This is a genomic window from Streptomyces sp. NBC_00385, assembly GCF_035917155.1.
Taxonomy (GTDB): Bacteria; Actinomycetota; Actinomycetes; order Streptomycetales; family Streptomycetaceae; genus Streptomyces; species Streptomyces poriferorum.
This window is the reverse complement of the sequence record NZ_CP107951.1, coordinates 2,036,474-2,093,787: the sequence shown is the minus strand read 5'-3', so window position 1 is coordinate 2,093,787 and position 57,314 is coordinate 2,036,474. Positions and strand designations below refer to the sequence as shown.

49 protein-coding genes (3 of these 49 only partly in view) are annotated in these 57,314 nt (G+C 71.1%); 32 read left to right on the top strand and 17 right to left on the bottom strand.

Annotated features, from left to right (window positions below):
• The 5 genes from OG959_RS09085 to OG959_RS09065 form a co-directional block, all read left to right on the top strand.
• Positions 1-1,154, top strand: partial view of a GH1 family beta-glucosidase gene (locus OG959_RS09085; protein WP_326657694.1) — the 3' portion only. Its footprint begins 265 nt before the window's first position; 1,154 of the gene's 1,419 nt are visible here — the last part of the coding sequence; the start codon falls outside the window, past its left edge; the stop codon is at positions 1,152-1,154.
• Positions 1,155-1,263: 109 nt separating this feature from the next.
• On the top strand, positions 1,264-3,138 hold the full coding sequence (locus tag OG959_RS09080; protein ID WP_326657693.1) for a discoidin domain-containing protein: 1,875 nt from the start codon (positions 1,264-1,266) through the stop codon (positions 3,136-3,138).
• 127 nt (positions 3,139-3,265) lie between these two features.
• Positions 3,266-6,346: a glycoside hydrolase family 3 protein gene (locus OG959_RS09075; RefSeq protein WP_326657692.1), complete on the top strand. Its 3,081-nt coding sequence runs from the start codon at positions 3,266-3,268 to the stop codon at positions 6,344-6,346.
• Positions 6,347-6,415: 69 nt separating this feature from the next.
• A complete protein-coding gene (locus OG959_RS09070; protein WP_326657691.1) occupies positions 6,416-7,816 on the top strand; it encodes a hypothetical protein in 1,401 nt (466 codons plus the stop codon).
• Positions 7,817-7,904: 88 nt separating this feature from the next.
• On the top strand, positions 7,905-8,501 hold the full coding sequence (locus OG959_RS09065; RefSeq protein WP_326657690.1) for a dihydrofolate reductase family protein: 597 nt from the start codon (positions 7,905-7,907) through the stop codon (positions 8,499-8,501).
• Between the two features lie 51 nt (positions 8,502-8,552).
• Here the strand turns inward: OG959_RS09065 and OG959_RS09060 are convergent, their stop codons facing one another.
• Positions 8,553-10,169 carry an adenosine deaminase family protein gene (locus OG959_RS09060; RefSeq protein WP_326657689.1) on the bottom strand — a complete coding sequence of 539 codons (1,617 nt, stop codon included), beginning with the start codon at positions 10,167-10,169 and terminating at the stop codon, positions 8,553-8,555.
• Positions 10,170-10,343: 174 nt separating this feature from the next.
• Here OG959_RS09060 and OG959_RS09055 point away from each other — a divergent pair, with 174 nt between their 5' ends.
• The 7 genes from OG959_RS09055 (at position 10,344) to OG959_RS09025 (ending at position 17,308) form a co-directional block, all read left to right on the top strand.
• The gene (locus OG959_RS09055) at positions 10,344-10,733 is read left to right on the top strand and encodes a GntR family transcriptional regulator (RefSeq protein ID WP_326657688.1); all 390 of its coding nucleotides are present in this window, start codon (positions 10,344-10,346) and stop codon (positions 10,731-10,733) included.
• A complete protein-coding gene (locus tag OG959_RS09050; RefSeq protein ID WP_326657687.1) occupies positions 10,730-11,620 on the top strand; it encodes an ABC transporter ATP-binding protein in 891 nt (296 codons plus the stop codon). The genes OG959_RS09055 and OG959_RS09050 overlap by 4 nt, the downstream gene beginning before the upstream one ends.
• A complete protein-coding gene (locus OG959_RS09045) occupies positions 11,617-12,642 on the top strand; it encodes an ABC transporter permease subunit (RefSeq protein WP_326657686.1) in 1,026 nt (341 codons plus the stop codon). The genes OG959_RS09050 and OG959_RS09045 overlap by 4 nt, the downstream gene beginning before the upstream one ends.
• A gap of 277 nt (positions 12,643-12,919) precedes the next feature.
• Complete coding sequence (locus tag OG959_RS09040) at positions 12,920-13,798, top strand: GH25 family lysozyme (RefSeq protein WP_326657685.1); 879 nt, start codon at positions 12,920-12,922, stop codon at positions 13,796-13,798.
• A gap of 149 nt (positions 13,799-13,947) precedes the next feature.
• Complete coding sequence (locus tag OG959_RS09035) at positions 13,948-15,084, top strand: glycoside hydrolase family 3 N-terminal domain-containing protein (protein ID WP_326657684.1); 1,137 nt, start codon at positions 13,948-13,950, stop codon at positions 15,082-15,084.
• A 221-nt stretch (positions 15,085-15,305) separates the two neighbouring features.
• On the top strand, positions 15,306-16,604 hold the full coding sequence (locus OG959_RS09030; RefSeq protein ID WP_326657683.1) for an RICIN domain-containing protein: 1,299 nt from the start codon (positions 15,306-15,308) through the stop codon (positions 16,602-16,604).
• 35 nt (positions 16,605-16,639) lie between these two features.
• Entirely contained in the window at positions 16,640-17,308 is a 669-nt protein-coding gene (locus OG959_RS09025; RefSeq protein ID WP_326657682.1) for a class I SAM-dependent methyltransferase, read from the top strand.
• Positions 17,309-17,328: 20 nt separating this feature from the next.
• On the opposite strand, the gene OG959_RS09020 is transcribed toward OG959_RS09025, so the two are convergent.
• Positions 17,329-17,793, bottom strand: a complete 465-nt coding sequence (locus OG959_RS09020; RefSeq protein WP_326657681.1) for a hypothetical protein — start codon at positions 17,791-17,793, stop codon at positions 17,329-17,331.
• A gap of 9 nt (positions 17,794-17,802) precedes the next feature.
• Here OG959_RS09020 and OG959_RS09015 point away from each other — a divergent pair, with 9 nt between their 5' ends.
• On the top strand, positions 17,803-17,949 hold the full coding sequence (locus OG959_RS09015; RefSeq protein WP_306083276.1) for a hypothetical protein: 147 nt from the start codon (positions 17,803-17,805) through the stop codon (positions 17,947-17,949).
• Between the two features lie 31 nt (positions 17,950-17,980).
• Here the strand turns inward: OG959_RS09015 and OG959_RS09010 are convergent, their stop codons facing one another.
• Both OG959_RS09010 and OG959_RS09005 read right to left on the bottom strand, forming a co-directional pair.
• Positions 17,981-18,472: a GNAT family N-acetyltransferase gene (locus OG959_RS09010; protein WP_326657680.1), complete on the bottom strand. Its 492-nt coding sequence runs from the start codon at positions 18,470-18,472 to the stop codon at positions 17,981-17,983.
• 80 nt (positions 18,473-18,552) lie between these two features.
• A complete protein-coding gene (locus OG959_RS09005) occupies positions 18,553-18,891 on the bottom strand; it encodes a winged helix-turn-helix transcriptional regulator (protein WP_326657679.1) in 339 nt (112 codons plus the stop codon).
• Positions 18,892-18,987: 96 nt separating this feature from the next.
• Between OG959_RS09005 and OG959_RS09000 the strand changes: the two genes are divergently transcribed.
• Positions 18,988-19,869, top strand: a complete 882-nt coding sequence (locus OG959_RS09000; RefSeq protein ID WP_326657678.1) for an NAD(P)-dependent oxidoreductase — start codon at positions 18,988-18,990, stop codon at positions 19,867-19,869.
• A 64-nt stretch (positions 19,870-19,933) separates the two neighbouring features.
• Here the strand turns inward: OG959_RS09000 and OG959_RS08995 are convergent, their stop codons facing one another.
• The gene (locus OG959_RS08995) at positions 19,934-20,170 is read right to left on the bottom strand and encodes a DUF397 domain-containing protein (protein ID WP_326657677.1); all 237 of its coding nucleotides are present in this window, start codon (positions 20,168-20,170) and stop codon (positions 19,934-19,936) included.
• Positions 20,171-20,194: 24 nt separating this feature from the next.
• Between OG959_RS08995 and OG959_RS08990 the strand changes: the two genes are divergently transcribed.
• On the top strand, positions 20,195-21,238 hold the full coding sequence (locus OG959_RS08990) for an NAD(P)/FAD-dependent oxidoreductase (RefSeq protein WP_326657676.1): 1,044 nt from the start codon (positions 20,195-20,197) through the stop codon (positions 21,236-21,238).
• Entirely contained in the window at positions 21,235-21,873 is a 639-nt protein-coding gene (locus tag OG959_RS08985; protein WP_326657675.1) for an SAM-dependent methyltransferase, read from the top strand. Before OG959_RS08990 ends, OG959_RS08985 begins: the two co-directional genes overlap by 4 nt.
• A 50-nt stretch (positions 21,874-21,923) precedes the next feature.
• Here the strand turns inward: OG959_RS08985 and OG959_RS08980 are convergent, their stop codons facing one another.
• The gene (locus tag OG959_RS08980) at positions 21,924-22,256 is read right to left on the bottom strand and encodes a winged helix-turn-helix transcriptional regulator (RefSeq protein WP_326657674.1); all 333 of its coding nucleotides are present in this window, start codon (positions 22,254-22,256) and stop codon (positions 21,924-21,926) included.
• An 84-nt stretch (positions 22,257-22,340) separates the two neighbouring features.
• On the opposite strand from OG959_RS08980, the gene OG959_RS08975 reads away from it, so the two are divergent.
• A complete protein-coding gene (locus OG959_RS08975; protein ID WP_326657673.1) occupies positions 22,341-22,949 on the top strand; it encodes an NAD(P)-dependent oxidoreductase in 609 nt (202 codons plus the stop codon).
• A 188-nt stretch (positions 22,950-23,137) separates the two neighbouring features.
• Positions 23,138-23,695, top strand: a complete 558-nt coding sequence (locus tag OG959_RS08970) for a DinB family protein (RefSeq protein WP_326657672.1) — start codon at positions 23,138-23,140, stop codon at positions 23,693-23,695.
• Positions 23,696-24,118: 423 nt separating this feature from the next.
• Here OG959_RS08970 and OG959_RS08960 read toward each other — a convergent pair whose 3' ends face one another.
• On the bottom strand, positions 24,119-24,733 hold the full coding sequence (locus tag OG959_RS08960) for a YceI family protein (RefSeq protein WP_326657671.1): 615 nt from the start codon (positions 24,731-24,733) through the stop codon (positions 24,119-24,121).
• 248 nt (positions 24,734-24,981) lie between these two features.
• Between OG959_RS08960 and OG959_RS08955 the strand changes: the two genes are divergently transcribed.
• Positions 24,982-25,503 (top strand): hypothetical protein, encoded by a 522-nt coding sequence (locus OG959_RS08955; protein WP_326657670.1) that lies wholly within the window; start codon positions 24,982-24,984, stop codon positions 25,501-25,503.
• 116 nt (positions 25,504-25,619) lie between these two features.
• Here OG959_RS08955 and OG959_RS08950 read toward each other — a convergent pair whose 3' ends face one another.
• Complete coding sequence (locus OG959_RS08950) at positions 25,620-26,225, bottom strand: helix-turn-helix domain-containing protein (RefSeq protein ID WP_326657669.1); 606 nt, start codon at positions 26,223-26,225, stop codon at positions 25,620-25,622.
• A 146-nt stretch (positions 26,226-26,371) separates the two neighbouring features.
• On the opposite strand from OG959_RS08950, the gene OG959_RS08945 reads away from it, so the two are divergent.
• Positions 26,372-27,355 carry an alpha/beta hydrolase gene (locus tag OG959_RS08945; protein ID WP_326657668.1) on the top strand — a complete coding sequence of 328 codons (984 nt, stop codon included), beginning with the start codon at positions 26,372-26,374 and terminating at the stop codon, positions 27,353-27,355.
• Positions 27,356-27,451: 96 nt separating this feature from the next.
• Here the strand turns inward: OG959_RS08945 and OG959_RS08940 are convergent, their stop codons facing one another.
• A complete protein-coding gene (locus tag OG959_RS08940; protein ID WP_326657667.1) occupies positions 27,452-28,681 on the bottom strand; it encodes a glycoside hydrolase family 64 protein in 1,230 nt (409 codons plus the stop codon).
• 347 nt (positions 28,682-29,028) lie between these two features.
• Here OG959_RS08940 and OG959_RS08935 point away from each other — a divergent pair, with 347 nt between their 5' ends.
• From OG959_RS08935 to OG959_RS08895, 9 genes are all read left to right on the top strand, one after another.
• The gene (locus OG959_RS08935) at positions 29,029-32,901 is read left to right on the top strand and encodes an endo-alpha-N-acetylgalactosaminidase family protein (protein ID WP_326657666.1); all 3,873 of its coding nucleotides are present in this window, start codon (positions 29,029-29,031) and stop codon (positions 32,899-32,901) included.
• A gap of 198 nt (positions 32,902-33,099) precedes the next feature.
• Positions 33,100-35,424: a polysaccharide lyase 8 family protein gene (locus tag OG959_RS08930; RefSeq protein ID WP_442805732.1), complete on the top strand. Its 2,325-nt coding sequence runs from the start codon at positions 33,100-33,102 to the stop codon at positions 35,422-35,424.
• Positions 35,425-35,489: 65 nt separating this feature from the next.
• The gene (locus OG959_RS08925) at positions 35,490-36,899 is read left to right on the top strand and encodes a serine protease (RefSeq protein ID WP_326657665.1); all 1,410 of its coding nucleotides are present in this window, start codon (positions 35,490-35,492) and stop codon (positions 36,897-36,899) included.
• Positions 36,896-39,193, top strand: a complete 2,298-nt coding sequence (locus OG959_RS08920; protein ID WP_326657664.1) for a serine/threonine protein kinase — start codon at positions 36,896-36,898, stop codon at positions 39,191-39,193. Before OG959_RS08925 ends, OG959_RS08920 begins: the two co-directional genes overlap by 4 nt.
• 70 nt (positions 39,194-39,263) lie before the next feature.
• Complete coding sequence (locus OG959_RS08915) at positions 39,264-40,688, top strand: zinc ribbon domain-containing protein (RefSeq protein WP_326657663.1); 1,425 nt, start codon at positions 39,264-39,266, stop codon at positions 40,686-40,688.
• The gene (locus tag OG959_RS08910; RefSeq protein WP_326657662.1) at positions 40,688-41,707 is read left to right on the top strand and encodes a hypothetical protein; all 1,020 of its coding nucleotides are present in this window, start codon (positions 40,688-40,690) and stop codon (positions 41,705-41,707) included. The genes OG959_RS08915 and OG959_RS08910 overlap by 1 nt, the downstream gene beginning before the upstream one ends.
• Positions 41,704-42,942: an ABC transporter substrate-binding protein gene (locus OG959_RS08905; RefSeq protein WP_326657661.1), complete on the top strand. Its 1,239-nt coding sequence runs from the start codon at positions 41,704-41,706 to the stop codon at positions 42,940-42,942. The genes OG959_RS08910 and OG959_RS08905 overlap by 4 nt, the downstream gene beginning before the upstream one ends.
• 153 nt (positions 42,943-43,095) lie before the next feature.
• Positions 43,096-44,679, top strand: coding sequence for an acyl-CoA carboxylase subunit beta (locus tag OG959_RS08900; protein ID WP_326657660.1), 1,584 nt, complete (start codon positions 43,096-43,098; stop codon positions 44,677-44,679).
• Between the two features lie 66 nt (positions 44,680-44,745).
• A complete protein-coding gene (locus tag OG959_RS08895) occupies positions 44,746-44,949 on the top strand; it encodes an acyl-CoA carboxylase subunit epsilon (RefSeq protein ID WP_326657659.1) in 204 nt (67 codons plus the stop codon).
• A gap of 230 nt (positions 44,950-45,179) precedes the next feature.
• Here the strand turns inward: OG959_RS08895 and OG959_RS08890 are convergent, their stop codons facing one another.
• From OG959_RS08890 to OG959_RS08855, 8 genes are all read right to left on the bottom strand, one after another.
• On the bottom strand, positions 45,180-45,761 hold the full coding sequence (locus OG959_RS08890) for a GTP-binding protein (RefSeq protein ID WP_014048542.1): 582 nt from the start codon (positions 45,759-45,761) through the stop codon (positions 45,180-45,182).
• Positions 45,742-46,374 carry a DUF742 domain-containing protein gene (locus OG959_RS08885; protein WP_326657658.1) on the bottom strand — a complete coding sequence of 211 codons (633 nt, stop codon included), beginning with the start codon at positions 46,372-46,374 and terminating at the stop codon, positions 45,742-45,744. Before OG959_RS08885 ends, OG959_RS08890 begins: the two co-directional genes overlap by 20 nt.
• Positions 46,375-46,463: 89 nt before the next feature.
• On the bottom strand, positions 46,464-46,877 hold the full coding sequence (locus OG959_RS08880) for a roadblock/LC7 domain-containing protein (RefSeq protein WP_018551717.1): 414 nt from the start codon (positions 46,875-46,877) through the stop codon (positions 46,464-46,466).
• Positions 46,878-46,887: 10 nt separating this feature from the next.
• Complete coding sequence (locus OG959_RS08875; RefSeq protein ID WP_326657657.1) at positions 46,888-50,115, bottom strand: nitrate- and nitrite sensing domain-containing protein; 3,228 nt, start codon at positions 50,113-50,115, stop codon at positions 46,888-46,890.
• 347 nt (positions 50,116-50,462) lie between these two features.
• A complete protein-coding gene (locus OG959_RS08870) occupies positions 50,463-51,044 on the bottom strand; it encodes a GTP-binding protein (RefSeq protein ID WP_073738725.1) in 582 nt (193 codons plus the stop codon).
• A complete protein-coding gene (locus OG959_RS08865; RefSeq protein ID WP_148021032.1) occupies positions 51,025-51,432 on the bottom strand; it encodes a DUF742 domain-containing protein in 408 nt (135 codons plus the stop codon). The genes OG959_RS08870 and OG959_RS08865 overlap by 20 nt, the downstream gene beginning before the upstream one ends.
• 134 nt (positions 51,433-51,566) lie before the next feature.
• Positions 51,567-51,980: a roadblock/LC7 domain-containing protein gene (locus OG959_RS08860; protein ID WP_006127850.1), complete on the bottom strand. Its 414-nt coding sequence runs from the start codon at positions 51,978-51,980 to the stop codon at positions 51,567-51,569.
• Between the two features lie 9 nt (positions 51,981-51,989).
• Positions 51,990-55,685 (bottom strand): nitrate- and nitrite sensing domain-containing protein, encoded by a 3,696-nt coding sequence (locus OG959_RS08855; protein WP_326657656.1) that lies wholly within the window; start codon positions 55,683-55,685, stop codon positions 51,990-51,992.
• A gap of 578 nt (positions 55,686-56,263) precedes the next feature.
• Between OG959_RS08855 and OG959_RS08850 the strand changes: the two genes are divergently transcribed.
• Entirely contained in the window at positions 56,264-56,455 is a 192-nt protein-coding gene (locus OG959_RS08850; protein ID WP_219571314.1) for a hypothetical protein, read from the top strand.
• 83 nt (positions 56,456-56,538) lie between these two features.
• A protein-coding gene (locus OG959_RS08845; protein WP_326657655.1) for a fumarylacetoacetate hydrolase family protein crosses the window boundary here: on the top strand, positions 56,539-57,314 show its 5' portion. It continues 1 nt past the right edge of the window; the window shows 776 of its 777 coding nt (coding positions 1-776); the start codon lies at positions 56,539-56,541; only part of the stop codon is in view: it crosses the right edge, with 2 bases visible at positions 57,313-57,314.
• A protein-coding gene (gene gltX, locus OG959_RS08840; protein WP_326657654.1) for a glutamate--tRNA ligase crosses the window boundary here: on the top strand, positions 57,308-57,314 show its beginning. It continues 1,466 nt past the right edge of the window; 7 of the gene's 1,473 nt are visible here — the first part of the coding sequence; the start codon lies at positions 57,308-57,310; its stop codon lies beyond the right edge, outside the window. The genes OG959_RS08845 and gltX overlap by 8 nt, the downstream gene beginning before the upstream one ends.

Below are 57,314 nucleotides of genomic sequence, written 5' to 3'. Positions count from 1 at the left end.
ACACGTACCGCTTCTCGCTGGCCTGGCCGCGCATCCAGCCCGGCGGCCGCGGGCCCGCCAACGCGAAGGGCCTGGACTTCTACAAGCGCCTGGTCGACGAGCTGGACGCCAAGGGCGTCACCCCGTGGATCACCCTCTACCACTGGGACCTGCCGCAGGAGCTGGAGGACGCGGGCGGCTGGCCCGCCCGTGACACCGCGTACCGCTTCGCGGAGTACGCCGCCCTCGCCTACGACGCCCTGGGCGACCGGGTCAAGCACTGGACCACGCTGAACGAGCCGTGGTGCTCGGCGATGCTCGGCTACGCGTACGGCAACCAGGCCCCCGGCCGGAAGAACCTCGGCGAGGCGATCCACGCCGTCCACCATCTGCTGCTCGGCCACGGCCTCGCCTCGCAGTACATGCGGGAGCAGGCCGCCGCACGCGGCAACGACCTCGAACTCGGCATCACCCTCAACCTGGGCACCGCGACGCCCGAGACCGACAGCCACGAGGACGCCGAGGCGGCCCGCCGCGCCGACGGACTCGGCGCCCGCCTCTACCTGGACCCGGTCGTCAAGGGCGCCTACCCGGAGGACATCGTCGCCGACCTCGCCGCCCAGGGCATCGAACTCCCGGTCCAGGAAGGCGACCTGGCGGCCATCGCCACCCCGCTGGACGTCCTCGGGGTCAACTTCTACCGCGGCTCGCTCTTCTCCGGCGTGACCGAGGAGGGCGCGGTGCTCGACGCCGACGGCCTGCCCGTCACCCGTGTCGTCGAGCGGGACCTGCCCCGTACCGCCATGGACTGGGAGATCACCCCCAGCGCCCTCACCGACCTGCTCGTCCGTCTGGAGAAGGACTACGGCCTCCCGACGGTCATCACCGAGAACGGTGCCGCCTTCGACGACACCGTCTCCGCGGACGGCTCGATCCATGACGCCGACCGCACCACCTATCTCGCCGACCACATCGCCGCCGTCGCCGACGCCCGTGCTCAGGGGGCCGACGTCCGGGGGTATTTCGCCTGGTCGCTGATGGACAACTTCGAGTGGTCCTACGGCTACGACAAGCGATTCGGCATCGTCCGCGTCGACTACGACACGCAGGTGCGGACGCTCAAGGACAGCGCCAAGTGGTACCGCGACACCATCCACCTCACCCGCAACGCGTAGCCGCGCCCGCGCGCGTGGCCGAGCCCTGTCCGACCCTGATCCGCCGGACCGGCCCGGCCGCGCCCGCGCGCGGCCGCGCAGCCCCATGGATACGAACGGGAGCCCCACCGTGCCCTCTCGTACGACTCTGGCAGCCACCACCGCCGCACTGATCGCCCTCGCCGCCCCCATGGCCTTCGCCGCCCCGGCCGCCCCGCGGCCGGCGGCCGAGGCCGCGGCCTGGGACACCGACCGGGCGGCCGCCGCCCACGCCGCCGACCCCGGCTCCGTCACCGCCTCCGGCAGCGAGAACGACGCCACCGGACCGGGAGCCGCCGCGGACGGCGACGGCGCCACCCGCTGGTCGAGCAACGCCGCCGACGACGCCTGGATCCGGGTCGACCTCGGCTCGGTCATCCGGATCAGCCAGGTCACCCTGGACTGGGAGGCCGCCTACGGCAAGAAGTACGTCCTGGAGGTGTCCAGGAACGGCACCGACTGGACCACCTTCTACACCGAGGACGACGGCACCGGCGGCAGCGTCACCGCGCACACGTACCCACAGGAGGTCACCGGCCGCTACGTCCGGATGCGCGGCATCCAGCGCGCCACCGCCTGGGGATACTCGCTGTACTCCTTCAAGGTGTACGGAGGGGAGCAGGCCCCCGCCTCCACGACCCGGAGCAACCTCGCCCTGAACCACCCCGCGTACGGCAACCTCTACCAGCACGCGGGCAATTCACCGGCCTTCGTCACCGACGGCGGCTGGCCGGCCGACCTCAAGGCGGACCAGTCGCGCTGGTCGAGCGACTGGAACGCGGACCGCTGGGTCGGCGTCGACCTCGGAGCCACCTCCACGATCGACACCGTCGACCTGTACTGGGAGGCGGCCTACGCCGTCGACTACCGGATCCAGGTCTCCGACGACAACCGCACCTGGCGCACCGTCTACCAGCCGTCCGCCGCCGACGTCGCCGCCCGCCGCGCCGACGTGAAGGCACCGGCCGACGCCGCCGGACGCCACGACACCGTCACCCTGCCCACCCCGGCGACGGGCCGCTACGTCCGGATGCTGGGAGTGGAGCGCCGCTCCTTCTACAACCCCGCACCGTCCACCGCCCAGTTCGGCTACTCCCTCTACGAGTTGCAGGTCTGGGGCACCGGCGGCAGCGCGGCCGCCGCCTACCCGGCCCTGCCCAAGGACCCCGGCGGCGCGTACAGCACCACCTTCTTCGACGACTTCACCGGCTCGGTCCTGGACCGCTCCAAGTGGCGGGTGGTGCGCACCGGCACGGAGATGGGCCCCGTCAACGGGGAGTCGCAGGCCTACGTCGACTCGACGGACAACATCCGCACCGAGAACGGCGCCCTCGTCCTGGAGTCGAAGTACTGCAAGGCGTGCACCCCCACGCCCAACGGAACCTTCGACTTCACCTCCGGCCGGGTCGACACCAACACGAAGTTCGACTTCACCTACGGCAAGGTCAGCGCCCGTATGAAGCTGCCGGTCGGCGACGGCTTCTGGCCCGCCTTCTGGATGCTCGGCAGCAACGTCGACGACCCGTCCGTCTCGTGGCCCGGCTCGGGCGAGACGGACATCATGGAGAACATCGGCTACGGCGACTGGACCAGCTCCGCCCTGCACGGCCCCGGCTACTCGGCCGACGGCAACATCGGCAAGCAGCAGACCTACCCGAACGGCGGCCGCGCCGACGCATGGCACACCTACGGCGTCGAGTGGACGCCCGAAGGCATGACGTTCACCGTCGACGACCGGGTCGTCCAGACGACCTCCCGTCAGAAGCTCGAATCCACCCGCGGTCAGTGGGTCTTCGACCACAACCAGTACGTGATCCTCAACCTGGCCCTCGGCGGGGCGTACCCCGCCGGCTGGAACAAGGTCACCACGCCCTACTGGGGCCTTCCGCAGTCCAGCGTCGACCGCGTCGCGCAGGGCGGCATCAAGGCGGAGATCGACTGGGTGCGCGTCGAGCAGAAGAAGTAACCGGACCGTCGGGTAGAAGCACCAACCGGACCACCACCCCCCGCACTCCAGGTCACACCCGCACCCGCGCGCGGCACAGCATCCGCACCGCTGTGCCGCGCGCGGCCACCGCACCGAGGAGCCGCACATGCCACCCCGCACCCGTCACCGGGCGAGACCCGCGACCGCCGCACTGGCCGCCGCGACCGTCCTCGCCGGCCTGCTCGCCGGCGCCGTTCCCAGCGCGGCGGCGCCCGTCGCCGCCGACGAACCCGCCCCGGTCGCCATCGACCGCTTCGAGGGCGAGGTCCCCTTCGCCAACCAGCCCGCCGAGGGCATCTTCACCTGGGGCGGCGACGCCGACGATCCGCCCACCCTGGCGCTGAAGGAACGCGCGGACGCCCCCGAGGGCGCCAAGGTCCTCGAAGGCTCCTACGACATCAGCGGCTACGGTGGGCTCAGCCACGACTACGCCGCCGACCAGCCCGCCCACGACTGGTCCGCGCACAAGGGCATCCGCTTCTGGTGGTACGGCCAGAACACCGCGCCCCTGCCGCCCGGTTCGGGCAAGAAGATCAGCTTCGAGATCAAGGACGGCGGCGCCCACGGCGAGGCCTCCGAGCTCTGGACCACCTCCTTCACCGACGACTGGGAGGGCTGGCACCAGGTCGAGATCCCGTTCGCCGACTTCACCTACCGCGGCGACTACCAGCCCGTCGGCGGCATCGACCAGGTCCTCGGCCTCGACGAGATGTGGGGCTACGCCCTCACCCTGCCGCCCGGCGGCCCCGGCACGTTCGCCATCGACGGCATGGAGCTGTACGGGAAGGCCGACGCCGCCCTGAAGGCGAGCGTCGTCACCGACGCGGCCGTGCACCCCGTCACGCAGGGCGAGACCGCCGGCATCGACCTCTCCGTCGCCACGACCGGTTCGCTCCCGCTCGACGAGCCCGTCACCGTCGCGTACGAGACGAAGGGCGGCAGCGGGGCGTCCGGCACCGACTACACGCCGGTCAGCGGTACGTACACCTTCCCCGCGGGCACCGCCTCCGGCACCACGCACCGGGTCTCCGTCACCACGAAGAAGATCACCGGAGCCGCCTCCGCCAAGACGGTCCCGCTCGAACTCACCGTCACCGGCGCCAAGCCGCCGAAGGAGAACCCGCAGGTCGTCATCGACGCCCACGGGCTGCCCTACCAGAACCCGAAACTGCCGGTGAAGCAGCGGGTCGCCGACCTGCTGGCCCGGTTGTCGCCCGCCGAGAAGGCCGGCCAGATGACGCAGGCCGAGCGCAACGCGCTCTCCTCGCAGGGCGACATCGCCGCGTACGACCTCGGCTCGCTGCTCTCCGGCGGTGGCTCCGTCCCCACGCCCAACACCCCCGCGGCGTGGGCGAAGATGGTCGACGGCTACCAGCTGCGCGCCCAGGCGACCCGCTTCCAGATCCCGCTGATCTACGGTGTGGACGCGGTGCACGGCCACAACAACGTGATCGGCTCGACGATCATGCCGCACAACGTCGGACTCGGCGCGACCCGCGACCCGAAGACCGTCGAGAAGACCGGCGCTGTCACCGCGAACGAGGTGCGCGCCACCGGCATCCCGTGGGACTTCGCCCCCTGCCTCTGCGTCTCGCGCGACGACCGCTGGGGCCGCGCCTACGAGGCCTACGGGGAGGACCCGGCACTCGTCGAGTCCCTGGAGACCGTGATCCAGGGCATGCAGGGCGCCGCGTCCGGCAAGGACCTGGACCGCAACGACAAGGTGCTGGCCACCGCCAAGCACTACGTCGGCGACGGCGGTACGGAGTACGGCTCCTCCACCACCGGTTCGTACCCCATCGACCAGGGCATCACCAAGGTCACCCGGCAGGAGCTCGAAGCCGTCCACCTCGCACCGTTCGACGACGCAGTCAAGCGCGGGGTCGGCACGGTCATGCCGTCGTACTCCTCGCTCGACATCCTCGGGGACGACGAGGGCCCGGTGAAGATGCACGCCAACGCCGCGATGATCAACGGTGTGCTGAAGGACCGGATGGGCTTCGAGGGCTTCGTCATCAGCGACTGGCAGGCGATCGACCAGATCCCCGGCGACTACGCGAGCGACGTCCGCACCTCGGTCAACGCCGGACTCGACATGATCATGGTGCCGACGGCGTACAAGGACTTCACGAAGACGCTCCAGGACGAGGTCACCGCGGGCCGCATCACCCAGGCCCGGATCGATGACGCGGTCTCCCGCATTCTGACGCAGAAGTTCCGGCTGGGCCTCTTCGAGAAGCCGTACGCCGACACGTCCAACCTCGACAAGGTCGGCTCGGCCGAACACCGCGCCGTGGCCCGCGAGGCCGCCGCCAAGTCCCAGGTGCTGCTGAAGAACGACGGCGGTGTGCTTCCGCTGAAGTCCACGCAGAAGGTGTACGTCGCCGGCTCCAACGCCGACGACATCGGCAACCAGGCCGGAGGCTGGACGGTCAGCTGGCAGGGCTCGTCCGGCAGCATCACCCCGGGCACCACGATCCTGTCGGCCATGAAGAAGGACGCCGCCTCGGTCACGTACTCCAAGGACGCGTCGGCCGCCACGGACGGTTACGACGTCGGTGTCGTGGTCGTCGGCGAGACCCCGTACGCGGAGGGCATCGGCGACGTCGGCAACGGCCACGACCTGGAGCTTTCCGCCGCCGACAAGGCCGCCGTCGACAAGGTCTGCGCCGCGATGAAGTGTGCCGTCCTGATCGTCTCGGGCCGCCCGCAGCTCATCGGCGACCGGCTCGACGGCATCGACGCCCTGGTGGCCTCCTGGCTGCCGGGCACCGAGGGCGACGGGGTGGCCGACGTGCTCTTCGGCAAGCGGGCCTTCACCGGACAGCTTCCGGTGACCTGGCCGAAGTCCGAGGCGCAGCTGCCCATCAACGTGGGCGACGCGGCGTACGACCCGCAGTTCCCGTACGGCTGGGGCCTCACCACGCTGAAGAAGCCCCCGGCCGGCGGCGAGCTCACGCTCGGCGCGCTCGCGCTGGCCGCCCAGGTCGCGGAGCGGACCGGCCTCGGCCGGACGGACGTGGGCCGGACCATCGTCGGCCAGGCCCGGCTGCTGGTCCAGCAGAAGACCGGCGGGAAGGTGACGGAAGCGGTGTCCAAGCCGTTCGCCGACGCCGACCACCTGCTGCTCACCGGTGACCTGACCGGTGCGGTGGCGAAGCTGAGGGCGGCGTACCGGGCCGCCTGAGACGAGCGGGCGGGCGGCGAGGTCAGCCGCCCGCCCGCGTTTTGCACTCTTTTGGGTTAACTTGGAAGCATGCGGAACAGGCCGTTCCCCACCTTCATGGTCCCGGCGCTCCTCGCGGGACTCCTCCTTCTGCTGTCGGCGGCCGCCCTGATCCTGGCCCCCGCCGCTCCTGCCGCTCCCGCCGCGACCACCGCCTCCACCGTCGACGAGGTCGCCCAGGCCCTGCGCAAGAGCCCCGTGTACGTCGATCCGGCAGCGGCCGGCCAGCTCTCCCGGGGCCAGGCCGACGCCCTGACGAAGAAGATCAAGGACGCGGACAAGCCGGTCTTCGTGGCCGTGCTGCCGCAGAGCTCCGCCTTCCCCGAGGACAGCGTGCTCCGCACCCTGCGCACCGACACCGGAATCACCGGCGTCTACGCGATCCGCCTCGGCGACGGCTTCAACGCGGGCGCCGACCCGCAGGTGATGTCGCGGCAGGCCGTGCAGAACCTCACCGAGGCCGTGAAGACCCCCGGCGCGGACACCTCCGCCGCGACCCAGCTGAACGCGTTCGTCGACCGGGCCGTCGAGCAGGCCCGGGGCAGCGCCCCCGGCTCCTGGGGCGGCTCCTCGTCCGACAGCGGTTCGGCAGGAGCCGGGCTGATCGTCCTGGGCGCGGTGGTGGTCGCCGCCGGCGCGGGCGCGTACACGATCGTGCGCCGCAACCGGAAGCGCAAGGAGGCCGAGGAGCAGGCCGCTCTGGACAAGCTCCGGGTCGTCGTGGACGAGGACATCACGGCCTACGGCGAGACCCTGGACCGGCTCGACTTCCACCCCGCGGAGCCGGGCGCCGACGACACGATGCGCACCGACTACGAACGCGCCCTCGACTCCTACGAGAGCGCGAAGTCCCGGATGGCGCAGGCCCGGCACCCCTCCGACGTGCGCGGGGTGACCCAGGCCCTGGAGGACGGCCGCTACTCGCTCGCGGTCCTGGACGCCCGCCGCTCCGGCGACGAGCTCCCCGCCCGCCGCCCGCCCTGCTTCTTCGACCCGCGCCACGGCCCCTCGGTCGCCGATGTCCAGTGGACCCCGTCGGGCGGCACCGCCCGCGAGGTCCCCGTGTGCGGCGCCGACGAGATACGGCTGCGCGACGGCGAGGACCCGATGAGCCGCACCGTCGACATGGGCGACGGCAGCCGGCGCCCGTACTGGGAGGCAGGACCGGCCTACGGCCCCTGGGCGGGCGGCTACTTCGGCGGCGGCCTGCTCCCGGGCCTGCTGGTGGGCACGATGCTCGGCTCGATGCTCTCCACACCGGCGTACGCGGCGGAGTACGGCGGCGGCGACTTCGGCGGTGGTGACTACTCCGGCGGCGACTTCTCCGGATCCGACTTCGACTCGTCCGGCTTCGGCGACGGGGGAGGCGGCGGCTTCGGTGACGGCGGCGGCTTCGGCGGGGGCGGCGACTTCGGCGGCGGAAGCTTCTAGACCGCGTGCGAGGCAGCGGCGATGAGTTCCGGGCCGCGTGGCAGTCTCTTCTCCCGTACACCTGACCGGTATTCGAGGAGCGAGTCACATGCGCGTCGTCATCAACGAGTTCATCAGTCTGGACGGCGTCGTGCAGGCGCCGGGCGGTGCCGAGGAGGACACGGACGGCGGCTTCGCCCACGGCGGCTGGTCGCACCCGTTCTTCGACCCGGAGGTGGTCGGCGGCGCCTTCGACAACGCGATGAGCTCGGCCGAGGCACTTCTCTTCGGCCGCCGCACCTGGCAGAACATGGCCGGAGCGTGGCCCGGGCGGGCCGGCGACCCGTTCGCCGACCGGATGAACGCGATTCCGAAGTACGTCGTGACCGACACCCTGGGCGACGACGACCTGACGTGGAACAACACCGAGCGCATCCCCGGCAAGCAGTTCGCCGGGCGGGTTCAGGAGCTGCGCGCGAAGGACGGCGGGAACCTGCTGGTCATGGGCAGCCCCACGCTCGTGCGCAGCCTGCTCGGCGAGGGGCTCGTCGACGAGCTCCGGCTCGTGATCATGCCGGTGCTGCTCGGCGGCGGGAAGTCGATCTTCCCGGCGGACGGCGGGCTGCGCACCCTGGAACTGGTCGCGCACGCCACCAGTGACGCGGGCGTACAGGTGTGCACGTACCGGACGGCGGCGAAGGGCTGAACGGGGTGCGGGGCCGCGGCCCCGCACCCCTCGGTGACCGCGGGCCCCGGATCAGCGGCGACCGGCGTGAGCGCGCTCGAAGGCGGCGAACGCCGTCTCCTGGCGCCACTGGGTCGCGGCCTTCGGGTTGTCGGCGAGGTAGCGGGCACAGCGCGCGCCCGGGTGGGCGTCGCCGGGCCGGCTGCCGGCGCAGGCGGAGACGGTGCGGTAGCCGGAGGGCGCGGAGCCGGCGGCCCACAGGCTGCGGCCGTCGCGGAAGGCGTACTCCAGCGAGGCGCGGGCCAGGTCCTTCAGCTCGGTGTAGCCGAGGTCGTACGTCTGCGCGGCGTACTGGTACTCGTGGCTGATGTCGATCCGTGAGACGCCCGGGTCGTCCGTGGACAGGACCACGGGGACGCCGTAGCGGCGGTAGGCGTTGAACGGGTGGTCGTCGCCCGCGATGCCGAGGATCTGCTTGTTGCTGGAGAACGGCACCTCGACCGCGACCTGGCGCCGTGCCATGGTCCGGGCGAGCCGGCGCCAGTCGTCCTCGTGGACCAGGTCGACGCCGTGCCCGATGCGTTCGGCGCCGGCGACGAGGACGGCCTCGCGGATGTGGAAGGTCAGGTCCTCGGGCTTGACCAGGCCGGGGGCCAGCTCACCGGCGTGCAGGGTGAGATGGGCGTCCGGGTACTGGCCGCGCAGGTACTGCAGCATCCGCATCTGGAGGCTGTAGTTGCTCAGCGAGCTGTCCCAGTCCTCGGGCTGTACGAGGTTGACCGCGACGAACCTCGGATCGCGCTCGGCCAGCCGCATGCCGATCGCCATCTGCGTGAACACCCGCGCCGGTGAGCTTCCCCGGGAGACCTGGGAGATCCAGCGGACGGGCAGCCGGCAGCCCGGGTCGGGGCGGTTCGTGTCGCAGTGCGCGGTCGCCCGGAACTGCGCGTTGGCGTCATCGGCTTCCTTGACCGCCTCGTTCACGACCCGGTCGAGCTGCCCGCCTGCGAGGAGCCTGCGGTGGAAGGCGGCCAGGTCGGCGTCGTAACCCACCGCGTCGGCAAGCTTCTTGGCGCTGTCCGAGGCCGGGGTGACCATGGTCTCCAGATAGAACTGGTTCTGCCGCACCACGGTGTTGGCCACATTGGCCAGGAGCTTGCCCCGGTCCCACGTCGCCAGGCCGAACTTGCCGAACGTGTCGAAGAAGTGGTCGTGCCCGGACTGATCGGCCGGGAAGTCCTGCATGGACCAGGCCCGGATGACCTGCTGCCGGAAAGCCGCGTCCGTCCGCGCGTCGGCCGCGGGCCGCGTGCCCGTACCGCAGGGCGGCGCGACGGCTGTCATCGTCGCGTCGACGCACAGGCCCCGCTCGATCGCGAGCTGGATCAGATACTCCGTCGAGGCCGCACCCGACAGGTGGTTGTGCAGATCGCCGCCCTTGGGCAGCGCTTCGAAGAAGGCCTTCAGCCGCTCGGGCCTGCGCTGCGAGGCGTTGAGATACGCGGCGGTCCTGCGCTCGGCCGCTGTCACCTCACGGGGCGAGGCGAACCCGGCGGCCGGGGGCGACGCGTCGTCCGCCGGTGCGGCCTCGGCGGGGAGCGCCGGGAGCAGCGTCAGTACGGCGAGGGAGCCGAGCCCGGCCAGGAACGGGTACTTGGGACGGCGTGCCGTCCGGATGGTTGAGGTCACCGCCGCATGATCGCGTCTGGTTCTGATGGATATCGCCTGAATCGCGGCGGTGACCGGACACGTCCACTCGATCGAGTGGGGGACCGCATGACCTCGCCCACCCTCCGGCGACCCTTGACGTGATATACCGCCAGAGACCTATAGTGCTAGGACCCTAGATGAATAGAGGCGACGGTGATCGAGTTCCACCTCGATGCCCGGTCCGGCGTCGCGCCGTACCTGCAACTGGTTCACCAGGTCCGACAGGCCATGCGCCTGGGGCTGTTGTTCGAGGGGGATCGCCTGCCCACGGTCAAGGACGTCGCGGCGAAGGTGGCGATCAACCCGAACACCGTCCTCAAGGCGTACCGGGAGCTCGAGTACGAGGGACTGGTGACCAAGAAGCCCGGCGTCGGGACCTTCGTGTCGAGCACCCTCAGCGACGCCTCGCTGTCCCAGCACGAGCCCCTGCGGCAGGAGTTGCGCGGATGGCTGACGCGGGCCCGGGCCGCCGGTCTGGACGAGGAAAGCATCGAGGCCCTGTTCCTGAGCACGTTCCGTACGGCCACCGAAGAGGAGCAATGACCGCCATTCTGGAAGCCATCGGCCTGGGCAAGCGATACGGCCGCCGCCAGGCACTCTCGGACTGCACGCTCAGCGTGCCCGCCGGCCGGGTGGTCGGCCTGGTCGGGCCCAACGGGGCAGGGAAGTCCACGCTCCTGCAACTCGCCTGCGGGCTGATCACCCCGACCTCGGGCACCATCGAGGTCGTCGGCGGGCGCCCCGCCGCCGACCCGGCCCAACTGGCCAAGGTCGGCTTCGTCGCCCAGGACACTCCCACGTACACCGGGCTGTCCATCGCCGACCACCTGCACCTGGGCGCCCGCCTCAACCCCACCTGGGACAAGGGCCTGGCTGAGGGCCGGATCCGTGACCTCGGCCTCGACCCCGCCCAGCGGGTCGGCAAGCTCTCCGGAGGTCAGCGGGCCCAGGTCGCGCTGACGCTCGCCGTCGCCAAACGCCCGGAACTGCTGATCCTCGACGAACCCGTCGCCGCCCTCGACCCGCTGGCCCGCCGCGAGTTCCTCCAAGGGCTCATGGAACACGTCGCCGAGCACGGCACCACCGTCATCCTCTCCTCGCACCTGGTCTCCGACCTGGAGCGGGTCTGCGACCACCTGATCTCCCTGGTCGCCTCCCGGGTCCAGCTTGCCGGAGACGTCGACGACCTGATCTCCACCCACTTCCGGCTGACCACGGCCCGCCGGGACGCGGAGAGCCTCCCGGAGAAGATGCGGGTGCTCCAGGCCACCCACACCGAGCGCCAGAGCACCTTCCTGGTGCGTGCCGACGCCGCCCTCCATGACCCCGCCTGGGTCCTGGAACCCCTCGATCTGGAGGACCTGGTCCTCACCTACATGGCCGAAGGCCGAAGCGCCGCCGCCACGAAGACCCCGGAGGCACAGCGATGATCTGGCTGACCTGGCGCCAGTACCGCGTCCAGACCCTCGTGGCCCTGACGGCGCTGGCCGCCGTCGGAATCGCCCTCGTGATCACGGGGACGCAGATGCGCACCTCGTACGACGGCGACGTGGCCGGCTGCTCCACCACCTGCGAAGCGGCCAAGAACGCCTTCGTCCACGAGTACGAGACCCTGGCCGCCCTCGTCACGGGACTGCTCGTCGTCGTGCCGGGCGTCATAGGGATCTTCTGGGGTGCGCCGCTCATCGCCCGCGAGCTGGAGACGGGCACGCACCGGCTGATCTGGAACCAGAGCATCAGCCGCGGCCACTGGCTCGCCGTGAAGCTCACGGCCGTGGGCCTGTCGTCCGTCGCCGTCACCGGTCTGCTCAGCCTCATGGTGACCTGGTGGGCCCGGCCGCTCGACGAGATCACCAGCAACCGCTTCGATCCGCTCCTGTTCGACGGCCGGGGCGTCGCACCACTTGGCTACGCCGCCTTCGCCTTCACCGTCGGAGTCTGCGCCGGCCTGCTGATCCGCCGGACGGTTCCCGCGATGGCGGTCACCCTCGGCCTCTTCGCCGCGGTCCAGATCGTCATGCCGTACGCGATCCGGCCGCTGCTCATGGAGCCGGTGCGGGCGGAGGTGGCACTCGCCGGCCTCGGCATGGCGGCGCAGGAGGGGAGGCCCGCCGAGGGCGCCGCGTGGAGCGCCACCGACATCATGCTGTCGGGCGACGGGGGGAGCGCCCAGGTGAAGGTGGGCCTGTCGAGGCCCGGAGCCTGGGTCCTGTCCGACCTCGGACCCGTACTGAACTCCGAGGGCGAGGAGATGCGCGGCAGCGCGGGCTGTGCCGCACGGGAGACCGACCCGTTGCGCTGCTTCGCGAAGTCGGACTTCCATGTGGCGGTGGAGTACCAGCCCGGGGACCGCTACTGGACGTTCCAGTGGATCGAGACGGGGATCTTCGTCGCGCTCGCGGGCATCCTCGCCGGGTTCAGCGCCTGGTGGCTCCGCCGGCGTCTGGACTGACCGTTCGGCGGAGGGCCGGGCCGGGCCTGCGGAGTCCCGGCCCGGCACTCCGGTGAAGAGGACCACCGTCTTGCGGACCCGTCAGTCCGAGAAACTTCCGTCCGACGCCCGGCCGTTCGTACAGCTCAGCGGGACGGAGATGGGTCTAGACCACTAACGAAAGAGGAAAACTATTTACCGGGCGCCCGCCTCTGTGGCTGACTGTGTCGTGTTCGCGACAACTCGACGCGCGTAGAACGTCGGCGAACGCAACTCCCCCCACAAGCAGGAGGCTGCCATGTTCCCCCGGACCGTTTCCCTGGAGCGCACCCAGAAGAGACTCACCGCGGCCGGTGTCGTCGCTACGAGCGCCGCGCTGCTGCTCGGCCTGATGTCCGGCACCGCGTCGGCGACGCCCGTTCCGGACAACCCCGTGCCCCTCGGCCAGGGCTACATGGGCGTCGGCTACGTCCAGGACAGCAAGGACTTCAAGCCCGACACCCGCCAACTGCACCTCGGGGCCCGGGCGGACGCCGATCTCAAGGCGAATCCGGAGGGCATCGATGTCTCCAGCTGGCAGGGCGGCATCAACTGGAGCTCGGTCCGCGGCGCCGGCATCGAGTTCTCCTGGATGAAGGCGACCGAGGGTCTGACGTACAAGGACCCGACGTTCAGCGCCAACTACCTCAACGCCTACAACGCCGGTGTGATCCGGGGCGCGTACCACTACGCACGCCCGGACGTCTCCGGCGGCGCGGCCCAGGCCGACTTCTTCGCGAGCAACGGCGGCGCATGGTCCCGCGACAACCTCACGCTTCCCGGCGTGCTCGACATCGAAGGCACCTGCTACGGCTACTCCCAGGCCTCCATGCGGCAGTGGGTCCTCGACTTCTACAACAAGTACAAGGCCCGCACGGGCCGTGACGTCGTGATCTACACCAGCCCGAGCTGGTGGAACACCTGCACCGGCGGCTGGAGCGGCATGTCCGCCCTTAGTCCGCTGTGGGTCGCGAACTGGACCACCGGCACCCCCAGCATTCCGGCGGGCTTCCCGTACTACACGGTCTGGCAGTACACCTCCACCGGCGCGGTGAACGGCGTCTCGGGCAACGTCGACCGGGACCGCTTCAGCGGTGACCGCTCCCGCCTGCTGGCACTCGCCAACAACACCCCGTGACGGCGGACGCCGGACATCGTTGCTCTCTCCCGGGCGTGACCCCAGCGTGAGGGGTGCGCGGGCCGGAGCGGCCGTACCCCGGCCGCTCCGGCCCGCGCGCTCACTCCGGGGCCCGGCCAGCTTCACGACCGTCAACGAAGGAGCACGTCATGGGCTCGACACCACCCCTCAGCAGGCGCGGCGCCCTCATCGCCGGAGCCGCGGCCCTGGCCGGCGGGCTGGCGCCGATGGCCGGTACGGCAGCGGCCGTACGCATGCCCGAGGCCTCACCCCCGCGAGCTGCCGCCCTGACCCCGCAGCAGCGCGCCGCACAGTGCGTCATCCACTCCTACCCAGGGCTCACGCCCCCCGCCTCCCTGATGAACGCCATCGAGGAAGGGCGCACGGCCGGTGTGATCTTCTTCGGGGAGAACATCCAGAACCTGAGCCAGATCGAGAGCGTCGTCCGGTCGATGAACGCGGCGCACGCCTCGTCCCCCGTACAGGCCCCGCTGCTCCTCATGACGGACCAGGAGGGCGGTGCGGTCCGCCGCCTGCCGGGGGAGCCCGTCATGTCCGCCAAGGACGTCGGCGCCTCGGCCGACCCGGGGCAGTGGGCCGACTTCACCGGCAGCGGCGCGGGGATGAACCTCGCGGGCGTCGGCATGAACGTGAACCTCGCCCCGGTCCTCGACGTCTACCGTCAGAACGGCGACTTCACCGACCAGTACGAGCGGTCGTACAGCAAGTCGGCTGAGGCGGTGGCCAGTTGTGGCACGGCCTTCATCATCGCCCAGCAGGGCGAAGGCGTCGCCGCCACGGCCAAGCACTTCCCCGGCCTCGGCCCCGCGTCCGCGACCCAGAACACGGACCTCCGCCCCGTCACCCTGACCACGTCCGCGGCCACCCTGCGCAGCGTGGACGAGGCGCCGTACCGGGACGCCATCGTGGCCGGCGTCAAACTCGTGATGCTGTCGTGGGCCATCTACACGGCCCTGGACGCCAACCGCCCCGCCGGCCTGTCCCCGGCTGTCGTCGGCGAGCTGCGCAACCGGCTCGGCTACACCGGAGTCACCATCACCGACGCGCTGGAGGCCGGCGCCCTCCAGTCCTTCGGCAGTACGTCCCAGCGCGCGGTGGCGGCAGCCGCGGCGGGCATGGACATGGTGCTCTGCTCGTCCCGCAGCGTCTCCCAGGGGGACGAGGCGGTAACGGCCCTGAGTGGCGCCCTGGCGTCCGGCCGGCTCGACGGCGCGGACTTCGACGCCGCCGCCGCGCGCGTCCACGCACTGCGCGCCGGGCTGTAACGGGCGAGCGGGGACGAAGTCGCGCCGGGAGCGTACGGGGAGGTCCGTACGCCCCCGGCGCCGGTGAGCGCGCCGCAGCAGCGCGACGCCCGTGCGCCCAGGGGGCGGAATAAGCCCCTCCATGATCATTTTTTGGCCCATTGTGGACTCACGCCGTCATCTCGGTGGCCGCTACATTCACCCCTTGACTGGACACGTACAACCAGGAGGAAAGGGTTTCGATGCGCCCCACACGATCCGTCGGTCACTTAGGAAGAACGCTCACGGCCTGTGCCGCCTCGGCCGCTGTCGCCGCACTGGGCCTTGCCGTCTCGCCGGCCGCGTCCGCCGCACCGGCCGCCGCCGCACCGGCCGCACCTGCCGTCACCGCGCAGGCCGAGCCCGGCGGCGCCTGCACGGCCGCCGACCTGGGCACCCGGCACCCGTACGTCAAGACCACCGAAGTAACCCCGACGATCACCCACTTCAAGGGCTGGTACGTCACCGAGGGCTCGACCGGTACGCAGAAGGTCACCACCACCGTCCAGGCCACCATCGAGGTGAAGGTCGGCGCCACCGGCAGTGCCAACGTCGAGGGCAGCTTCCCCGGCGAGGTCCTCACCAAGGCGGGCGCCACCGCGGGCGTCGAAGTGCAACTGACCTACACCTCCACCAGTACCGCGTCGACCGAGGTCACGTGGAACTTCGGCAGTCCGGGCTACTACGGCCTCTACAAGGGCACCAAGAAGGTCACCGGTACGTACGGCAGCCTCAACTGCAACCGCGTCCAGCAGAGCGACGGCAGCTGGGCCCTGAAGTGGGTCGAAGGGGCCGGGGCCGGGAGCTACACCACCTTCACCACCCTTGAGGAAGGCGCGGTGCGCTGCGAGGACGCCGTTCCCGCCGACAGCATCATGCGCAAGGCCCAGGACCTCCTCGACTGCGGCTCCGCCACCGCCACCGCGAAGCACCCGGCCGGCCCGGTGGCCTCCGCGAAGGCCGCCGAGGCCAGGCAGGAAGGCGCCCGCGCCACCGAGGCCGGGCAGAGCGTGAAGGCCACCGGGAGCCCGGCCCCCGCCACACGGGCCGCCCTGGACTGCCAGTCCCCCGTCTATCGGATCGACGTCCCCGGCAAGCCGCTGAACTGGAGTGCGCCGCTCCTTCCCGGTGACGGCATCCGTCTGCGCGAATCCAACTTCCTCAGCGCCCACCTGGACAACTGGCGGCTGTGCGACGTCACGGAGACCGACGGGGTCATCGAGGCGTCCCTGTGGAACTGGGGCAACGGCGGATGCGCGACCGTGCCGGCAGGCACCGCCAACCAGGAGGGCGCCGCCCTGACGACGGCCACCTGCGGGCAGGACGACCTCCAGCGGTTCTACATCTACCGCGACGTTCCCGGCAGCTCGAAGATCGGTGTGCAGAACAAGTACACCGGCTACATGATGGGTCACGACCGCTACGCGGACGGGGAGTTGATCCATCAGTACTCCAGCGGCAGGCCGGACGGTACGGGTACGTACGCCCTGACCGCGGTCTGACACCCCCTGCCCCGGACACGTCCTAGGTTGGGGTCATGCCGGACACGCAGTTCCCCGCGCCCGTGCCCGTCCCCGGTTCGGCCGCTGATGTCGTCCGTACCTGGGACGCCCGCGCCGATCGCTATCTCCGGCTGTTCCGGGACGAGTTGGAGGGAAAGCCCTTCGACCTGGAGACGCTGGACGCCTTCGCCGGACGCGTGGTGCGGGGCGGCAGGGTGTACGACGCCGGGTGCGGTCCCTGCGGCCATGTCACGGAGTTCCTGGCCGCCCGGGGACTCGACGTGCTCGGCATCGACCTCTCCCCGCGCTGCGTCGGTCTCGCGCGGCGGGAGAGGCCCGGCCGCCGGTTCGCGGTCATGGACCAGCGGGAGATCGCGGAGCCGCTGGACGGGCTGGTCTCGTACTACTCGCTCCACGACCGGCCGAAGGGGCAGCTGGCCGGGACCCTCGCCTCGTGGGCCGGGGCGCTCCGCCCCGGCGGGCAGCTCCTGATCGTGGCGAAGGAGGGGACCGGCGACGGGGTGGTCGACGATCCGCTCGGCAGCGGAATGCGCGTGTACTGGGCGGAGTTCACGGAGTACGAGCTCCGCGCGGCGGCCGGGGTGGCCGGCTTCCGCAAGGTCGACTGCACGGTCCGCGAGGCGTACGAGGGCGAGATCCCGACACGCCGCATCTACCTCTCGGCGGTGCGCGGCGAGGCCTGAGCCGACCCGGCGGCCCCGGCTCAGGCGGCGTAAGCGGCGGTGAAGCGTTCGACACTGTCCCAGAGCTCACCCTCGCGCCGAGGGTCGCAGGACTCGTCCGACGACCGGGCCGCACGGGTGCGGTCGACATAGGACCCGGTCGGCGCCTTGGTCGTGCCGAGGACGACGTCGGCGAGGTGGCGCCCGGCGGCGTTGCGGCCGGTCGCGAACTGCGTGAGGGCCATGGCCGGCAGGATGCGGCGCATCGCGAACCGGGCGAGGGGGCCTGCGTTACGGGCGAGGCCGGTGCCGGGCACGAAACCCGGGTTGTACGCCACGGCATCGACCCCGGCCGGCAGCCGCCGCGCGTACGCGTGCACCAGATAGATCGCGGCCAGCTTGCTCGTGGAGTACGCGGTGCGCCCGCCGGACGCGGTGTCCGGCCGGGGGAAGGCGCCCGGACGGGCGAGGATGTTCGGGGACCGCCACGCCGGACCGGGCACCATGCCCATGTTGTGCGTGAAGTCCCCGAAGTGGGTGTCGTCCTGATCGTTCCGGGCGCGGACCTGCGCATGGTCACCTACACGGCAGCGTCCGGCAGCAGCGACGAGGGAAAGCTCGACCTCCTGCGCGTCACGGGCGGCGCCGCCGCCCGTCCCTGACACCGGGGCCGGTGATCTGCCCCGTCACTTCTCAGTGGCGACCGACCTGGTTCGGTGCCAGCTCAGCGATGACCTCGTCGCCATCAACTGCTCCCGTCGGCACGAAACCCAGCGAGGTGTAGAGCCGTCCGGCAACGGCGTTGTCCGGGTGATAGGCCAGCCGGATCGTCCAGCAGTCCTCTTGCGCCGCCAACCAGCCCGTCATGGTCAGCAGAACAGCACGGCCGAGGCCCTTGCCCTGCTCGGCGCCGTCGATCAGCATTCCCCCGATCCAGTGCGAGCCGTCCTCGTCGTCCAGACCCCACATGACGTGTCCGACGACCGTGTCGTCGGCGTGGACCGCCAGCGAATTCCAGGTCTCCTCACGCATGGAGAGCAAGAGGTAGCGCGCTGCCATGGCAGGGACGTGACTTCGCTGATTGTCGAGAGGTGCGATGTCGGCGACCTCGCGCCAGTTCTCGGCGCCCACCTCCCGCAAGGTGACGCGTCGTCCGGGCCGGTCGAAGAAGCCGTAGTCAATCATCCGAGGAGACTACTGATCGCAGTTCGGTGACCCGGTGAGCGATGCCGGTCACGGCACCGGCCTGGCTTCTCCTCCAGCCCTCAGCCGGCCGGCCGCTCGCGACCCCAGGCGGCCAGCGGCCGGAGCGCGTCGTTGAGACGCTTGCCGTCCTCGGTCAGCGAGTACTCGACGCGAGGCGGCACCTCGTCGTAGGAGACGCGATGCACGACACCGTCCGCTTCCAGCTCACGCACGTGAGAGGCCAGTACCTTCTCGGTGATCCCTGGAACCAGTCGACGCAGCTCGCCGAAGCGACGGCAGGGGTGCTCGTGGAGTGCCCAGAGGATCAGCACCTTCCACTTGCCGCCGATCACCTCCATCGCGGCATCGATCCCACAGACGTGTCCGTCCGGTGTGCCCGGCCGGTTCAGCGTTGTCATGCCCCACCCTTCCGACGTGCTTGCTCACCTCGGGGTAACCACCCACTGCCAAGTGCGTACTTGATCACCACCGGACTTGCGACCAGCCTAATCGGCATGCCACAGAACACTGTTGAGAAGACTCCCGTCACGCTGCTGGGCCTCGGCGCGATGGGCACCGCGATGGCCCGTACCTGGCTTGCCGCCGGCCACCCGCTCACCGTCTGGAACCGCACCCCTGCCCGCGCCGCGGCGCTTGCCGCCGAGGGGGCAAGCGCCGCGGACACCGCCGGTGCGGCGGTCGCGGCGAACACCCTGGTCGTCGTCTGCCTGTTGGACGACACCTCGGTCGACAAGGTGCTGGCCGGAACCGACCTCGCCGGCAAGGACCTGGTCAACCTGACCACCAGCACCCCTGCCCAGGCCCGCGCCCGCGCCGAGTGGGCCCGCGAACGCGGAGCCCGCTACCTGGACGGCGGGATCATGGCCGTCCCTCCCATGATCGGAGTTCCGGAAGCCGGCGGCTACGTCTTCTACAGCGGCTCGCCGGAGCTGTTCGAGCGGCACCGGCAGACCCTGGGCGTCCCGGTCGGCACGACCTACGTCGGAGAGGACGCGGGATTCGCGGCCCTGCACGACGTGGCCCTGCTCAGCGCTATGTACGGGATGTTCGCCGGGTCCGCGCACGCCTTCGCCCTGATCCGCAAGGAGGGCATCGACCCCGCGGCGTTCGCTCCGTTGCTCGCCGACTGGCTCGTCGCGATGGCTCCGGGAGTTCACCTGACCGCCGAACAGCTGCGGAGCGGTGATTACACCAAGGGCGTCGTCTCCAACCTCGCCATGCAGGTGGCCGGCACGCCGACCTTCCTGAGCACCGCCGAGCAGCAGGGGGTCAGCCCGGAACTGCTCAGCCCCTACTTCGAGCTGATGCGCCGCCGCCTGGCCGAGGGCAGCGGCGGGGAGGACCTGACGGGCGTGATCGACCTGCTGGTGCGCTGACCTGCCACTTGCCGTCCCAGAAGCGACCGTGCTGGTCACAGTTCTCAACGAGGGGCTGTGACCATCACTTTCGCAACACGCCCTGGGTCGCTGCACCGAGGAAGGCGGACCAGGTGTGCCGGAGGTCCGTGAGGACGGGGCCGTCGGTGACCTCGGCGTCGCGGATGTGCACGGCAGCGGGGTGGGCGGAGACCTCCACGCAGGCCCCGGGGCGGGGGAGCGAGGCCCCGAGAAGGTCGCCCGGTGCGAGTTTGCCGCTTCGGCAAGGATCTTTGCCGAATCCGCGCCGGGCCCGCACCATCTTCCGTAGATGGAGGTGTTTCGCATGAGCGACATGACGCAGACGTACGACGTGGTGGTGATCGGCGGCGGGGCCGCCGGCCTGAGCGGGGCGCTGTCCCTGGCGCGGGCCAGGCGGTCCGTGCTGGTGATCGACGCGGGCAGCCCGCGCAACGCACCCGCGTCCCACGTGCACAACTACCTGGGCCGGGAGGGCACCCCGCCCTCGGAGCTGGTGGCCATCGGCCGCAAGGAGGTGGCCGGATACGGCGCCGAGTTCGCCGAGGGCGAGGTCACATCGGCCGAGAAGCTGCAGGGCGGGGCCGGTTTCCGTGTCGTGCGGGGAGACGGAACCGCCGTGACGGCGCGACGTCTTCTCGTCACCACCGGGCTCGTCGACGAGCTGCCGCCGATCCCCGGCCTGGCCGAGCGCTGGGGGCAGGACGTGCTGCACTGCCCGTACTGCCACGGCTGGGAGGTCCGGGACGCGGCGATCGGCATCGTGGCGCTGACGCCGATGGCCGTGCACCAGGCGCTGCTCTGGAGGCAGTGGAGCGCCGACGTCACCCTCTTCCTGCACGACGGGCCCGAGCCGAGCGACGAGGAGTACGAGCAGCTCGCCGCGCGGAACATCTCCGTGGTGGACGGGGAGGTGACCGGGCTCGAGGTGGGCGGCGACCGTCTCACCGGCGTACGGCTGGCCGGTGGCCGGGTCGTTCCGCGCGAGGCCGTCGTGGTCCAGCCGCGGTTCACGGCGCGCTCCGGGGTGCTCGACGGGCTCGGGCTGCGCACCACGCCGCTGGAGATGGGCGGGCACACCCTCGGCACGTACATCGCGGCCGACCCGACCGGGGCGACGGAGGTGCCCGGCGTGTGGGTGGCCGGTAACGTCGCCAGTCTGATGGACCAGGTCATCGGCGCCGCCGCCGCGGGGCTGAAGGCCGGCGCCGCCATCAACGCCGACCTCGTCAGCGACGACACCCGCCGCGCGGTCGAGGCCCGCCGCGCCCCCTTCTCGGCCGAGGCCGAGCGTCAGGTCTGCGAGAAGACCCTCGGAAACCGCCGTCACGGACTGCAGGAGACACGATGACCCACGACAGCACGGACGCCGCCGCCTCCGACGCGGAGCTCTGGGACGAGCGCTACCGCGAGAGCCGCCGGATCTGGAGCGGGAATCCCAACACCGCCCTCGTCCGGGAAGCGGAGGACCTGAAGCCGGGGCGCGCTCTGGACCTCGGGTGCGGTGAAGGGGCGGACGCGGTCTGGCTCGCCCGCCGGGGCTGGCGGGTCACCGCCACCGACATCTCGCGCGTCGCCCTGGACCGGGCCACCGGACACGGGGCCGAGGCCGGGGTCGCCGACCTGATCGACTGGCAGTTCCACGACCTCGGGGTCTCCTTCCCCGAGGGGGAGTACGACCTGGTCTCCGCCCAGTTCCTGCACTCCATGGGCAACCTGCCGCGCGAGCAGATCCTGCGCCGGGCCGCCACGGCGGTGGCCCCCGGCGGTGTGCTCCTGATCGTCGGCCACGCCGGCTTCCCCTCCTGGGAGCACGACCACCCGGACGTGGAGCTCCCCACCACGGACGAGGTGCTCGCCTCCCTCCAACTCCCCGAGGGCGACTGGGATGTGCTGCTCAGCGCCGAGCACGAGCGCGTCCAGAACGACCCGGACGGGAACCCGACCACCCGTACGGACAACGCGCTGAAGGTGCGGAGGCGCTGACGGCGGATCCTCCGCCCGGTGCGCACCGCCCGCTCGCGGCCGCAGTCCGTTCAGGGGGCCAGCCCCGAACGCTCCAGGTCGAGCGCGACGGTGCGCACCGCGTCGACGATGGGCAGCAGTCTGCGACCGAAGGGGGTGAGGTCGTACACCGTCGACTGCCTGCTCCTGGTCTCCGCGACCCGGCTGACGACGCCGGCGTCGTCGAGCTTGCGCAGCCGGTTGGTCAGGGTGACCGCATTGGCCTTCGGGATGGCCCGCTGAAGTTCGTTGAAGCGCATGGCCGACTTCTGCAGCGTCATCACGATCGCCAGCGTCCACAGGTCGCCGACGACCGAGAGGATCTCCATGCACCGCGCCGTCTGAGGGTCTTCCACCTGATCCATGATGCCTTCCACTCTAAACGGCTGTGCTATCTTCACCGCTAAAGAACATTTAGTGGTTTCCAGTGGGGAAGGCATTCGCCTGTCATGAGAATCACGATCTTCGGCGCGACCGGACGGATGGGACACCTGCTGGTGCAGCAGGCCCTTGACGCAGGGCACGTGGTCACGGCCTACGCCCGCACCCCCGGCAAACTCCGCATCAAGCACGCGAACCTCTCGGTCGCCGCCGGGCAGCTCGATGACGACGAGGCGATCCTCGAAGCGGTCCGCGCCGCCGATGCCGTGATCGAGGGGGTCGGCTCCGAAAGTGCCGCGACCCGCAGGATCGTCGCTGCCATGGATGCCGCCGGTGTCAGGCGGATCGTGGTCGTGTCCACGTGCAGCGTTCCGGACCCGGCCGATCGGCCCGACCTCAAGTTCAAGGCCCTCGTCGGATTCGTCAGGACCGCCGCGCCCCGGGCCTGGGCCGAGGTGCGCTCCGCGGCAGAGGCGATACGCGCCAGCGACCTGGACTGGACGCTGGTCCGCGTGGCCAAACTCGATGACAAACCTGCCACCGGCGATATCCGGGTCGGACACTACGGCCATGGCGTGGTGGGCCTCTCCATCGGCCGAGCCGACATGGCCGCCTTCCTGCTCGGTCAGGTAACCGATGAGACCTACGTGCGCGGCGCCCCGGCCATCAGCAACTGATCGGCCGACGACTGCTGTTCGCGGCTCGCAGTGGCCTGTTCCTCGTCGACGCATGTCGCCTGTAGCCATCGGCCGTCCGAAACACGAAGGCGTTCCCGGGCGGGGCGTCATGCAGGTCAGGAACTGACCTATAGGACTCCTAGCGTGTTCCTCGACCGGCGGAGCAGGAACGACAGAAGGCGGACATCATGACTGTCAGCGAGACGACCACCCCCGACGTGACCGAGCGCCCGGCCCTCGCCGGCGAGCGCGCCGATCTGCTGGACATGCTCGCCAAGCACCGCCACTTCCTCCGTTTCACCACCCGCGACCTCACCGACGAGCAGGCCGGGCTGCGCACCACGGTGAGCGAGTTGTGTCTGGGCGGCCTCATCAAGCACGTCACCGGGGCCGAACGGAGTTGGGCGCGCTTCATCGTGGAAGGCCCGTCGTGCATGCCGGACTTCACCGCGATGACAGAGGCCGACTGGGCGAAGCGGGCCGACGAGATGCGAATGCTCCCCGGCGAGACGCTGGCCGGTGTGCTGGCCGACTACGCGGAGGCGGCCCGTCGGACGGACGAGCTGATCGCCACCCTGCCCGACCTGAACGCCACCCAGCCACTGCCGAAGGCGCCGTGGTTCGAGGGCGCCGCGCGCTGGTCGGCGCGCCGGGTGCTGATGCACATCATGACGGAGACCGCTCAGCACGCCGGCCACGCCGACATCATCCGGGAGTCGATCGACGGTGCCAAGAGCATGGGCTGACCGCCGGCCGTCGGAAGGCCACCACGGCGCGACGCCGTTGTCATCGAACGGCTGACCCGTGGGACCGTCGTCGGGCAGAGCCGTCGGCCGGATGGCGATCGCCACGCCCTGTTCGGCGGTCTGCGTACCGCTGAACGCGTTGAGGTCGGGGGCCACATGTCCGGGACGGGCGCCGTTGACCAGGATGGTGGTGCCCCTCGGCTCCTTGGCGTACTGATGGTGACGGCGTTGAGGCGGCTCTCCGTCTGACCGGCCGCGTGTTCCGCCTCGCCCGCCCGCTCCACTCGCAGTCGGCCGCGTGACGGAAACGCCGAGCGCCCGCCGTCCTCCCCGGAAGGGGCGGAAGGCGGGCGCGCTCGGTGCGGGTGCGGGTCCCGTCTCCGGAGGTTCGGGGCCGCGGGCCTGCGGGGCGTCCCCGGGGGGTCAGGCCTGCGGAGCGGCGGCCTTGATCGCGGAGATGTCGAAGTTCAGCTTGACCTTGTCGCTGACCATCACGCCACCGGTCTCCAGAGCCGCGTTCCACGTCAGGCCCCAGTCGGAGCGCAGGATGTCCGCGCTGCCCTCGAAGCCGACGCGCTCGTTGCCGTAGACGTCCGTCGCGGAGCCGTTGAACTCCAGGTCGATGGCGAGCGGGCGGGTGACGTCCTTGATGGTGAGGTCGCCGGTGACGCGGTACTTGTCGCCGCCCAGCTGCTCGGCAGCCGTCGAGCGGAAGGTCATGAGGGGGAACTTCTCGGCGTCGAAGAAGTCGCCGCTGACCAGGTGGCCGTCGCGGTCGGCGATGCCGGTGTCCACGCTGGCGATCTTGACGTCGATCGAGGCGGCGGAGTTGGCCGGGTCGCTGCCGTCCAGTTTCAGGCTGCCCTCGTGCTCACCGAAGGAGCCGCGGACGTTGGTGACCATCGCGTGACGGACGGTGAAGCCGATGCTGCTGTGGGCCGGGTCGATCGCGTAGTCGCCGGTGAGGGCGGCCAGGGCCGGGTCGACGGCGACGGTGGTGGCGGGGGCGTCGTTGTTCTTGCGGTTGAACAGAGCCATGGCTCCTCCTCGGGGACGTGATCGAGCGGGGCTCGAGATAGTTGTTTAACCTTCAACGAGATTCACTGTAGACCCATCTTGTTCAAAGTTCAACATCTACGGCGCCGACTGTTGCGGGGGAGGGTGGGGGGCGGGGTGGAAGCGGGCACGAATTCACGCGACCGTCACCGCAGGCCCTCTGGCGGACGCGCGTAGAACTCGGGCAATATCCTTCCTGCCCCATTGTCATGCACAGGAGGAGTCCCCCCATGGTGTCCCGTATGACGCTGCGCCCCGTCCTGACCGTCCTCGCCCTCGTCCTCGGCGTCCTCTTCGCCCCCGGAATCGGCGTCGTCGCCGGTACGACGGACGCCTACGCCGTCACCAAGCTCACCCACAGCCAGGCGACCGCCAGATTCAGCTCGTCCGGCATCACCTGGTCGTCCTCCGGTGGCTGCTCCAACCGCAACGTCTCCACCTGCACGTCCTTCGACCAGCTCAATCTGCCGACCGCCCAGGGTGCCCAGACCCTCAAGAGCGCCACGGGCTGCGCGCTCAACATCACCGGCGGCACCGAGACCGGGCACGCCAGTGGCACGTACTCGCACTGGAACGGCTACAAGCTCGACTTCGGCAAGACCACCTGTCTGACCAACTACGTGCACGGCGTGTTCAGTTACATCGGCGTGCGCGGTGACGGCGCGCCCCAGTACAAGTCCGGCTCCGGCAACATCTACGCGGACGAGGGCAACCACTGGGACGTCACGTACTACAACTGCGGCGGCTGCTGACCCGCGCCGCACGGTTCGTGGCGCGCGGGCTCGGGGGGCATCGGAACGTCGGGATGCCCCCCGAGCCCGCTGTCGGGGGGCCGGGGCCGGCGGACCGTGACCGCTTGTGCTGCGGGCTACCGGGCCCCGCGGCCGGGGGCCGGCGGGGTGCGCTGCCGCAGGCGCTCGCCCTGTGGCCCGAACATGACCAGGTATTCGACCGGCCCGCCGGATCCGGCGTTCGTGACTCCGTGGGCGGTACGGGTGTCGAACTCGGCGACGTCCCCGGCGGCCAGGATCAGGTCCTGCTCGCCGAGTGCGAGCCAGAGCCGCCCGTACAGGACGCACAGCCACTCGTAGCCGTCGTGGGAGATCTGCCGCGGCCGCCCGGGCGGCCCTTCGGTGGGCGGCAGGACGTGCTTGTGCGCGTGCAGACCCCCGACGTACGGGGTCAGCGGCAGCACCGCCTTGTCGTCGCCGAAGGGCTGTGACGTGGAGATGCGGGGCCCGGACTCCGTTGCGAGGCCCGCCAGTTCGTCCAGCGAGACGCCGTACTCCTTCGCCAGCCGCAGAAGCACCTCCAGGGTGGGCCTGCGCCGGCCGGTCTCGATGCGCGACAGCGTGCTGAGGGAGATGCCGGTCGCGCGGCCGACGCCGGTGAGCGTGGCGCCGCGGTGTTCGCGCGCGGCCCGCAGCCGGGGGCCCATGGCCGCCGTCGCGGCGGCTGTCCCGTCGTCCGTCATTCCCGCCCCCCGCTTCTACCGGGCGCGCCGCGTCCACGCCTGTCTGCTGCAAGTTTGCCAGCGCGGCAAGGCTTCTCGCCTCCGGTGGCCGCCGCGCCGCATGATCGACGGGTAGCCGCGTCCGCCCGTGAACCGAGGAGAACCCCATGCAGTCCGAGCTGTCCGCAGGCCTGCGCCACCGCACCGTCGAGGCCCCGGCCGGGCGCCTGCACCTGGTCGAGCAGGGGGCCGGCCCGTTGGTCCTGCTCGTCCACGGCTTCCCCGAGTCCTGGTACTCCTGGCGGCGCCAGCTCCCGGCCCTCGCCGCGGCCGGGTACCGGGCGGTGGCGCTCGACGTGCGCGGCTACGGCCGCTCCTCCAGGCCCGCCGCGGCCGACGCCTACCGGATGCTCGACCTGGCGGAGGACAACGTCGCCGTCGTGCGCGCCCTCGGGGAGGAGAGCGCGGTGGTCGTCGGCCACGACTGGGGCTCCAACATCGCGGCCGCCTCCGCCCTCCTCCACCCGGAGGTCTTTCGCGCAGTCGCCCTGTTGAGCGTCCCCTACGCTCCGCCGGGCGGCCCCCGCCCCACCGATGTCTTCGGCCACATCGGCGGCCCCGAGCAGGAGTTCTACGTCTCCTACTTCCAGGAGCCCGGACGCGCGGAGGCGGAGATGGAACCCGACGTCCGGGGCTGGCTCGCGGGCTTCTACGCGGCCCTGTCCGCCGACACCATGCCCGCAGCGGACGAGCCCGATCCGCACTTCGTGGCCCGCGGCGGCCGTCTTCGTGACCGCTTTCCCGCCGGCGTGCTGCCCGCATGGCTGAGCGAGGACGATCTCGACGTCTACGCCGGGGAGTTCGAGCGCACCGGGATGACCGGCGCCCTCAACCGCTACCGCAACATGGACCGCGACTGGGCGGACCTCGCGCGGTACGACGGGGCCCCGGTCAGGCAGCCGTCCCTCTTCATCGGCGGTGCGCTGGATGCCTCGACCACGTGGATGGCCGACGCCATCGACGCCTTCCCCGCGACCCTCCCCGCTCTGACGGCCTCCCATCTCCTGGACGGCTGCGGCCACTGGATCCAGCAGGAGCGCCCCGACGAGGTCAACCGCCTGCTGACCGACTGGCTCGGTGAGCTCGCGTGACGGACCGGGCCGTACGTGGGGAACACGCCCCGGTCCACGTCCGTGCCCCCGTCCGCCGGCCGGACTCCGGAGGACAGGGGCACGCGCAGACCGGACTCAGGACCCCACGGTCACCGTGAAGCGCCTCGGGTTGCCGTCGTTGGCGGCGCCCGAGACGTCGGGCTCGCCGTCGGGGCGTACGTCGTCGTACGGGAAGGCGTAGCCGATCGGGCTGTTGGCGTGGACGATGCGCGACCAGTGGTTGGTCACCGCGCCCTGGTAGTAGTCGGCCACCGTGGCGCCGCCCGGCTGGTCGGGGTGGCTGAGCATGATCGAGCGGTTGAAGCCCGCCGCCAGCCGGGCCAGCAGGCCCTTCTTGTCGTCGGAGTCCGCCGGGTTGTTGGTGAACGGCCCGTGGTTGCAGGTGAAGATGTCCTTGGACACGGGCTTGGTGAAGGTGTGGCCGCCGTTGAACGTCAGGGTGTCGCCGCTGACCCGCCCGGTGAAGACGCCGCGTCCGCCCTGGAGGTCGATCCGCAGATCGGTCGAGCGGTACTTCTCCCAGACCTCGTCGATCTGCGCGGTGAACAGGTCGCGGAACGGCATCTGGTCCGGACGGTCGAAGAACGGGGCCATCAGGTTCTGCGGCGAGATGACCCGCAGCACGCTGCCGTCCGAGCCGCGTGTGACCAGCTGGTCCCACGGCTGACCGTCGGCGGCGGCCTGCGCGGTGAGGCCGTCGGCGATCTTCTGTACGGCACCGTCGGGAAGCGGGGCCACCGTGTGGGTGGCGTCGCCCTCCAGTGTCAGCCCGATGGGCAGCGCCGTCACCAGGTCGACGTAGCTGATGTTCGCGTACAGCTGCTGAGGGTTGAACGTGAACTCGCAGAACGACCAGGTACGCCCGTAGTTCGCGTCCGTGGACGTGGCGAAGGCCGGCTCGACCAGGGACGGGCCCGGGTTGAGGTAGAAGTCCAGGGTGTCGTCGCGGACGAAGTAGACCCGGGCCCCGTACATCTGCGGAAGCGTCAGGACGACCGGGGCGCCGCCCGCCGCGTTCAGCGGGATGGCGCAGTCGACCGGCAGCGGGGTCTGCGGGGCGGCGGGGGAGTCGGGGCGGTAGACGCTGCCGTCCGGCCGCAGCAGCACCCAGCGGTCGGTGCCCTGTTCGTGACCGGTGACGTAGGCGTTCACCCGGCCGGGCAGGGACTTGTTCTCCAGGGCCAGTTCGCAGGTCGCGGCGGACGCCGACGCGCTCGGGCTCAGCGCGCTTCCCCAGAGGGGATAGGTGAGCGCGGTGGCGGAGGCGGCGACGCCGCCGGAGAGGAACATTCTGCGCGAAATCATGGGGCGACTCCGGGTGTGTGGGGGGCCGCGGACGGGATGGTCGTGCGGGGAGGTGGAACAGGGGCGTCCGCGGTGCGCACCACTCTCGCGACGGCCGGGACGGGCGTCAAGACTTGCGACTGAGAGCGCTCTCAAAAGAAGGAAGTCTTCACAACTCGACGCAGGTAGCCGGTATTTGGCGCGGCAAGGGTGAACTCGCCGGGTCGTGGTGATCAGGAACTGAACACGGCGGGCGCGATGACCTGCGCACACGGACTTGGACTTACGCGGCACGGTTGTTGGACTGGAGAGGCCCTCGGGGCCGTACGTCGTTGACGGTGTCACGACACGACGACTACGCAGAGCACATGTCGCCAAGATTTACTTCGGTGGGCGCCGCAGCCGCCGCCTCAGCAGCCGTCCTGGCTCTGGTGGGGACCGCCCTGCCCGCCTCAGCCGCCGCCCCCGCCTCAGCCGCGGCCGAATCCGCCGTCCCGGCGGACGCGCCCGTCATCGCATCGGCGCAGCTCGCCGTCGCCGTCGCCGACGACTTCCCGCGCGTCCTCACGTACACCGACCGGGCCACCGGGGCCCAGCTGACCGGCAGCGCCCGGCCGGTCACCGCCGTCACGCTCAACGGCACCGCCCACCCGGTGCAGCTCAAGGGAGCCCCCGCGCTCACCGCGTCGGCCGCCCGCTACACGCTCGTCTTCGCGGATCTGCCCGGTGTCGAGATCGACGCCTCGCTCTCCGTCTCCGGACGCGCCACCACCTTCAAGGTGACCGCCGTCCGCGACACCGAGGCGTTCCGGGTCGGCACGATCGACATCCCCGGCCACGACCTCGTCTCCGTCGCGAGCACCGACACCGGGGCCGCCACCGCCTTCACGAAGCTCGACCCCGACTCGACGAAGACCGCCGACGTCTTCGCGAAGGTCACCGACGCCACCAAGGCCGACGCGGCACCCGTGGGAGGCGCCTACGCGATCGTCAACACCGGAGCGCTCGCCGCCGCCGTCGAGTCCAACTCCTCGTACGACAAGCCCTCCGGCGCCACCGGCGGCGACGACGCCCGCTTCTGGCACCAGGCCCGCAAGGACGACGACGGGTCCACCCGGGTCGGCGTCTGGTCCGGCCAGTGGACCTACCGCGGCGACGGCGCACCGAAGCCGGAGAGCGACGAGAACCTGCCCTGGGCGAAGGTCGTCGTCACACCCGACGCCAACGGCGACAAGACCGTCGACTGGCAGGACGGCGCCGTCGCCTTCCGCTCCATCGGTGTGGTCGCACCCGGCAGCGAGGACACCGCGGACCGGGTGATCACCCACATCCCGTTCAACTTCGCCAGCCAGGCCACCCACCCCTTCCTGCGCACCCTCGACGACGTCAAGCGGATCTCCCTGTCCACGGACGGCCTCGGACAGCTCGCGCTGCTCAAGGGGTACGCCTCCGAGGGCCACGACTCCGCCCACCCCGACTACGGCGGCAACTACAACAAGCGCGCCGGTGGCCTGAAGGACCTCAACGAGCTCCTGAAGGACGGCAAGAAGTGGGGCGCCACCTTCGGCGTCCACGTCAACGCCACCGAGGCGTACCCGGAGGCGAAGGCCTTCGACGAGAACCTCGTCGACAAGTCGAAGCCCGGCTGGAACTGGCTCAACCAGAGCTACTACATCGACCAGCGCCGCGACATCAACAGCGGTGATCTGGCCAAGCGCTTCCAGCAGCTGCGGGACGAGACGAACAGCAACCTCAGCATGCTGTACATCGACGTCTACTACACCCACGGCTGGATCGCCGACAAGACCCTCCAGTCCCTCCAGAAGCAGGGCTGGAACGTCTCCAGCGAATGGGCCGACAAGTTCGAGCGCGGCTCGCTCTGGTCGCACTGGGCCAACGACCTCGACTACGGCGGCGCCACCAACAAGGGTCTCAACTCGCAGATCATCCGGTTCATCCGCAACGGCGAGAAGGACGTCTGGAACAACGACCCGGTGCTCGGCCAGACCGCCATCGACGAGTTCGAGGGCTGGACGGGCGAGACCGACTGGAACGCCTTCTACGACAACATCTGGCAGCGCGACCTGCCCGCGAAGTACCTCCAGCAGCAGAAGATCACCCGCTGGGACGGCAACGACATCACCTTCACCGGCGGGGTGAGCGGCACCGTCGAGGACGGGAAGCGCACCTTCTACGACCACGGCCGCAAGGTGCTCAGCGGCACCGACTACCTGCTCCCGTGGGACGGCGGCAAGAAGCTGTACCACTACAGCCAGTCCGGCGGTACGAGCAGTTGGGCGGTGCCCTCCAAGGGCGCGTACACGGTCTACGAGCTCACCGACAACGGCCGGGTCAAGGCCGGCACGGTCCGTCCCGTCGACGGGAAGATCACGCTGACGGCCGAGGCCGGACAGCCGTACGTCCTCTACCCGGACAAGGCGCCGAAGGCCGCCGACGCCCAGTGGGGCGAGGGCACCCTCGTCGACGACCCGGGCTTCAACGACAACAAGCTGACCGCCTGGTCGAAGACCGGTACCGCCGTCCGCGACACCGACAGCCAGGGCCGCAACAGCGCCGAGCTGTCCGGCACCGGCAAGGCCGCGCTCTCCCAGACCGTCGGCGGCCTGAAGCCCGGTACCCGCTACACCGCGTCCGCCCTCATCGAGGTCCAGCCCGGCAAGACCCGGCACACCACCCTGTCGGCCGGCGGGAAGTCCGTCGCCGTGGACCGCTCCACCGCGAAGGACTACGTCGCCGCTTCCGACTGGCACGGCACGTACTTCCAGCGTGCGAAGGTGAACTTCACCGCCCCGGCCAACGGGCGCACCACCCTGCGCGTCGAGGCCGCCGGCGGCAGCGCGGCGACCGTCCGTATCGACGACGTACGCATCGTCGCCAACGCCCCCGCCACCAAGGCGAACACCGTCGTCCACGAGGACTTCGAGGACGTCGACCAGGGCTGGGGCCCCTTCCTCAAGGGCGACGCGGGCGGCTCCACCGACCCCCGCACCAGCGTCTCCCAGCTGCACGCCCCGTACACCCAGGCCGGCTGGAACGGGAAGCTGATCGACGACGTGCTCGGTGGCAAGGAGTCCCTCAAGGCACACGAGGAGAACACGGGGATCGTCTACCGGACCGCGCCCTGGACCGTGCCGATGACGGACGGCCACCGCTACAAGGTCGAGTACGACTACCAGTCCAGTCACGCCGGCGCCTACGAATGGGTCGACGGCTACGACCGGATCACCGCGGACGGTGAGCCCGACACGGTCGGGACCCGGACCACCGCGATCGGCGCCCAGCACACCACCGGGCACTTCACCGAGACCGTCACGGCGGGCTGCGGCGACACCTGGACCGGGCTGCGCAAGCGTGGCGACGCGCCCGAGGGCGCCGACTTCGTCCTCGACTCCTTCACCGTGACCGACCTGGGCGCGGCCCCCGCCGGTGAGCAGGCCGCCTGCGGCACGCTCAGCCTCGACCCGGCCGCCGAGACCCTGGAGCCGGGCACGGCCAACACCGTGAAGGCGAGCTTCACCAACTACGAGGCCATCGCGGCCACCGAGGTCGCGGTCGGCCTCACCCTCCCCGAGGGCTGGAAGGCCGAGCCCGCCGGAGCCGTCACCTTCGACTCCGTCGCGGCCGGTGCGAAGGTCACCGCGAGCTGGCAGGTCACCCCGCCGGTGGACGCCAAGTACCAGACGTACCCGCTGAGTTCCGAGGCCACCTACACGGTCGGCGGTGCGCGGCGGACGCTCGGCGCGCAGACGTCCGTGCGGACCCTGCCGCCGCCGCCCACCACGGACAGCTGGGCCAGTGACCTGGACTGGACCGCCACCGAGAACGGCTGGGGACCCGTCGAGCGAGACCTCTCCAACGGCGAGACCGGCACCGGCGACGGCACCGCGCTGACCATCGGCGGAACGGTCTACGAGAAGGGCCTCGGCAGCCACGCACCGGCGAAGGTCCGCTACTACCTGGGCGGCAAGTGCACCACCTTCACCGCCGAGGTGGGCGTGGACGACGTGCAGAAGAGCGCCGGAAGCGTGCAGTTCTCCGTGACCGCCGACGGCAGCGAGAAGGTGAAGTCGCCGGTCCTCAAGGCCGCCGACGCCGCCTGGTCGCTGACGGCGGACGTCACCGGCGCGAAGTACGTCGAGCTGATCGCCGGTGACGGCGGCGACGGCAACGGCAACGACCACGCCGACTGGGGCAGCGCCCGCTTCCACTGCGGAAGCTGAACGGCTCCATGAGGGGGAGGGGCGGGGCCGTCACTGGCCCGCTCCTTCCCCGTCGGGGCGGACCGTGATCGTCCGCCCTCTTCCCCGTCGGGGCGGACCGTGATCGTCCGCCCTCTTCCCCGTCGTAGTAAGCGCGTGCTAGACCGACCACCAACCGGTCTGAACCACTTGCCCACCGGAGGTAGTTCCGTGTCACTCCTGCCCGTCTGGTCCCGCCGCACCTTCCTCGCCACCGGCAGCGCCACCGCACTCGGTCTGGCGCTCGCCCCGACGGCCCGCGCGGCGCAGGACGAGTTCGAGACGCTCCGGCTGCGCTGGAACGACCTCTCGCTCGGCACCGGCTACGACCCCGCCACCGAGCCCTACGCCTCCAAGCTGGCGGAGACCGGCGCACTCGCCGCGGAGTTCCGGTCCTCGATGGCCCCCGCCGCCGACTCCCTCTGGGCCGGGCACACCTTCGACCCGCCGTCCGGCATCACCTGGAGCTACAGCCGGCTCTGGACGATGACCCAGGCGTACGCCCAGCAGGGCACCGGCCACACCGGCGACGAGGGCCTCCTCGCCGACATCCTCCGCGGCCTCGACCACCTCTCCACGACGGTCTACAACCCGTCCACGGCCCGGTACGGGAACTGGTGGGAGTGGCAGATCGGCAGCCCCCGCCTGCTCATGGACATCGTCGCCGTCCTCCGTCCCCACCTCGGCGAGGAGCGCGTCGAGGCCGCCTGTGCCGCCGTCGACCACTTCATCCCCGACTCGATGCTCACCGACTACAGCGGCACCTCGACCGGCGCCAACCGCGTCGACCTGTGCCGCTCCGTCGCCCTGCGCGGCATACTCGGCCGGGACGCCGCGAAGACCGCGCTCGCGCGCGACGCCCTGTCGCCCGTCTTCCCGTACGTGACGAAGGGCGACGGGCTCTACGCCGACGGCTCGTTCGTCCAGCACACCTGGGTCGCCTACTCGGGCACGTACGGCCAGGTCATGCTCGACGGTCTCGGCCGGCTCTTCGCCCTGCTGGCGGGGTCCACCTGGGCGGTCACCGACCCCAACCGGCAGATCATCCTCGACAGCGTCGAGCACGCCTACGCCCCGCTCATCCACGACGGTCTGATGATGGACAGCGTCAACGGCCGTGCCATCAGCCGGGGTCTCCTCAAGAGCGACGAGCTCCGCATCATGCGCAGCGACCACTTCCACGGACAGGGGCTGATCGCCGCCGTCGCGCTACTCGCGGGCGGCGCCTCCGCCGCCGAACGCGACCGGTGGAACGGCATGGTCAAGGGCTGGATCGAACGGGACACCGTCAGCCCGATCCTCGCCGCCCCGCAGTTCGGCGTCGCCGACCTGTCCAGGCTTCAGGCGGCGGCCGACGCCCCCGTCCCCGCCGCACCCGAACCCGTCGGGCACACCCTGTTCGCCGCGATGGACCGGGCGGTGCACCGCCGTCCCGGCTGGGTCGCCAACCTCTCCATGGCCTCGGAGCGGATCAGCGCGTACGAGTGCGGCAACGGCGAGAACCCGCGCGGCTGGCACACCGGGGCCGGAATGCTCTACTGGTGGGCCGGACAGGCGGGCGGCGGCCAGTACACCGACTGGTTCTGGCCCACCGTCGACTGGTACCGGCTGCCCGGCACCACCGTCTCCACCCAACGCCTCGCCGACCGGGCCGGCGGTGAATGGGGCGAACCCCGCCCGGCCGTCCAGTGGGTCGGCGGCGCCCACGACGGCGAGTTCGCCGCGGTCGGACAGCATGTGAAGGGCCTCGGCTCCACCCTGGAAGCCCGCAAGTCCTGGTTCTGCGCGGCGGACGCGGTCATCTGTCTCGGCGCCGGCATCACCGCAGCCGACGGGGTCCCCGTCGAGACGGTCGTGGACAACCGCAACCTGGGCCCGGACGGCGGGCAGACCCTCACCGTCGACGAGCGCGCACGCCCCCGCTGGGCCCATCTGGAGGGCCACGGCGGCTGGGTGCTGCCCGGCGGCGCCGCTCTGCGGACCCTGCGCGAGGCCAGGACCGGTGCCTGGTCCGACATCAACACCACCAGCTCCACCGAGCAGCAGACCCGCCACTGGCAGACCCTCTGGCTCGACCACGGGAGCGACCCCGTCGACGCCACGTACCAATACCTCCTGATGCCCGGCGCCTCCCGGCGTACCGTCGCCGCCCGCGCCGCCGACCGGCACTGGCTGACCGTGCTCGCCAACACGGCCGCCGTGCAGGGCGTCGCCGTGCGCTCGCTCGGGCTGACCGCCGCCAACTTCTGGCAGCCGGGTACCGCCGGACGGCTCTCCTCGACCGGGCCTGCCAGTGTCCTCGTACGCGAGGGCCGGAGCAGCACGGCCGTCCGCGTCAGCGGACCCGACCGGAGCGGCGCCCCGTTCGACGTGGTCTGGGACCGGCCGGTGCGCGAGGTCGTGTCGGCGGACCCGGGCATCGAGGTCCGCGCCACCGGGCGCCGCCTCGTGCTCCGCGTCGACCCGGGAACGGCCGGTGCCACTCTGCGGTGTGACGTCCGGTAGCCCGTTGGACGGACTGTGCGCGCAGTCTGGGAACCATGCGTGGTGCACGCGTACTCTCGGTAGCTATGGGGGAGTTGAGAGCGGACTGGCGGCTCCGGCTACGCCGCGGCGGAGCGGACGGACCGGTGTGCGGGGCCGGAGTGCTCCTCACCCAGGACCGGATGCTGACCTGCGCCCACGTCGTCGGTGAAGCGGACGCCCGGATGTGGGTGGAGTTCGCCGAGAGCCCCGGCATCCCGCCGGTCGGCGCCCGGGTCGCCCCGGACGGCTGGCTGCCCGGCCTCGGCGGGGCCGCCGGCGAGGACATCGCCGTGCTCGCCCTGGACAGCCCGCGCCCGCAGGCGGCGCCCGCACCGCTGGCCCGCCGGCTGGAGCGCGGCCGGGAGGTGTGGATCGGCGGCTACGCCCAGGCCTTCGACGACGGGATGTGGCTCAGCGGCCGGATCAGCGGGTTGCACGGGGACTGGGTGCAGCTCGCCGCCGGGACCGGCGCCGAGCAGGTGCGCCCCGGGTTCAGCGGCGCGGCCGTCCAGACCCGCGGCGAGCGGCCGGGGACGGAGGAGGTCGTCGGTCTCGTAGTCGGCTACCGGCCCGGTACGGACCCGGCGCCGCCCACCGGGCACGGCCTGGCGATCTCGTACATGATCCCCGTCGACCGCATCGCCGCCCTCGTGCCGCTCGTCGCCGAGCTCAGCGGGCCGGACGGCTGGGACCGCGGGCTGGAGCGGCGGCTGCGGCACTGGTTCGCGGGTGGCGAGGAGCCGGCGGTGCGGTTCGGGGTCGTCGCGCGCGGAACCGGCCGCGACCGCGCCCTCCAGCACCAGCTCCACCGGGCCCACCTCGTCTGCCGGGGCGGCGCCACCCGGCGCGAGGAACTCGTCGAGACCCTGGTCGCGCAGCTGCGACCGCCCCGCCACCAGCGCAACGCCTACCGCGACTGGCTGATGGAGGGCGGCAGGGCCCCGGACCGCTCGGACGGCGGCCTGCCCGCCGGATCGGGGCCCGTGCTCGCCGTGATCGGGCTGGACGAGGACCCCGACCCGGTCGCGCTCGTGTCGCTCCTCGCACGCGTCAGGACGCTCGGATTCCGGCTGCTCGTCGTCTTCCGCCGCGCCGACGGTGCCGGACTGACCGAGGTGGCGGAGCAGTTGCTGCTGCCCGCCCTGGAGGAGCGGGCCGAAGTGCTGGTGCGCCGGGTCGAGCACATCGAGCGGGAGTGGGCCGCGCTGCGGGGCATGGTGGAATCGGCCTCCCTGGTACCGCGCCCCGCGGTCGACGCGGCGACCCGCCGCCACCGGCTGCGGGAACTGGGCATGCTGGCCGATCCGCAGGACCGGCTGACGGAACTGAAGCAGTTGTTGAGGGAGTTACGCGACGACCTCGACCGGTCGAACGGAGCCGGGCAGCCGGATCATCCCGCGCCGCCCGGTCTGCCGGGCCAGCGGCCCGGACGCGGACCGGCGGAGCGCCGATGAGGATTCCGTGCCCGCACCGCCGCTTCACCGGCGCACCCTGCGGCGGAGCGGTCCGGTCGACCGGCTACTGCGACACCTGCGGCCGCGAGGAGAGCGCCCCCGGACTGCCGCCGCTGCCCACCGCCCCCGAGCGGCACGGCCCCGCCGGACTGCTCGAACTCCCGCTGCTGGACCCCGGCAGCCCCACCGAGCGCCTCGCCGCCGCCGAGCAGCCGGTCCGCATCGTGATGACGTGCTCGGCCGAGGCGTGCCGCACCTCGCTCGTTCCGCCGCACACGGCGGCCCCGCCACCGGACGAGGGGTACTGCCCGCAGTGCGGCGCCCCGTACTCCTACCGCCCCGAGCTGACGAAGGACGGGCCACCGCTCCAGGACCAGTACCGCATCCGCGGCCCCATCGCCCACGGCGGCCAGGGCTGGGTCTATCTGGCGGAGGACACCCACCTGGAGGACTTCGTCGCGGTCAAGGGCCTGCTCAACCGGTACGCGGAACGCGGCGCCGCCCAAGCCGGCGAGGAGCGCCGCAGCCTGGTCGCCATCCGGCACGAACGCATCGTCCAGATCCGCGACTTCGTCAGCACCCGCAACGCGGACGGCACCGTGTCGGGCGGCTACATCGTGATGGAGGACGTCGGCGACCGGACCCTGACGGCCGTCATCGAGTCGACCCGTCAGGGCGCCTTCGTCCTCGACATCGAGCACGTCATCACCTATGGCTGCCAGATCCTGGAGGCCCTCGCCCATCTGCACGGCATGGGCTTCCTGTACGGGGACATGAAACCGTCCAACGTCATCCACCACCTGGACGGGATCAAGGTCATCGACCTCGGCGGCGTCCGCAAGGCGGGGGCCGTCGACCCGCCGCCCGTCATCACCCCGTGGTTCGCCGCCCCCGAGACGGACGGCACGGGCCCCCTCACCGTCGCCCACGACGTGCACACGGTCGGGGTCACCCTGGCCGAACTGGCCGGCTGGGCCGTCGGCGACGACGTGCCGGGGCTCGGCATCAGCTCGTTCCGCCTGGTCGTGGAACGGGCCACGGCCCATGACCCCGAGCGCAGGTTCGGCTCCGCCGAGGACATGGCGGGCCAGCTGCGCGGAGTGCTGCGTGAGATCCGCGCGCTGCGCGGCAAGCGCGATCAGCCCGAACCCTCCGCCTACTTCACCCCGTCCACCGAACTGCTCGGTTCGCGCCTGGGCTCGGTACCCGACTACGCGCACTGGCTGCGCCGCCCGCTGTACGGCCGCCGGGAGACCCCTCGGGCGCCCGTGCTGGACTCCGGGCTGCCCACCCCGACCGAGATCGCCCGCAGGCTGCCCGTGCCCCGGCCCTATCCGCGGGACCCGCAGGCCGCCCGGTTCGGGGTCAGCAGCTACGACCCGGGACAGCCGCTGACCCAGCCGGACCGCGGGGAGCGGTCGGTCGAGATCTGCCTGCACAACGCCCGGCTGCTGCTCGGCCAGGACGGCGACGAGGCCCTGGCGGCGGCCCGGGAGCAGGTCCAGGCAGCCGCCGCGATACCGGGCCCGGGGCCCGTCCGGCAGTGGCGGCTCAGCTGGCACTGGGGCCTCGTCGCGCTGCGCAGCGCCGATGTACTGGACGACCGGCAGCCCATGCTCGAAGCGGCCCTGGAGCACTTCTCCGCCGTGCACCGGGCCCTGCCGGGCGAGTACGCGGCCAAGCTGGCGCTGGCGTACAGCGCGGAACAGCTCGGCGACGGCCGGCCGGCCGGGGCGGGCCCCTCGGCGTACGAACTCTTCCGGGCCGTGCACGCCCGCAATCCCTCGCACGTCGGCGCGGCCCTGGGCCTGGCCAGGCTCGCTCTGGCGCGCGGCGACCGGACCGCGGCGACCGAGGTCCTGGACCTGGTGCCGGACGAGTCGCGGGACCACACCGTCGCCCGGATCGCCGCGCTCCGCATCAGGGCGGCCCGGCTCGCGACCGGGGACCGGCCGCTGCCCGGGGAGGCGGAGATCGACGCCTGTCTGGCCGCTCTCGCGCCGGAGCCGGGCACGCCGTCCCCGGTGGTCACGGGCGACGAGGCGGCCTGGCTGCTGCGCACCGAGCTGTACGAGTGGAAGCTCGACGCCGTCCGCGCCGCGGGCCGGGACCTCCATCCCCGGGGCGGCCTGCTGCGGATCGGGCTGCCACCTCCGGCCGTTCGCGGGGAGCGGGAGGTACGGGCGGAGCTGGAGCAGTGCTACCGCTGGCTGGCCCGGCAGCGGCAGGGACCGGCCGAATACGAGCGGCTGATCGACCTCTCCCACGCGGTCCGCCCGCAGACCCGCTTCTGACGGCCGTCACCGAGGGGCCCCGGCCCGACCGCAGGACCTACACCCCGTCCCGTACCCCTGGAGGCAGTCCATGGGCGCCATCGCCCCCTCGTCCGGGCTGGAGTTCAAGGTCTCCCTGGACGTCCGGCGCGACCAGCAGCCGCACCACGACACCCGGATCGAAGCCCATCTGCGGGTCAAGGCCGCCGGCACCGGCCCCCACGACGAGGTGCCCGCCGTCGAACTCGCCGTCGTCATCGCGCTGGACGTCGCCGCCGGGCGCCGGGAGTCCGCGGCGGCCGCCCTCGCCGCCACGCTGCGCGCCCTGCCCGACGGGGTCTCCTTCGCCGTCCTGGGCGGCGCCGACGAGAGCGGGGAGCCGTCCCGCTGCTACCCGCTGCGCGGCCGGTGGGCGCTGGCCGACACGATGGAGAAGCGCCGCGCCGCGTTCAGCGCGGGCCGGATCGTCCCGGCGGCGGACGACCGGCCGCCGCCCGGCTACCCCGCCTGGCTCACCGCCGCCCGCGCACTGTTCGCCGAACGCCCGCTGCCACTGCGGCACCTGCTGCTGATCACCGACGGCAGCGGCCGGGACCCGGCGGACGAGGCAGGGCCCGACGGGGACGGGGGCGCGCTCGGGGACGAACTCGCCACCTGCGACGGCGTGTTCACCGCGGACGTGCTGGCGGTCGGCGGCGACTGGGACCCCGCGCCGCTGCTCGCCGTCGTCGAGCGCCTGCACGGCACCGCCGAGCACGCCCCCGACCGGTTCGGCCCCGCGGTCACCGGGGCGCTGCGACGGCTGCGCCGGGTCCGCAGCCCCGAACTGCCCGTCGTGGTGACCGCGCGTCCCGCGGTGCGCGCGGTCGAACTGACCGAGACGGCCCCCCGCCAGCAACGGCTCACACCCGCCACGGGGCAGGGGGAGCCGTACCGGGTCCGCTTCCCCACCCACCAGTGGGAGCCCGGCACCCGCGACTACCTCCTCACCGTGCACGCCGACGCGAGCACCGACCCGCTCGGCGTGCTGCTGCAACTGGCCACCGTCTCCGTCGGGGACGCCACCGCCCCGCTGCTGGTCCGCTGGCTGCCGCCCGGAGTCGCCGTGGGCGCGGGGGCCACCGGAGGCGGGGGCGGCACGCTCCAGGCGATGAACGCCGCCACCCAGATGCGGACCGCCCTCAACCGCGGATACGCCGCACTCGACCCGATGAGCCGCGACGAGGCCGAGCAGCAGTTCGGCCTCGCGGTCCGGCTCGCCACCGAGATCGGCGCCGCCTGGGTGCTCCAGGACGTGCGCGAGGTGGCCGACATCCTCGACGGCCCGCGCGGACTGGTCCGGGTCGGCCCGACCGTCGACCGCGGGACCGTACGCCGGGGACAGCTGCACGTCGCCTCGGGCCACGGGCTGGAACTGCCGGGCCACACCACGGGGAAGCCGGTGAAGTGCCCGCACTGCCGCCATCTCGCCGGGCCCCGCGCCCGGTTCTGCATCGCCTGCGGAAGGAGTCTGTGATGCCCTCGCCGACCCGGTGGACGCACGCCTTCCGGCCCCGCCGCCGCACCCGCTCACGCACCAGGCGGCTGCTGGAACGGCACCTCGTCGTCATGGTGGTGACCGCGCTCGTCTCGATGACCGCCCTGCTCGTCTCGTATCGCGAGGTGCAGAACGCCGCGGGCGAGATGCGCACCGGCGGGGCACCCGCCGTCCAGGGTGCCGCCGCCACCCAGCTCGCCCTGCTGCGCGCCCACCAGGAGGCGAACAACTCGCTCGAGAACGGGATCGACGAGGTGGTCGGCGCCGGAGCGCGGTACGAGAACCAGCTGGCGGCCGCCGACCAGGGCCTGTCCCGGCTCTCCGACGTACAGATCGACGGGGAACGCGGCCGCGGCGTCCTCAAGACGGTCAAGGGCCTGCTGACCTCGTACAGCAGCTCCATCACGCCCGGCGCCGTCAAGTACGTGCACGACGAGCTGATGCAGAGGGAGAAGTTCACGGAGGCCAGAACCATCCTCGACCGGCCGGGCACCGGGGTCGTGCCGCGCCTGGACGTCCTCCAGGAGCACCAGATGCGGCGCGTGGACCGGGTCAGTTCGCTGGGCTCCCTTCAGCAGACCGGCTGGGCGGTCGCCGAAATCGGCCTGCTGGTCCTCGCCCTGACCTGCCTCAGCGCCCTGTGGGTGCTGCGCACCCGCTGCGGCCGCAGCCAGGACCCCTGGCTACTGGCGGCGCTGCTCGTGACCGTCGCGCTCGCCGTCGTCCCGCTGTGGGCCACCGCCCACACCCAGGAACGGCTGGACACCGCCCGCCACCGGCTGGTCGCCATCGAGCGACGGGCCCACGACCACGCGGACCTGGTCGCCTCCCAGACGTACGTCACCGACTACTCCACCGCCCTGCGCGGCCGGCTGGCCGCCCGGAGCTGGCAGAGCTGGACGTACTACGGGGCTCTGGGCGGCGGCGCCCTGATCGTCCTGCTGCCCGTCATCGGTATCGTCCGGCGCCTGAACGCCGACTACTGGAGGGCCGGATGATCCCGTACCCCCGCGCGCTCCTGCTCGTCCTGGCCCTGTTCATGACCGCGGCCGGTTGCGGACTCGCCGCCCCCGGCGGCAGCGACGAGGAACCGAAGGTGACGATCCTCGGCCCGTGGACCGACGATCAGGAGCAGCGGTTCAAGGACGTCCTGGACGGGTTCGGGATCCCGTACACCTACCAGGGCACCGCCGCGACCCGCGAGGTACTGCTCGCCGAGGTCCAGGCCGGCGACCCGCCCGACATCGCGATCCTGCCGGGGGTCGGCGAGCTCGTCGAGTACGCGGACGAGGGCCGGCTGCGCTCCCTGAAGGGGCTGTACGACCCCGAGGAGTACGGCAACCCGTGGCGGCCCGGTGCCCAGGGCGTCGACGGCGATCTGTGGGTACCGCTCAAGGCCGACCTCAAGTCCATCGTCTGGTACCGCGACGGCACGGCCCCGGGCGGCAGCCCCGCACCGCTGGCTTCCTGGTGCATCGGCATGGGCGACGACGGCGCGTCCGGCTGGCCCGGCAGCGACTGGATCGAGGACCTCATCCTCCAGCGCGCGGGGCCGGTCCTGTACGCGCGCTGGGCGACCGGGGCCCTGGACTGGACCGACGACCGCGTGGTCGCCGCCTGGACCACCTGGGCCGGGATGCTCGCCCAGGACCCGGACCGGGCGGGCGACATGCTGCTGGCCGACCACCGCGGAGCGGCCGGGAGTCACGGACTCCTCTTCGGCGGCGGCTGCGACCTGGAGCACCAGGGCTCCTTCGCCCGAGCCTTTTACGGCGACGACAAGGACCGGGCCGCCTTCGGGGACTCGGCGCCGCTGCTGCCCGGCGGCCCCTATACGGTGAAGGCCCACGAGGTGTCCGCCGACTTCGCGGCGCTCTTCGGCCGGAGTGGCCAGGCCCGCGAGATGATCCGGCGGCTCGCCTCCCGGGACGCCCAGGAGGAGTGGGGCCGCACGGGCGGGGTGTTCTCGGCCAATGCCGCGGTCCGGCCCAAGACGGGTACGGTCGACCAGCAGGTGAGCCGGCGCTTCACGGACCAGCGGGTGCCGCTCTGCCTGGACGCGTCGGACGTGATGCCGGCGGCGGTGCGGGACGCGTTCTACGAGGCCGTGCTGCTCACGATGGCGCACCCCGCGGAACCGGTACGGTCGAGGCTGGCGGACATCCAGAAGGTCCAGGACGCCCAGCCATCGGACACCCGCCGGCTGACCGGGGTGTGCGGCAGACCACAGTGAACCTTTGTGGAACATCCACAAACGAAGACGGGTACGGGCTGGTACTTCGCCTGCATGGCCCAAGGCTTCTGTCAGGCTCCACCAGTAAACCGGGCAGGAGACTGTGCGGAGTCGACGGCAGCATTTCCCAGGCCGGCTTCGTAGGGTCGGTACATGACCGTTGTGGACGAAACCCAGGGCGAGCCGAGCGACACCCGTGGCCGTGTGGCGGAACTGCTGGCACTGCGCGAGCAGGCCCGGCGCGGACCGAGTGACCGGGCGACCGAGGCACAGCACGCCAAGGGCAAGCTGACGGCGCGCGAGCGCATCGAGCTGCTCGTGGACCCGGGTTCGTTCAAGGAGGTCGAGCAGCTGCGCCGGCACCGGGCGACCGGTTTCGGCCTGGAGGCGAAGAAGCCCTACACCGACGGTGTCATCACCGGCTGGGGCACGGTCGACGGCCGCACGGTGTTCGTCTACGCACACGACTTCCGGATCTTCGGCGGCGCGCTGGGCGAGGCCCACGCCACGAAGATCCACAAGATCATGGACATGGCCATCTCGGCCGGTGCCCCGCTGGTCTCGCTCAACGACGGCGCCGGCGCCCGTATCCAGGAGGGTGTCTCCGCCCTCGCCGGCTACGGCGGCATCTTCCAGCGCAACACCCGGGCGTCCGGTGTCATCCCGCAGATCAGCGTGATGCTCGGCCCGTGCGCGGGCGGCGCGGCCTACAGCCCCGCCCTCACGGACTTCGTCTTCATGGTCCGCGAGACCTCGCAGATGTTCATCACCGGACCGGACGTCGTCAAGGCGGTCACCGGCGAGGAGATCACCCAGAACGGCCTTGGCGGCGCCGATGTGCACGCCGAGACCTCGGGCGTCGCGCACTTCGCGTACGACGACGAGGAGACCTGCATCGCCGAGGTCCGCTACCTGATCGGGATGCTGCCCTCGAACAACCGGGAGAACCCGCCCACCGTGGCGAGCGACGACCCGGCCGACCGGCGCGGCGACGTCCTCCTGGACCTGGTCCCGGCCGACGGCAACCGCCCGTACGACATGCACAAGGTCATCGAGGAGCTCGTCGACGACGGCGACTACCTGGAGATCCACGAGCGCTGGGCCCGCAACATCATCTGCGCGCTGGCCCGCCTGGACGGCTCCGTCGTCGGCATCGTCGCCAACCAGCCGCAGGCCCTGGCCGGGGTCCTGGACATCGAGGCGAGCGAGAAGGCCGCCCGCTTCGTCCAGATGTGTGACGCGTTCAACATTCCCATCGTCACTCTTCTGGACGTACCCGGCTTCCTGCCCGGCGTCGATCAGGAGCACGGTGGAATCATCCGGCACGGCGCGAAGCTGCTGTACGCCTACTGCAACGCGACGGTGCCGAGGATCTCACTGATCCTCCGCAAGGCCTACGGCGGTGCGTACATCGTCATGGACAGCCAGTCCATCGGCGCGGACCTCACCTACGCCTGGCCGACCAACGAGATCGCGGTGATGGGCGCCGAAGGTGCCGCCAACGTCATCTTCCGCCGGCAGATCGCCGACGCCGAGGACCCGGAGGCCATGCGGACCCGCATGGTCAAGGAGTACAAGGCCGAACTGATGCACCCGTACTACGCCGCCGAGCGCGGCCTGGTCGACGACGTCATCGACCCTGCCGAGACCCGCGAGGTCCTGATCGCCTCGCTGGCGATGCTCCGCTCCAAGCACGCCGACCTGCCGTCCCGCAAGCACGGCAACCCCCCGCAGTAGTCCGCGGCCCCGCAGCAACCCTGCAAGGCCCCCGCGAAGACCTGCCGAATAGACGGAGAGACACACATGAGCACTGCCACCGAGTCCGTGCTGCGCGTCGAGAAGGGTCTGGCCGACCCCGAGGAGCTGGCCGCCATAACGGCGGTCCTGCTCGCCCGCGCCGCCTCCCAGCCCGCCGACGCCCCCGTCCACCTCGGCCGCAACACCGCGGGCTGGCGCCGCCTGGAGCGCACCCCGGGCTTCCGCGCCCCGCACAGCTGGCAGGGCTGACGCTTCGAGCACGCCCTCGATGCGGCCACACCGACACGGTGTGGCCGCATCAGTCATTCCCGGCCGCCCCGGCCGCATCGAGCCCGTCGAGGGGGCACCTCCCATGCCCTTCAGGCTATGGGGGAGGTTGAGGACGAAGCCCGGCCGGAGGCCGGGCGCACCACACGAAAGGCCCCGCGCTCCCACCCGGGGGAGCACGGGGCCTCACATAAGTCCGGGCCCGGAAGGGCCTACCGCAGGCGCGCCATCAGCGCATGCTCCACCAGAGTGATCAGCGCACTCTTGGCATCGGCGCGATGCCGCGCATCCGTCGTGAGAATCGGGGTGTCGGGTCCGATCTGGAGTGCTTCGCGGACCTCGTCGGGGGTGTAGGGCTGGTGTCCGTCGAAGCCGTTGAGGGCGATGACGAACGGCAGTCCGCTGTTCTCGAAGTAGTCGACCGCCGGGAAGCAGTCGGCGAGGCGGCGGGTGTCGACCAGTACCACCGCGCCGATGGCGCCGCGTACGAGGTCGTCCCACATGAACCAGAAGCGGTCCTGTCCGGGGGTACCGAAGAGGTACAGGATCAGGTCCTGGTCCAGGGTGATGCGGCCGAAGTCCATGGCCACCGTCGTGGTGGTCTTGTCCCCGGTGTGGGTCAAGTCGTCGATGCCCGCCGAGGCGGACGTCATCACGGCTTCGGTACGCAGCGGATTGATCTCCGAAACGGCACCGACAAACGTGGTCTTACCCACGCCGAAGCCCCCTGCCACCACGATCTTCGCCGAGGTAGTGGAGCGGGCCGCTCCGCCGCTAGAGCTTGCGAAGTCCACTGAGCACCCTTTCGAGCAGTGTCACATCTGGCTGGCCGCCGGCGGACTCGTCGCCGCCGGGCTGGTGGATAGCGACGAGTCCGGCCTCAGCCAGGTCGGCTACGAGGATCCGGGCAACGCCGAGGGGGATCGAGAGCAAGGCCGAGATCTCGGCCACCGACTTGATCTCGATGCACAGCCGGCAGATCCGCTGGTGCTCGGGCAACTGCCCTTGCAGCCGGGACGGATCAGCCGTAGTACTGACCAACGCCTCAATGGCGAGTTGGTAGCGCGGTCGGGTCCGTCCACCTGTCATGGCGTACGGACGCACGAGCGGATTGTGCGCAGCCGGCGCCGCCGGCTCCGGGGCCCGCCGCGGCTGCACCGGCTGAATGCGGGGCTGCTGCGGGGAGTCGTACCGGTGCGGGCGCTGCGGCCGATGGGGCTGCTGCGGCTGCTGCGGCCAGTCAGAGCCCTGGACGTGCTGGGGCTGCTCCGGCTGCCGGTATGGCTGATAAGGCTGCTGCGCGCCGTGTCTGCCGGGTGTGGAGGGGAAGCCGAAACCATTGTCCCCGTGCTCACCCGGAGTTCGCTGACCACCGTTGAACTGGTGCCCGCCTGGGGGTGTACCCACGATTCCTCCTCCGCCTGCCGGTCCCGATCCCAGTGGGTCCGCGCCACCGCACCCTATGGCGCGGTGACGCGAAACGCACTGTCTGTCTACTAGTTAAGAAGACTTCCCTGAAGCTCGGCACGGAGGTCCGGAGTGAGGACACTGCCGGCGCGGTCGACCAGAAGGGCCATTTCGTACCCAACCAGACCGATATCGGCGTCCGGGTGTGCGAGTACGGCCAACGAAGATCCATCGGAAACGGACATGATGAAGAGGAATCCTCGCTCCATCTCCACAACTGTCTGATTCACGGCGCCGCCCTCGAAGATCCGGGAGGCACCCGCGGTCAGCGAGGTCAGACCGGAGGCGACAGCCGCCAGCTGGTCCGCACGGTCGCGCGGGAATCCCTCGGACATCGCCAGCAGGAGTCCGTCGGCGGAGACCACCACCGTGTGGGACACCCCAGGGGTGTTGTCCACGAAGTTGGTGATCAACCAGTTCAGATTCTGCGCCGCCTGGCTCATCGGGCTCACACTAACGCTCCTGGTTGTAGGTATTACTGGTGTCCGAACCCGCGTTACGTCCCCGCAGCACGCCACGTCGCAGGTTGCTCAACCTGCCACGCACGTCCTCCGGGGCGCGGGAGACCTGGGGGCCGCCCTGCTGGGTCTGTTCGGCCGTGCCCTCGACCAGATTGGCCTTGGGTACGCGCCGGGGAAGACCGGAAGGGGTGACCCCGCCCGCCTTCGGCTCCCGGAGCTTCTCGGCCCGCTCCCAGCGCTCGTCGTTCGCCGAGCGCCAGTCCTCGGGACCGGTCTCCTCCGTCTGTGCGGGCGACGGCTGCCGCTGCGGCAGTTCCTCCTGCTGCTGCGGCGCCTGCTGCTCGGCGACGGGCTGCTCGTTGCCGCGGCCGGTGGGCTGCCAGTGCTGCTGGCCGCCGCGGCGCGGCAGACCGGCATCGGTCAGCTCGTGTCCGGCGTTCGGGACGGGTCCCGAACGGTCGAAGCCTACGCGTTCCTGCGAAGGTGCGGGAGCGCTCGGAAGAGATTCCGGCCCGTCCTGCGTCACCGGCGCGAACGCGCCCTGGTACGTGCCCTGATCAGCCCACTCTTCCTGCTGGGGCTGGGCGGCGTACTGCCCGTCGTAGGCCTGCGCGGGTGCCTGGGGAGCCGCGTACTGCGTCTCCTGGTAGCCGTCCTGGCCGCCGCCGTAGCCGGACTGTCCGGCATAGCCGGTGTCACCCCGGTACGGGTCGTAGCCGCCTTCGAACGCGGGCTGCTCGTACTGCTGCTCCTGCTGTCCGCCGGCCTGTGGCTCCTGGGCGTACTGGTCCGGGGCGTAGGCGGCCTCGCCGTACGGGGCCTCGGCGTACTGCTGCTGCGGCTCCTCCAGCTGCGGGAACGGCGGGCGCTCACTGCCGGTCTGCGCCTCCAGCGCCGCACGGCGCTCCTCACGCATCAGCGAGCGGCCCACCGGGTCGAGCTGGGGGGAGTCCGCGGACGGCTCCTCGTAGCGCGAGTCGTCGAAGCCGAGCTCCGCCGCCGTACGCATCTGGGGCTGCAGCGGAGCCGCGTCGAACGCCTGCTGCTGCGGAATGATCGAGGAGACGGTGAAGTCGTCCTGCGCGGGAGCGCCGTCGCCGCCACCACCGTGGGTGATCGCGTCCGGCAGCATGACCAGCGAGGTGGTCCCGGCCTGCTCGCCCGAGGGACGCAGCTGGACCCGGATGCCGTGCCGGTCGGCGAGGCGGCCGACCACGAACAGACCCATGCGCTGGGACACCGCGGCGTCCACCGTCGGGGGGTTGGCCAGCTTGTGGTTGATGTCGGCGAAGTCCTCGGCGGTGAGACCGATGCCCTTGTCGTGGATCTCGATCATCACGCGGCTGTCGGGCAGCCGGGTCGCGGTGACCCGCACCTTGGTCTGCGGCGAGGAGAACGTGGTGGCGTTCTCCAGCAGCTCCGCCAGCAGGTGGACGAGGTCGGTGACGGACTGGCCGTGGATCTCGGTCTCCGGCACTCCGGAGAGCTCGATGCGCTCGTAGGACTCCACCTCGGAGGAGGCGGCCCGCAACACGTCCACCAGCGGAACCGGCTGGTTCCAGCGGCGGCCGGGCTCCTCGCCGGCGAGGACGAGGAGGTTCTCGCCGTTGCGCCGCATACGGGTCGCCAGGTGGTCCAGCCGGAAGAGGCTCTCCAACTGGTCCGGGTCGGCCTCGTTGTTCTCCAGGTCGGTGATGAGCGTCAGCTGGCCCTCGATGAGCGACTGGTTGCGGCGCGAGAGGTTGGTGAAGATCGCGTTGACGTTGCCCCGCAGCATGGCCTGCTCGGCCGCGAGGCGGACCGCCTCGCGGTGCACCTGGTCGAAGGCGCGGGCGACCTCGCCGATCTCGTCCTGGGTGTTGATCGGGATCGGCTGGACACGGGTGTCCACCCGGCCCGGGTCGGTCCGGGAGAGCTGGTCGACGAGCGAGGGCAGCCGCTGCTCGGCGATGGAGAACGCGGCCGTACGCAGCTGGCGCATCGAGCGGCTCATCTGGCGGGCCATGAGCCCGGCCAGGAGGAAGGCGGCCAGCAGGGCGATGATCACGATCGCGGCGTTGACGATGGCGTCGGTCCGGGCGCTGGAGGAGATCTCCGCGGCCTCGGTCACCGCCTTGTCGACGAGTTCGTCCTCGACCGTGGTGTAGCCGTCGAACTTCGCGGTGGCGGCGGCCATCCAGGTCTCGGGGGTGATCCCCTTGGCCTTCAGGTCGGCCTGCAGGGTGTCGGACGACTGTCCCTGGCCGATCTGCTGGGCCATGCCGTCGTATACCGAGCCGTCGACGGTGGGGGGCATGACGAACGGCGCACCGGCCGCGTCCGCCTGCTCCTTCGCGGCCTTGAGCTTGGCGGCACCCTCGGCCGCCTTGCCGGCCATGACCGTCTTCAGCCGGGCGGCGTCGGCCTCCGTACCACCGGAGACGAATTCGCCGAGGGCGATCTGCTCCAGGTAGTTGTACGAGCCGAATGCCTTGACCTGGTCGTTGAACTTGCCGCTCTCCCGGCTGGGCCGCACCAGAAGGTGCATGCCGATGGAGCGCTGAAGCGATTCTGCAGCCTTGGCCAGCTCGATCGCGTAGACGGTACGGCCGTAGCTGGTGATGTTGCCGGTGCCGAGACCCAGCTCGTTGCAGAACTCCATCAGGGAGTGCTGGACCTGGGTGTATCCCTCTTCGGTCTTCACCGGGTCCATGGCTGCGGTGTAGGCGGCCTTGCGCAGCTCCGGGAGCTTGGGCTCCTCCAGCTTGAACAGCTTGAGGCGGCGCTCCAGACCCTGCTTCCCGGGCATGTCCTTGACGGCCGCGTCGAACTTCTGAGCGGCCGCGTCGGTGGTGGCCCGGGCCTGGGTGACGATCTCGGAGTCGCGCTTGTTGGACAGCAGCGGCTGAGCGGTGAGGTCGCGCTCGTTGAGCAGCGCCTGTCCGTACTCGGCGGACGCGCGCACGATCAACGCGGTCTTCTCGGCGTCCTGGGCCTCCTGCCAGGTGTCGAGCGAACCCTTCACCTGGAAGCCGCCCATGATCAGGCCGACCAGAACCGGGATCAGGAGGATCGCGTTCAGCCGGGTGGGCACCCGCCAGTTGCGCGGGGACAGCCGGCTGGTGCTGCCACCGGCCGGTATCCCTTCGGACACATCGGCGGACGGCGCCACGGTGCGCGCCGGCGGGGTGAAGTTGCCCCGCTCGGCCTGCGCCGTCGCGCCCTCGTTGTTACGCCTCACTCGACCAACAACCTCTCGGCGTCGGCACCTACGTTGTGCCGTGTTTCGTTCAGGGCCGTACTACTCGGGAGTTCGTCGAATTGCAGCACGGCTACCGGTCGCGTTCCAAACAGTCGGAATGTGCGATTCCGAGTGGCTCACGCCTCAGATAAAACGGGCATAAAGAACGAGCCCCGCCAAAAGGCGGGGCTCATGTGAGCACAGCGATACCGCTCGTGTGCATCGGGTGCTGACCGTGGGGTAATTCTCTTTCGAAACGTTATGAACACGGGGGCGGATCGTGTCAAAGGACACAGTCCACCCCCGCGTGACTACGGCAATTGTCGTACGGCAATACCGACTTGTGCCTACTTGAGCCGCGCCATCAGAGCGTGCTCCACCAGTGTGATCAGACCGCTCTTGGCGTCACCGCGGTGCCGTGCGTCGGTCGTGATGATCGGGGTGTCGGGTCCGATCTGGAGTGCTTCGCGGACCTCGTCGGGGGTGTAGGGCTGGTGTCCGTCGAAGCCGTTGAGGGCGATGACGAACGGCAGTCCGCTGTTCTCGAAGTAGTCGACCGCCGGGAAGCAGTCGGCGAGGCGGCGGGTGTCGACCAGTACCACCGCGCCGATGGCGCCGCGTACGAGGTCGTCCCACATGAACCAGAAGCGGTCCTGTCCGGGGGTACCGAAGAGGTACAGGATCAGGTCCTGGTCCAGGGTGATGCGGCCGAAGTCCATGGCCACCGTGGTGGTGGTCTTGCCGCCGGTGTGGGTCAGGTCGTCGATGCCCGCCGAGGCGGACGTCATCACGGCTTCGGTACGCAGCGGATTGATCTCCGAAACGGCACCGACGAACGTGGTCTTACCCACGCCGAATCCACCCGCCACCACGATCTTCGCCGAGGTGGTGGCCCGGGCTGCACCGCCGCTAGAGCTTGCGAAGTCCACTGAGCACCCTTTCGAGCAGTGTCACATCCGGCGCGCCGCCGGCCTCTCCGTTGCCCGGCTGGTGGATGGCCACCATGCCGGCTTCCGCCAGGTCCGCGACGAGGATCCGGGCCACACCGAGCGGCATCGACAGCAGGGCCGACACCTCGGCCACCGACTTGACCTCGCGGCACAGGTGGCAGATCCGCTGGTGCTCGGGGAGCAGCGTCCCCAGATGCGCAGGGTCGGCCGTGGTGCTGACCAGCGCCTCTATCGCTAGCTGGTAGCGCGGTCGGGTCCGTCCGCCGGTCATGGCGTACGGACGGACCAGCGGCTGGTCGCCTTCACCTTCGTACGACGCGCGGTTCAACGCGCCGTACGGATCGGGTGAGGCGGGTGGCGGGGTCATGAATCCTCCGGGCGTGACAGCAGGGTGTCGGCTTGCCGTCTGAAGGGGCCGGTGGGGGGGCTGTAAGCGGCCGGACGGGCGAGTGATGGGTGCGGTACCTGGGCTAATCGTCTGTGTCACCGATTCACGGCCGCCTAGTGGAGCAGGCTGCCCTGCAGCTCGGCACGGAGGTCCGGAGTCAGGACAGTGCCCGCCCGGTCCACCAGCAGAGCCATTTCGTAGCCGACCAGACCGATGTCGGCGTCCGGATGGGCCAGCACGGCCAGTGAGGAGCCGTCCGAGATGGACATCAGGAAGAGGAATCCGCGTTCCATCTCCACCACGGTCTGGCTGACGGCGCCGCCCTCGAAGATCCGGGAGGCACCCGCGGTCAGCGAGGTCAGACCGGAGGCGACAGCCGCCAGCTGGTCGGCGCGGTCGCGCGGGAAACCTTCGGACATCGCCAGCAGCAGGCCGTCTGCGGAGACCACCACCGTGTGCGACACCCCGGGGGTGTTGTCCACGAAGTTGGTGATCAACCAGTTCAGATTCTGCGCGGCCTGACTCATCGGGCTCAACTAACGCTCCTGCTGGTGAGTGGGGCCGAGTGGGAAACTGCCGGTCGACGGGCCGTTGTTGGCCTGACGTCCCTGCTGGATGCCCCGGCGGAGATTGGTCAGCCGCCCGCGCACATCATCGGGCGCACGCGACACCTGGGGACCGGACTGATGGTTCTGCTGCTGGGCGGTACCCGGCACCAGATTGGCACGCGGGACCCGGCGAGGCAGACCGGACGTAGTGATTCCGCCTGCCGCGGGCTTCTTCACCCGCTCCGCCTGCCGGACGAGTTCGTCGTTCGGCGAGGCACGCCAGGAGCTTGTGGCGCCCGTGTCAGCCGCACCGCGACGCGGTGCGGCGGGAGCGGGACGCTCCTCGGCGGGCTGCTGGGGGAAACCGGGAGTCTGCGGCGCGGCGGGCGGCTGCTGGCCACCCTGCTGCGGACCGTGGAACCAGTTGGTCTCCAGCGTGTCGTACAACGGGGTACGGCCGTCGCCGGGACCGGCCGGCGGCAGGGCCTCGGGCTGCGGCTGCTGCGGCAGGACCGGCCGGTAGTCCGCGTTCGGAGCCGGCGCGACGGGCGGGCGCGGGGCACCGAAGTCCCCGTTGTCGCGGTCCCGCTGGCGCGGCGCGGGCTGACCCTGGGCCTGTGCGGGCTGACCGAAGTCCGGGCGGGCGAACTGCGCGGTGCTCGCCGGGTCCGGTGCCTGCGGAGCGGGCCGCTGCTGCGGCGCCGGTGCCGAGAAGTCCGGGCGGGCGAACTCGGCGGTGGCGCCGGGTCCCTGACGGTTGTCCATCGGCGGACGCGGGCTGAGCGGCGGCGGGTTCAGCGGCCGCTGGAACTGGCCGGTGGACTCGGGCTCCTCATGACCGCGGGGCGCGTCGAGCGGGGAGCGCCGCGGTGCGGACGGCTCCTCGTTGCTGCCCCAGCTGGTGGTCTGCGGACGCTGCGGCTGGGGGTTGCCACCCGGCAGTTCCGCACGCGGACCGCCGACCGGCGGCAGCTGACGGTCGTTCTGACCGGGCCCGCCGGGCTGCTGGAAACCGCCGCCGCGGCCGTCCTGCCGGGCCTGCTGCGGCTGGGGCGCCTGCCGGCCGGGACCACTCTGCTCCGGACGCTTCTGGTCGAAGAGGCTGGGCTGACCCGAGTCCGTACGGGCGCCGTCGCCCTGGCCGCGGGCACCGAGCCGGGCACCGCCGCCGAAGGCACCGGAGAGCCCGCCGCCCTGACGCGGCGCCTCCGGGCGCGAGGCGTCCGGCTGCCGGCCCTGCGGACCGGTGCCGGCGCTCTGGAAGCCCGAGTTCTGCTGACCGCCGGGCTGACCGGGCTGGCCCGGCTGGTTCGGCGGACGGCTGGAGCCGCCGTCGCGGGCCGGCAGGGCCGCACGCGGACCGGAGCCCGCGCCGACCTGGCCGCGGCCGGCAGCGGGACCGGCGGCGAGCCGCCCGCCCGGGGCCGACGGAGCGCCCTCGAGACCGGTGCGGGGCGCGTTGCCGCCGGCGAGGAGGCCGCCGGGGGCGGGGGTCTGCTGGCCCGGCGCCTGCTTCGGAGCGGGCTGCTTGCCGCCGTGCGCGACATCGACGGGGAGCATGACCAGCGCGGTCGTACCACCGGAGTCGGACGGGCGCAGCTGGATGCGGATGCCGTGACGCAGCGACAGCCGGCCGACCACGAACAGACCCATGCGGCGGGAGACCGAGACGTCCACGGTGGGCGGCGACGCGAGCCGCTCGTTGATCGCCGCGAGGTCCTCGGGGGAGAGGCCGATGCCCGTGTCGTGGATCTCGACGAGCACCCGGCCGTCGGGCAGCGCGTGACCGGTGACCCGGACCTTCGTCTGCGGCGAGGAGAACGACGTGGCGTTCTCCAGCAGCTCGGCGAGGAGGTGCACGAGGTCGTTGACGACCCGGCCGGCGACCTCGGTCGCGGGCACCGCGGCCAGTTCGATGCGCTCGTACTGCTCCACCTCGGAGGCGGCGGCACGGAGCACGTCGACCAGCGGCACCGGACGGGTCCACCGGCGGCCCGGCTCCTCGCCCGCGAGGACGAGGAGGTTCTCACCGTTACGGCGCATACGGGTCGCGAGGTGGTCGAGCTTGAAGAGCGAGGACAGCTGGTCCGGGTCGGCCTCGCGCGACTCCAGCTCCGAGATGAGCGAGAGCTGACGCTGGATGAGGCCCTGCGAACGGCGCGAGAGGTTGGTGAACATCGCGTTGACGTTGCCCCGGAGGAGGGCCTGCTCGGCGGCCAGACGGACGGCCTCGCGGTGCACGTCGTCGAACGCCGCGGCCACCTTGCCGATCTCGTCACGGGAGTGCACACCGACCGACTCGACGGAGGTGTCGACGTCCTGCGGGTCCGTCTCCGAGAGCTGCTTGACGAGCTCGGGCAGCCGGTCCTGGGCGACGCGCGTGGCGGTGTCCTGCAGCCGCCGCAGCGAACGGATCATGGACCGGGCGACGACGAAGGCGCCGACCAGCGAGACACCGAGCACGAGCAGGATGAGCGCACCGGAGATGATCGCTTCGCGCTGGGACTCGTCGCGCAGCTCGCGCGCCTTGCCCTCCATGTCGCTGAGGAGCGTCTCCTCGATCTGCTTCATGGCCTGGATCTTGGTGGAGTCCTGGTCGTACCAGTCCATGTACGAACGGCGGGCGCCGGGGCTGCTGATGCCGTTCGTGTTGGTGAGGACCTTCTTGGCGTAGGTGTCCGCCGCCTTGATCTCGGGCTGGCCCTCGTCGAGCGTGGACGTCAGCTCGTCGGCGTTCTGGCCCGTGGTGGTGTAGATGGCCTCGAAGGAGCGGCGGGCCGCTTCCTCCTTGTTCAGGGCAGCCTCACCGAACTGCTGGTCGTTGCGGTCGAGATGGGGCTGCTTGTCGTTGCCGCCCGGCAGTGCGGCGGCGATGATCGCGCGCTGGACCGACGCGTACTCCTTGGCGGAGGAGAAGGCCGCCAGGGCACGGGTCCGCTTGATCATCTCCGGGTTGCTGGTCGCCTGCGCCATGTCCTGGGAGAGGCTCAGCAGCGAGGCGATCAGCTGGCTGTAGGCGTCGACGGTCTGAAGACTCGGACTGTCATCGGCGTACGCCTGCTTGCGGATGTCGCGGATACTGCCGAGCTGCGCGGCGATCTGCTGGACGCTGGAGTGGATGCTCTCCAGGGCCTCGTCGCCCTCGGTGTCACCGATGTCGTTCGTCGCGGTGAAGAACGCCTTCTTCGCGCGGTCGGTCTTCTTCCGCGGCTCCGTGACCTTGAAGTCGTCCGCCGGCACCCCGTTGGACAGCGGGCCCGCCGACCGGTCGCGCTCCTCCTGGAGCGCCTGGGCCAGCGAGGTCGCCTGCTTCGTCATCCGGGTGAGCAGCTGCATGTGCTCCAGCTGCTGGATGTCGTTCATGGAGTCGTTGATACGGAGACCACCCAGCGTGGTCGCGGCGACCACGGGGAGGGCGAGCAGGGAGACCAGACGCGTGCTGATGCGCCAGTTGCGAAGAGCTACTCGTGATCCCGTGTTGACCGGACCCCGCGACCTGGGCGCGGAGGCCGGATCGGCCCCACCGCCCGCCGTGGAGCCGGGGCGCCGGTCGCGCTCGCTGTTGTCGCCGGCCGCGGCCGGTCCGGGGTTCTGGGCGTGCTGGGGCGAGGAACCGCGGTCGGTCCCGCCGCGCGGCTCCTGTTCCGCCGCAGCGCTGCCATCCCTCTTGAAACGTCCCTGCACTAGCGTCGCAACCTCTGGACCAGGCGTTCTCCCGTCATGGACGGAAGGAACGGTGTCGGCGTCGTGGGGCGTTGTACCGCCCCATGGTGGTCGTGAGTGACCGGCGCACTTCCCCTTCCCGCCGCCACTCGGCGCTGCGTAGCGCCCCTGCGCGCCGGCTTGAAACCCGCGGCGGTGCGTGGAATTCCAGCACAGTGCCGGATCTCCAACAAGGGCCAGGTACCGGGCTGTGACCTGCGTGACACGTTGTGATGGCGGCGTAACAAGACGTGTAGACCGTTCACTGCCATACCGGACGATTGCGGGTGAATCAGGTCGGGGAGATCGGTGTCCCAGTCGACATGATCAGGAGCGGAATGGTGGATTCAGTGATGCAATGTCCGTTTCTTCCCGGCGTACCGGCCGTCCGAATTGGCGGGATTGTCGGGCACTTCGTGAGCAAACTCACAGGATGATCGCCGTCTCTTCCGGGTCTCCGGAGGGAATTGGATGTTTAGCCTGACGCTTTACAGGGATGGCGAAACCGACAACCGGCGCCCCTCCGGGTGGCGCCCCTACCGACAGGGTCCGTACGGCAGATGAAGACGACGATGATGTTCCGCAACATTGCCAACCCCCGGCGCACCACGCTGGCGCACCTCAAGGACGCCGAAGCGCTGCAGACGCCGGAGCGGCCGGAGCACGCGCTCGACCTGCCGACGCAGACGGCCAACCCGCGCCGCACGATCCTGATGACCGCCCCCGCAGCCGTCACCGCCGCCGCGGAGTAATCCCGCACGGAACGGCCCCTCACCCGCGTTAGCCTGGAGCGTCAGTCTTCAGCTACCCAGCAAGTGAGGGGCGACAGCAACCCGTGCGCATCGCCAGGTTCTCCATCGACGGCAATGTCGCCTTCGGCGCGGTCGAGGGCGACGGGCCCGATGGTCTCGTCCTCGACATCATCAAGGGCATCCCGTACGCCGACTTCGAGCTCTCCGGGACCAAGGTCCCGCTGAGCAAGGTCCGCCTGCTGCCGCCGGTGCTCCCCAACAAGGTCGTGGGCATCGGCCGCAACTACGCGGAGCACGCCGCGGAACTCGGCAACGAGGTCCCCGACGTCCCCGTCGCCTTCTTCAAGCCCACCACCTCGGTGATCGGCTCCGGCGACGCCATCGAGTACCCCTCCTTCTCCGACGAACTGCACCACGAGGCCGAGCTGGCCGTGGTCATCGGCCGGATGTGCCGTGAGGTGCCCCGGGAGCGGGTCAAGGACGTCATCTTCGGCTACACCTGCGCCAACGACGTCACCGCGCGCGACGCCCAGAAGCGCGAGAAGCAGTGGGCCAGGGCCAAGGGCTTCGACACCTCCTGCCCGCTGGGCCCCTGGGTGGAGACCGACCTCGACCCCGGCGACCTCGCCATCCAGGCCACCGTCAACGGCGAGCAACGCCAACTCGGCCGGACGAGCGAAATGATCCGCTCCATCGAGGACCTGGTCGTCCACATCACGGAAGCCATGACGCTGCTTCCGGGCGACGTGATCCTCACCGGCACTCCGGCAGGGGTCGGACCCCTCCATGTCGGCGACGAGGTCGCCGTCACCATCGAAGGCATCGGCACTCTCACCAACAAGGTGATCAAGCGTGGTTA

Coding starts and splice junctions, on each gene's coding strand:
- OG959_RS09075 (WP_326657692.1), top strand. CDS start 3,266: ATGCCACCCCGCACCCGTCACCGGGCGAGACCCGCGACCGCCGCACTG.
- OG959_RS09070 (WP_326657691.1), top strand. CDS start 6,416: ATGCGGAACAGGCCGTTCCCCACCTTCATGGTCCCGGCGCTCCTCGCG.
- OG959_RS09065 (WP_326657690.1), top strand. CDS start 7,905: ATGCGCGTCGTCATCAACGAGTTCATCAGTCTGGACGGCGTCGTGCAG.
- OG959_RS09050 (WP_326657687.1), top strand. CDS start 10,730: ATGACCGCCATTCTGGAAGCCATCGGCCTGGGCAAGCGATACGGCCGC.
- OG959_RS09045 (WP_326657686.1), top strand. CDS start 11,617: ATGATCTGGCTGACCTGGCGCCAGTACCGCGTCCAGACCCTCGTGGCC.
- OG959_RS09040 (WP_326657685.1), top strand. CDS start 12,920: ATGTTCCCCCGGACCGTTTCCCTGGAGCGCACCCAGAAGAGACTCACC.
- OG959_RS09035 (WP_326657684.1), top strand. CDS start 13,948: ATGGGCTCGACACCACCCCTCAGCAGGCGCGGCGCCCTCATCGCCGGA.
- OG959_RS09030 (WP_326657683.1), top strand. CDS start 15,306: ATGCGCCCCACACGATCCGTCGGTCACTTAGGAAGAACGCTCACGGCC.
- OG959_RS09025 (WP_326657682.1), top strand. CDS start 16,640: ATGCCGGACACGCAGTTCCCCGCGCCCGTGCCCGTCCCCGGTTCGGCC.
- OG959_RS09020 (WP_326657681.1), bottom strand. CDS start 17,793: ATGGTGCCCGGTCCGGCGTGGCGGTCCCCGAACATCCTCGCCCGTCCG.
- OG959_RS09010 (WP_326657680.1), bottom strand. CDS start 18,472: ATGATTGACTACGGCTTCTTCGACCGGCCCGGACGACGCGTCACCTTG.
- OG959_RS09005 (WP_326657679.1), bottom strand. CDS start 18,891: ATGACAACGCTGAACCGGCCGGGCACACCGGACGGACACGTCTGTGGG.
- OG959_RS09000 (WP_326657678.1), top strand. CDS start 18,988: ATGCCACAGAACACTGTTGAGAAGACTCCCGTCACGCTGCTGGGCCTC.
- OG959_RS08995 (WP_326657677.1), bottom strand. CDS start 20,170: ATGGTGCGGGCCCGGCGCGGATTCGGCAAAGATCCTTGCCGAAGCGGC.
- OG959_RS08990 (WP_326657676.1), top strand. CDS start 20,195: ATGAGCGACATGACGCAGACGTACGACGTGGTGGTGATCGGCGGCGGG.
- OG959_RS08985 (WP_326657675.1), top strand. CDS start 21,235: ATGACCCACGACAGCACGGACGCCGCCGCCTCCGACGCGGAGCTCTGG.
- OG959_RS08980 (WP_326657674.1), bottom strand. CDS start 22,256: ATGGATCAGGTGGAAGACCCTCAGACGGCGCGGTGCATGGAGATCCTC.
- OG959_RS08975 (WP_326657673.1), top strand. CDS start 22,341: ATGAGAATCACGATCTTCGGCGCGACCGGACGGATGGGACACCTGCTG.
- OG959_RS08970 (WP_326657672.1), top strand. CDS start 23,138: ATGACTGTCAGCGAGACGACCACCCCCGACGTGACCGAGCGCCCGGCC.
- OG959_RS08960 (WP_326657671.1), bottom strand. CDS start 24,733: ATGGCTCTGTTCAACCGCAAGAACAACGACGCCCCCGCCACCACCGTC.
- OG959_RS08955 (WP_326657670.1), top strand. CDS start 24,982: ATGGTGTCCCGTATGACGCTGCGCCCCGTCCTGACCGTCCTCGCCCTC.
- OG959_RS08950 (WP_326657669.1), bottom strand. CDS start 26,225: ATGACGGACGACGGGACAGCCGCCGCGACGGCGGCCATGGGCCCCCGG.
- OG959_RS08945 (WP_326657668.1), top strand. CDS start 26,372: ATGCAGTCCGAGCTGTCCGCAGGCCTGCGCCACCGCACCGTCGAGGCC.
- OG959_RS08940 (WP_326657667.1), bottom strand. CDS start 28,681: ATGATTTCGCGCAGAATGTTCCTCTCCGGCGGCGTCGCCGCCTCCGCC.
- OG959_RS08935 (WP_326657666.1), top strand. CDS start 29,029: ATGTCGCCAAGATTTACTTCGGTGGGCGCCGCAGCCGCCGCCTCAGCA.
- OG959_RS08925 (WP_326657665.1), top strand. CDS start 35,490: ATGGGGGAGTTGAGAGCGGACTGGCGGCTCCGGCTACGCCGCGGCGGA.
- OG959_RS08920 (WP_326657664.1), top strand. CDS start 36,896: ATGAGGATTCCGTGCCCGCACCGCCGCTTCACCGGCGCACCCTGCGGC.
- OG959_RS08915 (WP_326657663.1), top strand. CDS start 39,264: ATGGGCGCCATCGCCCCCTCGTCCGGGCTGGAGTTCAAGGTCTCCCTG.
- OG959_RS08910 (WP_326657662.1), top strand. CDS start 40,688: ATGCCCTCGCCGACCCGGTGGACGCACGCCTTCCGGCCCCGCCGCCGC.
- OG959_RS08905 (WP_326657661.1), top strand. CDS start 41,704: ATGATCCCGTACCCCCGCGCGCTCCTGCTCGTCCTGGCCCTGTTCATG.
- OG959_RS08900 (WP_326657660.1), top strand. CDS start 43,096: ATGACCGTTGTGGACGAAACCCAGGGCGAGCCGAGCGACACCCGTGGC.
- OG959_RS08895 (WP_326657659.1), top strand. CDS start 44,746: ATGAGCACTGCCACCGAGTCCGTGCTGCGCGTCGAGAAGGGTCTGGCC.
- OG959_RS08880 (WP_018551717.1), bottom strand. CDS start 46,877: ATGAGCCAGGCGGCGCAGAATCTGAACTGGTTGATCACCAACTTCGTG.
- OG959_RS08865 (WP_148021032.1), bottom strand. CDS start 51,432: ATGACCCCGCCACCCGCCTCACCCGATCCGTACGGCGCGTTGAACCGC.
- OG959_RS08860 (WP_006127850.1), bottom strand. CDS start 51,980: ATGAGTCAGGCCGCGCAGAATCTGAACTGGTTGATCACCAACTTCGTG.
- OG959_RS08850 (WP_219571314.1), top strand. CDS start 56,264: ATGAAGACGACGATGATGTTCCGCAACATTGCCAACCCCCGGCGCACC.